Source organism: Oculatella sp. FACHB-28 (assembly GCF_014696015.1).
In the GTDB taxonomy this organism is placed as follows: domain Bacteria; phylum Cyanobacteriota; class Cyanobacteriia; order Elainellales; family Elainellaceae; genus JAAUTN01.
In genome coordinates this window covers 1-57671 of sequence record NZ_JACJPJ010000094.1, presented here as the reverse complement: position 1 = coordinate 57671, position 57671 = coordinate 1, and the positions used below count along the sequence as shown (strand labels likewise).

Genomic DNA, 57671 nt, shown 5'->3' with positions numbered 1-57671 from the left:
TTAATTGAATGATTAACTGAGGGAATGTGCAGGGGCAATCAGGATCAATTATTTTCATTAGTCTGCACAACCGTAAATGCTCTAGGTAGTACGTAGCAGTCCCTGTAGAATCACTTATGAGTATCATACGTTACCTGCAATTAGTTGTGTCGCAGAGTGTGCAGACTTCATTTATTCTTTATCTACTGCTAAACAACTCCGTGTTTTTACTTTAGAACTACAAAGATTGCCTAAACAAACCACTATCTTCCGGAGTAGCAGTCTTAGCCTTTTGAGAATCATTTCCTGCACCCTGAAATCTACTATCCAGGATGTTGGTTGATTTGAAGTACCAAAATACTACAAGCAACGGCAGCGTATATTTGTCCCAAGGGTAGGCTTTGAGCATGAGTCCGCAGTTGACAAATAGCAGCCAGAAGGCAAGGTTGGCTCGCGAAAAACGTACACAAGTTAGAAAAGCCAAAACATAAAATACTGCCAGCACGACTGACGGAGCGGGCAAGAAATTCTCAATTTTAATGAGTAATCCGTGTGCTTCTAGAGGCGGAAAAAATACAAAGGCAGGTAACAAACCAAGCATTAAAGCAACATTTCTAAAGCTAAGAATTTGTTTGAAGCTGAAGCTTCTGCTAAACAAAATCCACTCTGGAATGACAAAGTAGAGTCCGATGCAACTCAGGAAGTATAGGCTAGGACTGAGCGAAAATGACCAGGTTGCCTGTTGTACAGAGGGTGTGCTTTGGGTGGCGATCGCTGCTTCTGGTGCGAGGCCTTTAAACAGCCAAAGCCATCCTAGAATCGTTGCTGCTGCTGCTATGGGTGCTAACTGTCGCGGACGAAATTGAAATCCAGCTTTAAGGGAAGACATTAGCTCATAGGCAGCTAGCGCTACTGGAAAAGCCAGCATGTATTGGCGGGATGCGATCGCCAAGATGAACGATACACTGCTCCACAAGTGCTGGTTGCGGAGATAGAGCCAGAATCCTAAAAAGACAAAAAAGGTAGCAATGATATCTGTATAAAGATGAGTACTTAACCAAAGATAATACGGAAAAATTAGTAGTCCACAAGCCGCTAGTATGCCGTTTTTGCTTTTTTGAGCAAGTGGAAATACAATTAGACAAACCATCACCAATGAGAGAATTAGGTTGAGCAAACGACCTGTGAAGATGCCGTTGCCAAACAGATACTCAAGCACGCCAAAAACAATAAATGGTAGTGGTGTGTTGAGCGCTCCATAGTTTCTAAGCTGGTTTAAGTCAGGAACAAGGCTTTGGCTAAACAGTAAACTTGCTTCCCAAAAGTGTTTCTCATCCCATATCAGCGGAAAACGGAGCTGATCGTAGAACAAAAATAGGGCAGAGTAGATAATGAACAGTCCTAAAAAAATCAGCCCTGAGAATTTTGGTGGTAGGATACCTTTTAATACATTCATTGCTAGCTGTTGAGCCCCTTGTTAAATCAACGAACTTAGCGTGGTATAAGGTTTTGACCACGTTACGCCAAATTTCTGTCTGAATCCTCATCTCCTTGCTTCAACAGATTTGTCGGACCGTCAGTGAATAACTGAACAGAGTTGTAGGGACGATTGCCCCAGTTCAATAATTCACAATTCTCAATGTTCTTCCGGAGTATTCAGACAAAAGCTTTAACGGGCTGCTCCATTTAGCTGTTTCAGAGACTTTTAGGAGCTTTCTAAGAAGATGAGCATGATGAACGTTCGAGTTGCTCAAGAATCGGATTTGGCAGAACTGGCAGAGTTGTTTCACCAATCTGTTTTGTCTACCGCACCTCAGCGCTACACTCCAGAGCAAACTGTAGCGTGGGCTTCTACAGCAACTGATGCCGATCGCTTTCGCCAACTCATTTTGCAGCCAACTACCTATGTGGTGGTGGATAACACTGGGATTCTAGGTTTTGCAGGCATTGCAGCGGATGGACATATAGCATCAACCTATGTCCGTAGCGATCGCATCCGTCAAGGTCTCGGTTCTACACTGATGCAGGTAATTCTCGATCACGCTAGCCGTAACGGAATTCAACGCCTTTATGCAGAAGCTAGCGAATTTAGTTTAGGGCTGTTCAAAAAATTTGGTTTTTATCTTTATGACACTGAAATCGTTGAACGGCAGGGTGTACAGTTCAAGCGTTATTTGGTCAAACGACATCAAAATCAAATTCACACCCAAGTCACAACAGAGGTTTAATCACTTCAAGCAATCGCCCTACCTGCTTTTCCCAAGTCCAATCTTGCATAAAGTGAGTGGCATTGATGCCTCGCTGGTAAGCTTCCTGGCGGTTTGTATAAATCGCTTCCAATACTTCAACCAGTTCTTCAGGGTCAGACTCTCCCCATCCTGCAACACCTGAATAAGACTGTGTTGGTTTTACTTCACCTTGAGTCTTAAGTGAGTAACAGTGGTTTTCATCAATTAAATCTAAATGTCCTGTGTTGGCAGAGAGGATTGTTGGTACCCCACAGGCGAGGCTTTCCATCGCCGCCAGGTTTGTTCCTCCTTCACAGCGATTGGGGAAGACAGCCACATCTGCTTCTCGCAAAATTTGTCCCACCAGGTGATTGGGAATTAGTCCCACATCCATGCAGGCGGTGGTTGGAATACCATTGTCGGCTAACCAATTCTGAATTTGTAATCGTCTATCAGAACTCACTTTAGGTAAGCCAGCTACATGTCCGGCTTGCTCTAACTCAATCATGGTTTGTGGCCAAAAGTTGTGCCACGCGGTAAGCAGCAATGCTTCTGGGTGACGTGAGTGGAAGATGCGAAAGGCTTTAATTACAATATCTTGCCCTTTGCGATATTCCAGCTTACCCCCAGAAAATATGACGAAGCGATCGCCCAACACACCCGACCGAGGTGCAGGATGAAAAATCGTCGGATCAATTCCCTGGGGCACCATGCAAACAGGATTGCAGCCGTAGCTCTTTAGCACCTCAGTATTCCAGCTTGAGCCTGCCAAGATTAGGTCATAAGAATTTGCTCGTGCCAGTGCAGTTTGGCTCAGTTGCGTATCTTCAAAAAAAATCACGCCGACATTATGTTTTCCGCTGACCCGTTCCAACTTTGGAGTGGTTTCAAACTGGTTGCCCAAAGCTTTCAGCAACAAAAAGTTTCCCTTCAAGGCTTTACCAGGATTTTGCTGAAGAATCTGCTCAATTCGCTGCGGCTCGTTAAATAGGGGACTTAAAAGTGCCTGATGCAACGGGTTGAAGTCCGCCGAGGTGAATGGAGGCAGTAGAGTAATCGGCTTGAACTCGCGAGTTTTAAGCAATTGCAGCGTCAGATTGGTGCCGTAGATGCCCCAGCCCGTGGCAGCGCTAAGTTCCCAGCCGATGCTGATGGAGTGGAGACTTGGAGCTGAGGGTTGGGGAGTGGAAGCTGGGGGTTGGGGATCAGGGGTTGGGGATTGGGGTCTTAGAGTTTTGGTTTTTAGGGTTTGAATGGTTTCGGTAAGGACGCTATCCCAATCACCAGGGGTGGGTTGGCGGAACAGGCGAAGGGTGGGGTACCAGGGGCTATCTGAGCGATCGCACATCCAGCGCCAGTCAGCAGCAAAAGATAGCAGCACCCAAACGGGGCGACCCAGCGCTCCAGCCAAGTGACCGACTGAGGTGTCAACGGTGATAATCAAATCAAGCTGCATCATTGCAGCGGCAGTGTCAGCAAAATCTTTTAGCTGAGGGCTCAGATCTTGGATAGCACTAGCGTTTGGCAGCTGCGTCAGGTCTGCTGTTCTTGCGCCTTTTTGTAGACTATAAATCTGGACGTTTGGAACTTCCAGCAGTTTCATAAATTGACTGAGAGAACAGGAGCGATCTCGATCGCTGCGATGATCGGGACTGCCTGCCCAAACAACTCCCACTTTGAAGCGATCGGACGGTGCATCAAGGCGAAAATCAGAAGCAGGCGCTTTAAGGTAGGGAATCTGAGCTGGAATCGTATTTAACGTAGTCCCGAAAATGTGCGGCAAGCTGAGCAATGGCGCATGGACGTGGAATTCCGGTAGGGGAGTGCCTTTGGCAATTACCTGGTTAATTTCAGGAACGGTTTGCAGCAGCCTGATTAGCGCTTCCTGACACTCTACAATCACCCGCCCGCCGCGCTCAGCTATCAGCGGCGCGTAACGAATAAACTGAATCGTGTCACCAAAGCCTTGCTCGGCGTGCAGCAAAATTGTTTTGCCGTTCAGGTAAGACCCATCCCATATCGGTTGAGTGAAGGCAGGAAGTGACTTGAAGTTTGGCCCTTTTACCTGCCAGCGCCACTCGTATTCCTCAAAGCCTTGGGCTAGCTCGCCTGCCAGCAGCAGTGACAATCCCCGATTGAGGTGAGCATCCGCATAGTCAGGCTGAAGCGAAATTACCTGTTGATAGGCTGCAACTGATTCAGCAATTTTGCCCTGTTCGCATAGCGCTAAACCTAGATTGTTGTAGGCATCCGCATAGTTGGGTTTGAGGGCGATCGCCTGACGATAACAGGTGACACATTCATCCAGCTTTTTCAAATCTTTCAGCGTATTGCCCAGGTTGTAATAAGCATCCGCATAGTCAGGCTTCAGCGTTAGCGCCTGCCGATAAACCTGCACCGATTTCGTTAACTGCCCTAACTCTTGCAGGGCTGCCCCCAAGTTGTTGTAGAAGGTGAAATTTTCGGGTTGCAACGCCAACGCTTTTTGGTAGCAAGCGATCGCTGCCTCAAATTTCTTCAGCCCCTGGAGGGCATTTCCCAAATTGTTGTGGATATCAGCATTGTCTGGTTTCAGCGTTAGGGCTTGCTGATAGTGAGCGATCGCCTGCTCAAATTCGCCCTGATCCTGCCGCACCATGCCCAGGTTGTTATGCGCTTCTGCATAGCGAGGTGCAAGGGAAATGGCTTGCTGATAATGGGCGATCGCCTGCTCCAAATCACCTGTTTGGCGAAACAGGTTGCCCAAGTTGTTGTGAACTTCTGGATAGCTGGGCTTGAGTGCCAAAGCTTGTTGATAGTGAGCGATCGCTAGATCAAACTGCCCCTGTGCCCGGTGAGCGACACCCAAATTGTTGTGAACAAAGGGATTGTCAGGCTTGAAACTCAACGCCCGCTGATAGCAAGCGATCGCATCGAGCAAGCGTCCTGCCTGGTGAAACGTCATTCCCAAGAAATGCCAGACCTCGGTGTAGTCAGGATGCTCTGCCAAAATTTGGCGATATGCCTGTTCTGCTTCAGCTAGCCGTCCAGATTGATAGTGCTGGTGGGCGATCGCTAGTGCATCAGAGAGGGAAGCCATTGGGGAAATGAGGGGTGAAGGATGAGAAGTTAGAGCGTACTGCTCTACCCTTCTTTCAGTCTGTTTCTAGCTCCGTCTGGAGTAATTTAGGCTGATTTCCACAGTGTAAACAGGATTCCATGAGAAGAATGAGGGGGTGTCCGCAAAATACGCAGCTTCTTTCTAACGAGTTGCTGATTTGGTCGTGTAGCAACTGCTCTCGGCACTTTAAGCAATCAAAAAACTCATCCTGACTCTTAACCGCAAAATGGCAACAGTTCAGGCAGCGTTCAACTTTCCAATTCACACTCAGCATAGCTTTGAGCCAGACAACAAATCAGTTACAACAGTCTGGCACGAAAACTTGTCATCTGTCTGTAGAAAGATTCGCATAGTATCTATGGCTGTTCTGAGCAATCCCCCGATTTCCAGTTCTCTTATCGCTCAAACTTTCTGATTTCCTGATGTACGCTCATGCCAATCTCAAGTGCTTCATTCAAAAGCTGCCCATATTCATCTGCCTGGTTATTCACCTGCAAATTTTGCAGTGCTGCTAAATTGGTTTCGATGTTGTTAAATAACTCATGCCGACGGGCAATAAAGCGCTTGTGTTTTCGTAAAATTTTTTCAGTCATTAATGCACAAACTAAGCTTTCTCTTGTAGCGGTAAGGGCAGCTAAAACTTCTTTCCGATCGATCAGGCTAATCGTTGAGTTTTTCACCGAACCGAGTTCATCAATCACATCAACTGCTGCAATAATTTCATTGTGTTTATCTACCTCATCTAGCAAGTGAGCCAGTATTTTCATACTTTTTCCTTTCTGCCACATGTAGAAGTTCCACAGCAGGGCGATCGCCACCGACGCTCCAAAACTAATCTGTAGAAATTGTGCAGTGCTGCTAGCATCTCCCGTTAGCCCACCAAAGCTACGAGCTAGGATTAAACCAATTGGCAAGCAAAGAATTAGAATTAACCCAAACGTAAAAACTTCAGTCATTAGAAACGAAAGAAGCCTTTTGGGATAGCGAATAATCGAAGGTCGCCATGCACCACCCACAAAGACTTCATTTACATCTAGACCTGATAAGTTTTCCAATTCCTTTTGGGTAATTCTCAGTTCCTCCAGGTCAGACTGCATAAGTAACCTGCTCTTAATCTTGGCAACACTTAAAACTATTGAAGGCCCAAAACAGTGAAGATTATTCGAATCACCTGTTGATAAAAATTGCTCTCGATTTCACTGCGAAATAGCTGAAAAGGCTCTCCAGGTGCACCAAAGAAGGGTCTGAGCGTCCATCCTAACTGGCTGCCTACCAGAGCATAAAGGAATAACCAAAATTGCAGCAGCCTTGTTCGCATCCTTTGACTTTTATCCTCTACAGGAATTGCATCTTTCACACTGACAAAATCTTCTGACGGATTTTCTGCCTCGTCCAATTTAACCAACGGCTCTCTTGATTTGAACGTCTTGTAATTTGCTTCTGTAACAAATTGCATTCCCTGATAAAACAATTTCACGCCAATTACTCCAGTGAGTGCAAGGATAGCAATGTTTAGTAGCAGGAAGAATTCGTAATCTCGAATTGAAACTAGGAAAAACAGAGTGACTGGAGCAAAGCTGAATAGCAAAACACTGATTACTGAGACTGTTGTCAAAATCAAAGCAGCATATTGATTGAAGGCCAGTGTAGACCCAAATAAAATGTCAAAGAAAAACAGCGTCGGCAAACAGATAATCAGCGTAATTAGATACAGAGCCGGAAGTTTTACAGCTGATGAAATGACTTGAGGTATGCTGCTGTTTGCGCCAATAATTGCGCCATAAATTGCAAAAAAGATCGAGCTTGAGATCAGCAGCGAAACGATTTTGCTTTCAATCTTAATACCTTGACGAATTTCTTCTAGAAAAAGCGTGCGATCGCGCAGCAGCGTAATCAAAACGGCAAAGTATTTCACAGAAACTCCTGCTTATCATGGTGAGGGTTGATGAGGCGAAGCAGTAGATACACGGCTCAAAAATGGCAGGATCAGTTCAGCCATTTCGGAGGCATAACCCTGAGGTAAAGCGTGGTCAGCACCGGGAATCACTACAATCTCAGCCCCCGAAATTTCGGAGGCGTAGGTCTGCGAGTGCCACAGTGGAATCGTTTCATCGCGATCGCCCGTAATCACCAGCGTTGGCACCCGCAACCGATGAATTTCCTTTTCAACTGTGTCGATCGCATCTTCAGGACGGAGTCGATCGACCAAAAACGATCGGGCCGCAGGTTGAGCATTTAGCTCCCGCCGAAACCAGCTAATCCGCTCCAATCCTTCTCGCTGTCCAACAACACCAGCGAAGGGCTTTACCAGCCAAAGCATTCCATCCACCAGTGGGGTTTGCCACAGCAGCGGACGTAGCGCATCATAGCGCCCACAAAAACTGTCGTCTCGAATTCCCGCCGGAGCCGCTAAAATCAAAGCGCTGACGGAGTTCTCGTAATCAAGCGCATAGGCTGAAGCGACCCATCCACCCAGCGAATGCCCCACAATTGCTACGGAACCCAGGTTGAGCGTTTCCACAAATTGCCGCACAAAAGCAACCTGCTTGGCGATGTCATAGCGAATTTTGGGCTTAGACGACGCACCAAACCCCAGCATGTCTAAGCTGATGCAGCGATAGTGAGGCTGGAGCAGTTGAGTGAGCGATCGCCAACAGCTTCCTTCGCCCATAAAGCCATGCAGAAACAAGACAACTGGACCTTGCCCTGTCTCTGAATAGGCAGCCTGGTAGGGTAAGTCATTATTAGATTGGCTATTCAGCGTTAGAATCTGCTTGGCGCTCATGGTGCGTGGGAACCTTAGAGTAGATGTTGACGAGTAAGGGATGCTGGCAGGCGACAAATGTGGACAGGCGATCGCACCTGAAAATACTTCAGGCAAGTTCGCCCAAATTTTGGGAAAGTTTGCCGCCAGATTTCAATGAAGTTTATACTTCTCAACAGTTAATCCCAAAAGGATTACACTTCATTGCAAAACGCAAAACAAAGGAACGTTGAAATGATACGTTCTACATGTCAGTTTTTGACATCCTTTGACTTTGATACCCTTTGACGCAGAGTTTAGAGAGGAAGAACACTTTGGCTTCGCAATCCGAACAGCTTTCAAATCCTGCACTTCGAGAGGACTTCAGCGAGTACGTCGCTCACCTACAGCTTCACATGGCGTTACAGGCTCGTAATCTGGTTCCCACCCTGACGCAAACCATTGACAGCCGCGAGCAGCTGCTGCATCAGACCCAGGCTAATTTCGAGAAATTTGTCTCTCGTCAAGTTCTCTAGCCGTCGGCTTGCTTTCAGGGGCAATCTGCTTTCAGATATAACTTCCCAAATCGGAGCAATTTGTCTCCGATTTTTTGCTGTATTGGGATATTTCGCTGGTATGGATTAGTAACGCTAAATTGCGGATTTATTAAGTTTCTCAGTCCTAATCTTGTTGAAGCTATACTAAAGGGCACTTCAGCAAGAAAATGTGTGCTGAGGGCAAAAGATTAAAGACGTTTCAAACTTAGCACTGAAGAAGATTACAGACTTCTTCAAATTAACAACTTGTCTTGTCAATAAAACCTGAACACCGGGAATCATAGGCTAGATTAATGCCCAAGCTTAATGAGCAAGGCAATAGGTAACTGTCAAACGGGCGTTTGCTCCTCTGTCCAAGAACTGTATTGCAGACGTTGCATCACTGCTGCACGGACCTACCAAGTTAACTAGCCCAACTAATTGAGCAGGTTGCTGTCGAGTTTTGTACGCCAGATATCAGGTGATGCTAACAAACGACAAAAAGTGAGTCCTTCTTGTGAACTGTCCTGACTCAGAAAAACCTAAAATTTTGGTTGTTGATGATCATCCCTCCAGTCGGATGACTGCTGTTGCTCTTCTCGCAGTAGAAGGTTATGAAGTTTTAGAAGCCAGCAGCGGCTCTACTGCTTTAGGCTGTGTAGTTGACGTTAACCCAGATCTAATCCTGTTAGACGTAATGATGCCAGGGATAGATGGATTTGAAGTTTGTCGTCGACTCAAGCAGGATGAACGGACCCGCTTAATTCCAATTGTTTTTATTACTGCTTTAAACGATCGCCGCGCCCGCCTAAGAGGAATTGAAGCCGGAGGAGACGACTTTCTGACAAAGCCTTTTGACCAGCTTGAGCTTTCTGCTCGCGTCAAATCTCTCGTTCAGCAAAAACGCCTCAACGAAGATCTGGATCATGCCAGTCAAGTCTTATTTTCGATTGCCCGTGCCGTTGAGAGCCGTGATCCTAATACCGGGAATCACTGTGAACGTCTGGTTCTTCAAGGCAAAGCATTTGGTGAATTTCTCAACCTTTCCCGAAATGAGGTTCGCGATTTAATGTGGGGTGGTTACCTGCACGATATTGGCAAAGTTGGCATTCCTGATGCAGTCTTGCTCAAGACAGACAAACTCACGCCAGAAGATTGGGAGTTAATGCGACAGCATGTGCTAATCGGCGAAAAAATCTGTCAGCCGCTAAGAACGATGCAAGGAGTCATCCCGATTATTCGCCATCATCATGAGCGGTGGGATGGTTCTGGCTACCCAGACGGTTTAGTTGGCGATGAAATTCCCTACCTGGCTCAGGTATTTCAGATCATCGACATTTTTGATGCCCTAACTCATAGCCGACCTTACAAAATTGCCCTCTCATTTGAGGAAGCTCTCAAAATTATGAATGCAGAAACTGCTAGGGGTTGGCGAAATCCTAAGCTGATGCAATTGTTTTCTGAGTTTGTTCTGACTCAAACTGGGTCCGAAAAGAGTGAAGTTGAAAAAGCTGAATTGTTCACGCATTTGAACTGAGCAATCGGTATTGCTGTGCAGCTTGATGAAGCTGTTTTGTAAGGAGGGTGCAGGCATCGCCTGCACCCTCCTTACAAAACAGCCTTTTGGAAAAAGCACTAGCAAGGTATACTCCGTGAGAATGGATTAGGTTGGGGAAAACATGGTAGCGGTAGCAATTCTGGCAGCGGGACGTGGGACACGAATGAAATCTCACTTACCTAAAGTCTTGCATCCTCTAGGAGGGCGATCGCTGGTTGAGCGAGTTTTGCAAAGTTTGGTAGAGATTCAACCATCGCGCCGATTAATCATCGTTGGCTATCGAAGTGATCTGGTGCAGGAAGCACTCAGCCCCTACCCAGATTTAGAATTTGTCGAACAGACGGAACAATTGGGGACTGGACATGCCGTTCAACAGCTACTTTCCCCGCTGGTAGACTTTGAGGGAGATTTGCTAGTGCTAAACGGTGATGTGCCGCTGCTGCGTCCCCAAACCCTGAAGTCGCTGTTGCACACCCACCAAACGAAGCAGAATGCAGCAACAATTCTGACGGCTCAGTTGCCAGACCCCAAGGGCTACGGGCGCGTGTTTTGTGATGGGCAAAACATTGTGACGCAAATCGTAGAAGACCGGGACTGCACCGCCGCGCAAAAGCAAAACCGCCGAATCAATGCTGGGGTTTATTGCTTTCGCTGGGCTGACCTGTCACGAGTGCTGCCTCAGCTTCAGTCTAATAATGACCAGCAGGAATATTACCTGACGGATACCGTTAGCATTTTGGAACCCGTGATGGCGGTAGATGTAGAAGATCACCAGGAAATTTTAGGGATCAACGATCGCAAGCAGCTTGCCAATGCTTACAGCATTCTACAAACGCGGGTTAAAGATGACTGGATGAAGGCAGGCGTAACGCTAATCGATCCCGATAGTACGACGATTGATGACACAGTGCAGCTTCAGCCAGATGTGATCGTTGAGCCTCAGACTCACCTCAGAGGCAAGACCTTAATTCAAGCAGGCAGTCGCATTGGACCAGGTAGCCTGATCGAAAATAGTCAAATTGGCGAAAATGTGACCGTGCTGTATTCGGTGGTGACAGACAGCACCGTAGCAGCCAATACCCGAATTGGTCCCTATGCTCATTTGCGGGGTCAGGTGCAGGTAGGAGATGGCTGTCGCATCGGCAATTTTGTGGAGTTGAAGAAAACTACTTTGGGCGATCGCACCAATGTCGCTCATCTGTCTTACCTGGGCGACACGACCACTGGAGAACGGGTAAACGTTGGTGCAGGAACGATTACAGCTAATTATGACGGCGTGAATAAGCATCCCACTCAAATTGGCGATCGCACCAAAACAGGTTCAAACAGCGTCCTGGTTGCGCCCATCACGGTTGGTGCAGATGTCAACATTGCTGCGGGTTCAACCGTTACCGAAGATGTGCCCAATGATTGTCTAGTAATTGCCCGGGCTCGTCAGGTGGTTAAACCGGGTTGGCGGCTTAAATCCCGCTCAGAAGAACCTCCTCAATAACAAAATCAGTACTAATCTCAAGTGGTACAGGCAAGTTGCACCATTTGAAACGATTTACTAGACCTCAAGTGTGAAGGGCTTCATGCAGAAGGTCGGCTGTTGGGAATTTATTAATTCCTGTTCTGCATAGAACCAAATAGTAACGACTAGTCGGTTTACTATCAGGATAAAGGCCTAGCCCGAGAGTCCCTGTTGTATGACTGGTACTTAAATTTGATGTTTGTCACTTCGTCTGACCCTAACAGCAATTCGTCTCTGACGAAGTTGCCTGAATATAACTCCAAGGCATCGTTGCAGAAAAAGATTGGGCGATCGCCTCACCCCTTAGCCGCTGCTCCTACTCAACCTGATACGCGATTAGCAGATTGGGCGATTGATCCGGTTGACCTAGATCAGCCTCAGTCGCATCAAGGTTCTCTCAGAGGCTCTTCGCCCTCAACAGCTCTAAGAGGAAGAGATTTAGAGGCGCTAGAGGAATTGTTTGAGCATGAAGAAATAGAAGAAGTTCAAGCCGATGTTCTCCGTAATCTGGAATGGATGAGTCCTGAACTTTGTTGGGAGGATGATCCCTTCGATTTCCTCCGTGAGTATCTCTAAAGGTAGTGGCATTTAGGTAATAATTTTTTGTTGTGCAGATTTAGCCCGCACAACAAAAAATTATTACCCTTTTGGAACCCCCTCTCTAAGAGCTGAAATAGCCTTAATGACCGAAACCACCAAACTTTTTAACTCTGATGGAGTTTTTCCCTAAAGCGGAATGAATTCGTAAATCACCCGAAAGGACTCTTGACTCGTTCAGGTTTTGCCTGCTACGGTTGAAAGACAGTTGGAAATTAGCAAAAAACCGCTGCAACAGCCATGATTTACTCAACTTCTTACTTTTATTTTTGGTTTATGGAGGTTCACCTGGGGTGAGTCCAGCTTTGCATGGAACCTCTGGTGAACCGCAGACTACAATCTGCGGTTTTTTGCTTTTTCAGAGTTTGTTTTCCGAGCCATTCATTCAGGAAGTAAAAATGCTGACCTATCTCAATAGCTGGTTTTACGGCTTTTACTTTTTTTGGTCCAGGGAAATACCCGGGTGAGATGGTCATGCAATCTTCTACCAACCCGGGACTTCAGGCGGTTCCGGGTTTTTTGATGGCTTGGATTTTTCTCAGTTGAGTTTCTCACAGTTCAATCTCTCACAGTTCGATTTCTCGCAATTCACACCTTGTTCACACCACTACGTTCTTTTTAAAGGAGTCTCCAGTGCAAAACGCTAAACTCGCTGCTAAAGCTAATCCCAGCCATAAAACCGTCGTTCAGCTTTCAGAACAAATTGCAGTCGGAGGACAAGATTTGCTGATTGTAGGCGGCCCTTGCTCGGTCGAAAGTCAGGCTCAAATGGAGGAAGTCGCCAGCCGCCTTGTCACAGCTCCTGTTCAGGCAATCAGGGGCGGTGTATTCAAGCCTCGCACTTCACCTTACGCATTCCAGGGAATGGGGCAAGAGGGGTTAGAAATTTTGGCATCTGTTCGCGATCGCTCTGGACTACCTGTAATTACTGAGGTGATGGCAATCTCGCAGATTGAGGCGATCGCCACCTACGCCGATGCGCTACAAATCGGCAGCCGCAATATGCAAAACTTCGACCTGCTCAAAGCCGTTGGTGAAGTAGACAAACCCATCGTCCTCAAGCGTGGACTAGCTGCCACGATCGAAGAATTCGTCATGGCCGCAGAATATATTCTTAGCCACGGCAACCCAAACGTCATCCTGTGCGAGCGCGGCATTCGCAGCTTCGACCCCTATACCCGAAACGTGCTTGACCTAGGAGCAGTTGTTGCCCTGAAGCAAATTACTCACTTGCCTGTAATTGTTGATCCCAGTCATGCCGCAGGCAAACGCGAATTAGTTGCCGACCTTGCCAGAGCCGCTGTTGCCTGTGGGGCAGACGGCATTATGGTCGAGTGTCACCCTGAACCCGAAAAATCTGTCTCTGATGCTCGTCAAGCCCTTTCTCTCGATGACATGGTGAGCCTGGTTCAAAGCCTCAGACCTGTTGCTGCTGCTGTAGGACGCTCGATTCCTATGAAAGCCGGAAATTTGCCCCGGCTTTCACTCGTTTAAAGGACTTGAGTTACATAGCAATTCTCAATTGCACGGTATACAGCAGTGGTGCACCGCGCCACTGCTGTATGTTGTACTTTAGCTACCCAAGAACTGCTATAAACTTACCTACGCGGAACTTGTTCAACCAGGTCAAATCTATGCAGTTCGGTCCCGGCTTTGGCGTTACGTTTTTGTATTACTTCACTAGCACTGCTGTCCTATTCACCCTTGTCTCATCTCAGGCGTTAGGAATAGGCATGGGCTCTGGAATTCCCCAGCAGGTTGGACTGATGGGCGGACTGGCTGCTGGGCTGATGGGAGCATATTTCAACCGAACGACTACTCTCTCCGTGACGTTCAAGGGCAAAAAGGCATTCCTATCGAACTTGAACAACGTTTTGAGTCAAATGGGCTATCAGCAGAAGTCAGAGGCAGATGACTTGCTGGTGTATGAGCGATCGGCGTTAGGTAGGTTTCTCTCGGGTAAAGTTTATGTTCAGCTTGAGCCAGAGAAAGCAACGATCGCCAGCCGCTCTATTCAGCTAAAGCGAATTCAAAAGCAAATTCAGTAGTAAATTACAACAGAGCCATTACTGACTGATGGCGATCTTTAAGCTACGGCAAAATGATTCGATCGCCTTCAATCCTTGAGCAGGCGTGCCTTCTGCCAGTCGCTTCACGAATGCACTACCGACAATCACCGCATCTGCGCCCCATTCTCTTACTTGACGAGCCTGTTCCGGTTGCGAAATGCCAAAACCGACCCCAATTGGCTTATCAGTAACGTTCCGCAGATCTAGCAGCAAATCTTGTACTCGCGTTTCGACCTGAGAGCGAATTCCGGTCACACCCGTTACGCTGACCAGGTAAATGAAGCCTTGAGATTGAGTGGCGATCGCCTCGATTCGTTCTTTTGGGCTGGTCGGGGCCACTAACAGCGTCACGTCAATTCCTGCTGCCGCCGCTGGCTTGAGCAACCCTTCTACTTCCTCTAACGGCAAATCGGGAACCACTAGCCCTCGTGCGCCCGCCTCAGAAATCTGCTGCAAAAATGCTTCAATTCCCCGGTTCAGAATGGGATTGTAGTAGGTGAACAAGATGATCGGAGCTTTTAGTTCAGGGCTAACTTGTCGGACTACGTCTAGTACTTGCTCCAAACGGGTTCCCTGCTGAAGCGCACGGGTCGCTGCTGCCTGAATTACGGGACCATCAGCGAGTGGGTCAGAGTAAGGAATTCCCAGCTCGATCAGGTCAGCACCACTGCGATCAAGGGTTTTGAGCGCTTCTGCTGTTGTTTCTAAGTTAGGATCACCCGCTGTGATAAAGGGAATCAGCGCACACTGACCGCGATCGCGCAGAGCATCCATGCAATCTAGAACTAATCCCATTTGTGACCTTGCCGCTTCGTAGATTCGCTAAAAAATGACCGTTCCCCATTCTACGGCTCGTTGGTCGTCTGCGATCGCCTGGCTTCCTCAGTTGCTAACTGTTTCTCCTGAGCTAACCGTTTTTCCTGCTCAATTTCTGCCTGAAGCTTGGCTAGTTCCTCTGGAGTCATCTCTTCCAAGCGCTTCTGCAAAACAGCATCCTCATAGTCCTGAAGTTGCTGATTGTAGGTCATATTTTGAGTTACAGCTCGAAACAGGTAGGTCAGCAGCCAGCCGACTAACCCACCAACTAAAGCAGCTTGACTCCAAATGCCAGCATCGACGCTATTCAGCCCAGCCCGTTGCAAGATCAGGTAGAGTAAGCCGCCTGCCGCAAAAATACCAATACCAATACCAATTACGTCAATTCGTCGCATCCAGGATCAACCTGAGTTATCTGTCAAAAATACTTCCCGTTGCAGCAAAGAGTCTAAGGGAAATAGCTTCTAAGGGCAAACTGCTGCTTGCCCTTACGGAGATTTCCTTAGTTCCACAGTCCAGCGCAACGGATCGCTATGTTTCAATCGCTATGTTTCAATTTGCCGCCGCTGTGGACGGAAGTTGAGAAACGGGCTAAGTAGTACCAGCCCAGGGAAGAACAGAAATACAAAAAAGTACATTAGTACCCGCTCTACTGAGCTAGCAATGTACCAGCGCTTTTGCAGGTAAAAGAAGGTGATCGCCGGGATGACCAGCAAATATGCTCCTCCCAAGCCCAGATATAGCAATGGAACCAATGGAATTGACATAACCTTCACAATAACTCAGCTGATTAATAATCCTGACTACCCAGTGCTGTCCCGAGCAGATCCCCTCTATATTACCGCTAGCTGTGGAAATCGCACTGTTTAAGCCAATTAACTCGACCAATCAAATAAATTACTAATTCTAATTATGATGAAATTACTGATTTGTTCTCAAATATTATATACTTAAACAACATTACAGGTACTTAGCCTGTAAATATCCATTCAGTCAACTGAGGAAGGCTATTAATCAAAGCAAAATGCTTGTAAGGTATGTAATCAAAGTAACAAAAGTCTGAATTTCATGGGATTCCTTGTTCCACAAGAATCTGCTGCAGCAAAATCAAACCTCCTAACAAAGCTGACCACGTAACCCACTACTGCAAAACCTGTTGCAAAGCAGAGTGAGGAACGTCGTTAACAACCCTGTACCTTGGCTTACCGCAACATTATTGGCACTAGTGTCACAAAAGAAGTTGCGTAGACTCGTAAATAGTGATGGAATAGACAAGTATCGACTGAGTAAATCAAAATCCTCAAGTTGAATCACGGGGGCGTGGCGGAATGGTAGACGCTGCGGACTTAGAAAACTGAGCCTTGACGGGGAAACCCATCAAGTGGAAGCTCTCAAATTCAGGGAAACCTAAATCTGAAGCAACGGAAATAGGCTCTATGAGTGAGGCATTAGCTGCATCAGCAGTTGTCCTCAACCTCACAACCTCTTTCCTGTGCCTTAGACAAGGCAATCCTGAGCCAAGCCGATTAGCAGATAAGGCAAAGTGCCAGACTCTGAGCCTGATCGGAAGGTGCAGAGGCCCGACGGGAGCTACCCACACGTTTTGTTGGCAGCTGAAAAGCTTCACAGAGCGCGGGTAAAGGGAGGGTCCAATTCTCAAAGCCTAATGATCTAGCACTAGATCGCTCAAGGCAGTAGCGAAAGCTGCGAGAGGATGAAAATCCGTTGACTGTTGAAGTCGTGAGGGTTCAAGTCCCTCCGCCCCCATATTCAGCTAAATATTCCCTTAGCGCTACTCCTGAAGCTTCTTCACAAGTGATGCCAAGCTTGAAGCTTTTCTAGGCGATATGAGCGCAATTTGTGGCACCTAAATTTTGCTTGGCAAGCCATGTTGGGTTGAAAACTGCGTACCCCTACAGCATTTTCTGTCACAAATGCAAATCTACTTTAGACTAAAAAGCCGTACTTGCTCTTAATAGGTAACCTTAATGTATCCTAGAACCTTCTGGCGGATACGCCGGTGGGTACGCAGATGCAATGATTGACACAACATCTGACTCTCGTTGCCGGAATTGACTAGATTACGATTGAGGATTAGGGAGGAGAGCATTTTAAGCGTTAACTCGTCTGGGCTGGTAGGCACTGCCATTTTCTAGACATACTCAGTAAACACAACAGATTGCCAACTTTTTGAGTGAAGCGCTAGTCACTTTGGGTAACGTGATGATTGTGGATAGATTGACAGAAGGTCAGACTCCAGCAAAATCAAATCGGAGTCGGCGAGACGTCTCGCAGGCACAAGACATAATCTACAATCACCTCTTGGAGATTGTTAAAACATGGTCGCCTGAAGACGTTTTAGTAGAGTTTAGACATCTCTTTATTCACCATGTTGATACTGTCAGCTCAGATACGCTGCCGGCTTTATATGAACTTGTTTTTGCCAACCAAGAACAGGAATTTCGGAATACGCTCAAACGAGCTTGTTACATTCTGATTAACAACTGGGATATTGCTAGAAGCCACAAATCAATTCAGCAGCTAATTCAACTCTTTTCTGATCCAGTTCTTAATCGCCATACGCTATCTCCAACGCTGAAAAGGCTGCGTATCTGGCTCAAAAATTTTGTTGATAGTCCAGATTTTCAAGAACTTAAACTTTTTGCTGCTAGATATGAAAACCAGGAAGAACTTCACTGGAGCCAGCGATATACTTCCTATTTACTTGTTCCACAATACATCAACTTAAAAAATCCGATTGAGCAGCGTGAAGCTGCAAGAGCATTATCACGGCAACTGAAAGATAAGTTTAAATTTGAGTTGGCTCTTTATACTGCCCGTTGTGAAACCGCTGCGCCTAAAGAAAAGTTACCCAAAAATCCAACGAGTTTGGGTGATAACGGTTTGCGTTTAATCAAAATGATTGTAGCTAGACGAGGGAAATTCAGTTACGCTAATCTGGCTAACATTTTTGTTAATCAAACTAGAACTTTAACTTATCAGGATTTCAAGCGTAGCCTTGGGGAATACCTGCTTTTTTCGGTTGAGCATGACGATTTTGTGACAACGTTTAAGAAGCAGCTGTTGGAAAGACTAGATGCGCTATACACCACCCACAACGACAAGGTAATTACTGATGCGTTGCTGCTGCGGACTTCTAATCGAGTCATTGAGTATCTCACAACTGAAAACCAGCAAGAGCCTTCCTCTCTCTTTGTATTGCTACTTTCACAAGGTAATCCTCTGACTCTGGTAGTTGTCCTATTAAAGATCATTCTAGTTTGCAAATATGCACGTACGCACCTAGAAGCTCGTATCGCTGATTTGATCAAATACTACGAGGGCTTTTCTGAAGAAGACTGTCAATGGGTTGTCAACTTCTTTGAGATTTTCAATATTGCGATGGCAATCTACGCTGAGAACGTTGAATACAATCTGGTTGACATGAACAATCACAATTCACCTCAGCGAGCAAAACTAAGCCTAGATGCCTGCCGAATTTTTTCTCAGTTTAAGCGGAATGGGGCTTTAGCTGATGAACCTGAAGCTTTAGAGGATACCTTAGAGATACTCATTCAAGAGGGTGAGGAAGAGCTGAGTAGCTAAATGTTTTAGCTGAACTGTTTTAGCTGAACTACTCAATGCTGACTCCTCGGAAAGTTTCGGACCGCGATCGCCCCGCCACAGGAGCCTTCTCAATCTCTCTCGCTCTAACTTGGTGCTGCTGGAAATGCTTCTGCCATAGCTCAGGCGCATTTAACGTTTCACCACCATGAACCGTTCTGCGCTGTCGCACCTGACATAGAACAGGCGTATTGACACAAGCCCCTGCAACAATCACCTGCCCTTTGGTAAGAGCGGGTAACTCTTTCAGTAAATCCCGTCCGGCTGCCTCTACACCATATTTAAGGCTGTCCTGATCAACAGGATTAACGATCCGCATGATGAACTGGCTCATGCACTGAGATAGAACATCTGAGTCAAGCTTGCCGGGACGTTGGGTAATTAGCCCTACCCCCATGCCAAACTTTCGTCCCTCACTCAGGATGGTTCGCAAAATCATCTTGCAGCGAGACGGCTCATGGGCAGGCGCAAAGCGATGAGCTTCCTCGAGCAGGACAAAGACGGGATAAGGCAGATAGTTCTCATCCTCGGATGTGATGTTGCCCTTTTCCGTATTCATGCGTGCATGGCTCGCTTGTCGTAACACTGCTGCACAGATAACTTGCTGTTCTTCCTGGCTAATCTCATTCATTTGCAGCACGGTCACTTGTCCCGGTTCAAACAAATCTTTGGGAGCAAGGTGATCAATTGAGTGGAAATATGCTGATCGATCCAATCGGTCGAGTTTCCATTCAATCGCAGGAGCAGAAGATCCGGTCTTTTCATTTCCTTCGTCATCCTGCGTTCGGTCTGCTTCATAGACCGCGGCAATCAAATCATTCACGCCCCAGCGATAGTCCCCCCGCTTGTGTCGCTTAAGAATAGTGAACGCTTTGTTGAGAATCGACTGCTGGCGATCGCTCATTTCTGGCAGCAGCGTCAAAATATCGTAGTAATCCAATGAAGAAACCCGAATCCGCACATCGTCTGGAGTCAGGACTTTAACCTTAGGGGCATAACCATCTGCGGCTGTAAAATCCGGATGCCCTCGCATGTCTGATAGCGTCCCATATTCTCCATGCGGGTCAAAAATCAGCACTGCGGCTCGGTTGTGGGGCGATAGCAATTCCTCAACCAAGACCCCAGCCGTATAGGACTTACCCGATCCGGTTCCCGCTAAAATCGCCATGTGGGTGCTGACTAATTCTTTGACATCCAGGGCGATCGGCACTGACGCAGTTTCTCTCAGCAACAGGGAACCAATATGGGCTGAACCGACTTCTCCAGGTTGCCGTTTATTCAAAACCTGCTGCAAACCAGCATCGTCAGCTAAATATACTTTTGCGCCTGGATCAGGCGTTTTACGTGGGTTCATAAAGCCCAGCGATCGATGGAAGTAGCCGATTACATCCACAGTGACTTCGTAGATCTCAGGGCTGGGATGGGTGAAACCAACTAAGGCAGCGATCGCCTCTGGGCTAATCTCGGTATCAGCAAAAATCCGATCAGGCAAATGATCAATTAAACAACGAGCTGAAATTTTACCTAGAATCTGTAGCGGCATTTGGAAGGCTTCCGCTGCAGGCACTTCATAGTAAACAAACTCACCAATCTTAACGTGACGGTTATTTGCCGTAATGAAAACATACTGATTTCCGTCTTCCCCCGGACCTTTAACCGTACCGATCGTCTGTGATGAGGAGAGTGCAACTGGTGCTGAAGTCACTGAAGTCATAGATTCAAAATGCAGAGGGAGTAAAGCCCTTTCCCTGTCGGTTATAGCAGGTATTAGCTTCAGTATGGGTTAGTAACCTTTGCCCTAAAGAATTTTCTTAACCTTGCAAGACATTGCATAACTAGTGCAAGCCCTGAGAATTGCGGAAGGCTCTCACACAAATTTTGAAAAACATTAGACAAGATTTAGTGAATCGTAGAGGAATCACGGATACTGTAAGCCTTTGACAACGTGTAATCTGAAGCAAGTCAAGATCACCCAGCCTCAAGGTAAACAACATATCAGATCAGATGCGGCAAAAACTGGCTCAAATTCTTTTGACAAGCGACACTAGTCAATCAGCGCTGTTGGCGTTGAGCCAGGTGATTGGAGAAACGTTTTTGGCAGATTGTTGTGCGATCACCCTTAATCCTGATGGAGCTAGCCATCAGTCCGTCTGCTGGACTCCTCAAAGTCAAGCGACTTTTCATCGCTATCAACCTACCTCACTAATCATTTTGCAAAAACGGCTCTTCAAAGGATCTGAAGAAACATCTGATTGTTCTCATTCGATTGCTTTAGCTGACATTCAGACTGCTCTTCTTGACCACCAAGCAGCATCTGAGCTTCAGAGAGAACCGCAATCTCAACCTTCTTCATCACACATACCAGAAAGCCAAAAAAATAAACCACTATTGCTAAACGTGCCAACACCAGCCATCAAAGCGGTCTTGGCTAAAAGAACCCATTTTCAGGGGCGAATCAACGGAGTCATTATGGTGATGCGATCGCAATCTCATCGATGGACACAGGAAGAGGTTCAGCTACTCGAAACTGCATCAGAGCAAGTTGCGATCGCCATCTCTCAAACTCAACTTGAGCGGCAAGTGCAGCAGCAAGTAAGGTATCAAGCATTTATCGATCAGCTAACTAGAGCTATCCGGAGTGCTTGGGATCTACCCCAAATCTTTCAACTCGTAACAGAAGGATTAATTACAGCGCTACAGATTAGTCGCAGTGCTGTTTTGTTGCTCAAATATTCTGACCACCCCCTCAAAAACCGCACCTTACAAATTCCAAAAGCTAAAGTAACGGTTGTTTGTGAATCACCCAGAGCTTGTGACCTGCTCAATTCTCCAACTGCTTCAAGCTCTGAGGAAATCATCAACTCAGAAACAGGCACTTGGTCTAATACCTCCTTTGAACTTTCTAGTTGTCAACTTTGTCAGCAAGCATTTATCAATGGTACCGAGCCTGTCGTCATTTCCACGGCTACCACCGATGTCTTAAACCCTCCTATTTCTGCTGACTTTATCGCCCCTGCTAAAAGTATTGCGCCAATCTTCAACCTGGAAGCAATGCCAGCTCTAGTTTTGATGCCGCTAGAAAGTCAAGGCACCGTACTGGGTTACCTAACTTTGCAGCACTCTCAGCCTTGTTCCTGGCAGCGAGAAGATATTATCTTTGCCAAACTAGTTGCAGCTCAACTCAGCACTGCCATCATTCAATCCCGGACACTGCGACAGGTACAAGCATTAGTCGAAGAGCGCACTGCCCAACTCAAGCGAAGCCTTGAAGTACAGGCAAAACTTTATGAAAAAACCCGTCAACAGGTCGAACAATTGCGCCGATTGCACCAGATTCGGGAAGAATTTCTTAGTACAGTCAGCCATGAACTGCGGACTCCCTTGACCAGTATGACTCTAGCGATTCGAATGTTGCGCCAGGCAGACCTACCACCAGAGCGCCAAGCTAGATACCTAGATATTTTGGAACAGCAGTGTGCTCAAGAAACAAGCTTGATCAATGACCTGCTAGCATTGCAGAAACTAGAGTCAAACTCAACGACTATTCAATGGCAGAAAATAGATTTCAAGGATTTCATTCAAGACCTGACCCAATCCTTTGAAGTAAGTCTAACCAGCAAAAAATTAACTCTAGTTATCAATGTACCTTCTCAACCTTTGCCAGTTCATACTGATTTAGACAGCCTCAATCGCATTCTGACAGAACTGCTGACAAATGCCGAAAAATATGCAGATTACGGTAGTTCTATTCACTTGAACGCTCATCGTGAATTTAGTCATTCAGAGAACTGTTTGGTCCTGACACTCAGTAATGTCGGCTCTGCAATTTCTCCGGAGGAATTGCCGTACATCTTTGACAAATTTCGCCGGGGGCAGGGAGTCACTCAAAGAGCAATCCAGGGAACTGGGCTGGGACTTGCTCTTGCGAAAGGTTTGGTAGAACACCTCAACGGAACGATCGCCGTCTCTAGTCGTCCCCTAGAGCAGAGCCAATCCTGGGAGACTTGCTTTACCTTAACTCTACCTGTAGTTCATGGGAACTCTACCTACTCTGACCTTGACAGAACCCTAATCTAATTGAGAAATTGGGCATAGATACCTATGGAAGCCGCTAACCCTCAGTTCTTTTCTCCTAAATTCCCTGTTTATCCTGAAGCCGATCGACTGGAGTTACCCGTGACCGACGTGTACAACCTAAATTCGGAGCGTAGTCCTTTAGCCGCTCAGGATGCAGCAGCTCCTGAGTTGGTTAACGTTGACCTGCCTTATGAGCCAGCCCTGCTGGAGGATGTAGAGGTTGAGACGGAACGGTTGGATGGGCGGCAGCGCCGAATTTCTGCAAAGGTACAAATTCCTTATCCTGCTGAGCAAGTTTGGCAAATCCTCACGGATTACGAGAAGCTTTCAGACTTTATTCCAAGCTTGTCCAAGAGCAGACAGATTCCTCACCCGCAAGGCGGTATTCGGTTAGAGCAAGTAGGAACTCAGTGTTTGCTTAACTTCAAGTTTTGTGCGCGTGTAGTCCTTGATATGGTTGAGAATTTTCCTCAACGGCTTGACTTCAAAATGGTTGAGGGAGACTTCAAGGTGTTTTCTGGGAGCTGGCAGCTTCAACCTATTACGTTAGGGAATCAAACAGGCACAGAACTTTGCTATAGCGTTCTGGTTTTGCCTCGCATGGCAATGCCTGTGGGACTGATTGAACGTCGGCTCAGCACCAATTTGGCGATGAATCTAGTTGCGATTCGTGAGCGGGCTAATGAACTGTTTAGCTTGTCATGACGCGATCGCCAAATGCCCTAAATGAACCGCAGCGCGAAGTTCTAGTTGCCTGGTTATTCCTGGCTCCAGCCCTGATTTTGCTGGGGGCATTCTTACTGGGTCCGATTGCCTATCTGATCTATCTCAGCTTTACATCGGGCAGCTTTACCCGTGCGGGAATTCAGTGGGTTGGGCTGAGAAATTACTGGCGGCTATTCCTCACTCCAGATTTTTGGCAAGTTATCGGCAATACGGTCTATTTCACCTTAGCTACTGTAATTCCCAGTCTGGTAATTCCCCTGGGCTTGGCAGTGCTGTTAAATCGGTCAGTGGCGTTTAGAGGGCTGTTGCGGACTGCCTATTTTATTCCCTCAATTACCTCTCTTGTTGCAGTAGGGCTTGGGTTTCGCTGGCTATTTCAAACCGATGGTCCGGTGAATGGGCTGTTGGGCACTGTTGGAATAGAGCCAATTCCCTGGTTGGGCAGTGTCACCTGGGCAATGCCTGTGTTGATTTTGTTGAGCATTTGGAAGCAGCTTGGCTTCAACATGGTGGTGTTTTTGGCGGGGTTGCAAGCCATTCCTGCCAATCGTTATGAAGCGGCCGAGCTGGATGGTGCAAATGTTTGGCAGCAGTTTTGGCACATTACGCTGCCGGAGTTACGTCCGACGCTAATCTTTGCAACGGTGACGACAGCAATTTTTACGCTCCGCAGCTTTGAGCAACCTTATGTAATCACTGGCGGTGGTCCGTTAAACTCGACGAATCTGCTGGTTTTTTACATCTATAATCAAGCATTCGCTCAGTTTGACTTTGGCTATGCGGCTGCGGCTGCTACAGTGCTGTTGATGGTAGCGCTAGTATTTGTTTACTTACAGCTCCAAATTTTAGGAGATGAAAATTAAGCAGGATGATCGTCTGACAGATTGGCTGTGGCTGGCAGGGCTCTTTGCAGCAGCAATGTTGCTATACAGCATTAATTTGGGTGGGTTGCCTTTGCGGGACTGGGATGAGGGGCTAGTGGCACAGGTGGCGCGTGAAATTTGGCGATCGCCCCCCCATTCCTTAACCTGGCTGTATCCCACTTACTGGGGTGAACCCTACTTAAATAAGCCGCCGCTGATGCATCTCCTGGTTGCGGGAAGTTATGCGATTGCTGGCATCAACGAATGGTCAGCTAGACTGCCAGGGGCTTTTCTCACAGCGCTTTCGGTGCCCCTGCTTTACAGCATTGGGCGAGAAGCTTTCGGGCAACGGATTCCTGCTGTTTTTACCGCTTTAGTCTACTTGACATTTCTCCCTGTGGTGCGACATGGGCGATTGGCGATGCTGGATGGAGCAGTGCTGTGCTTTATGCTGCTGATGGTCTGGTGTTTGCTGCGATCGCGCCGAGACAGTCGCTACAGTTTGGGGATTGGCATCGGATTTGGTTTGATTTGCCTGACCAAAGGTGTGATGTTGGGCTTGCTGCTGGGAGCGATCGCCCTAATCTTTTTACTGTGGGATACTCCGCGATTAATCACTCTGCCCTACCTTTGGGCTGGCATCGGCATTGGCAGTTTACCCGTTGCCCTTTGGTATGGAGCACAATGGCTGCAGTATGGACAGCAGTTTCTCGGCGTTAGCGTCGTTGACCAGTCCTTTCGTCGCATCTGGACACCTGTAGAGAATCACGTTGGTCCGCCCTGGTACTACATTTTAGAGCTGCTCAAATATGGCTTTCCTTGGCTGCTGTTTTTGCCTCTAGCGTTTAAGCGGGTTTGGCAGAATCGAACCTTAAGTTGGGCAAAACTGGTTTTGGTTTGGAGTGGGGTCTACCTGACGGCGATTTCCCTCATGGCAACCAAGCTGCCCTGGTACATTTTGCCGCTCTATCCGGCTCTAGCTCTGGCTGTTGGTGCTCAGCTTGCTCAGTTTTGGGGAAGTCAGCCTATCGGCATGAAGCAGTCCCACAGTTCAACCTATTCCCGGGTTTGGATTGGAGTATTTGCTTTATTTGCAGTGATAGGTTGGGTTGGGAGCCTTTATTTCGCCAAGTTTAGTCTGCAACCTGAGCCTGACCTGGAGGTGATTCTGGCATCGGTCGGGGTTTCCATGACCACAGTTGCCGTTTTAATCGCACGACAAAATCCGCAGTTTCTCTCTGTTTTGATCTGGGGAAGCTATCTGTCGCTGCTGTTGCTAATGACTTCTGAGCATTGGGTCTGGGAAATAGCCGAGGCATATCCGGTGAAACCTGTCGCTGAAATTGTGCAGCAGGGTGTCCCGACTGATCAGCGTGTTTACACGTCCTACCCATACAATCGTCCGTCCTTGAATTTCTATAGCGATCGCCGCGTTATCCCTGCTTCTCAAGAACGGCTTCTAGAACTTTGGAACAGTAATCCCCGACCCTATTTTTTGCTTGACTCCAATGCTCTTAGAGATCTCAAGCTCCAGCCCAAAGCGATACTCAATGTGTCAAAGGGAACTGAGAATTGGATATTGATTACAAAAGAAGGCAGTTAGAAAACTAGTTCTCAGGAGTGACCAGCGCTACATAAACAGTTATCTTCGATACCACGGTGAGTTCATCTATCGGCGTTAATCGATGGAGTTGGGCGATCGCTACACCTGCTTGAGCGTGCTTCGGCAGTAAGAGAAATTATGCTAGTTGATGCTTGTGTTGAAATTCCAGTCATTGATTTTTCTCCTTTTGTCACAGATGACCTAGAGGGAAAACAGCGAGTTGCTCAAGAAATTTATCGTGCTTGTCATCAGGTAGGTTTTTTGTATCTGACTCATCATGGCATTCCACAAGAGGCGATCGCTCACGTATTCGACCAGTCACGTCGGTTTTTTGCCTCGCCAGATGAGGAAAAGCAGGCGATCGCCTGGTCAAACGAAATGAGCAATCGTGGCTATGTCGGCGTTGAGCGAGAACGACTGGACGAGACAAAGCCTGGTGATTTGAAAGAAGCTTTTAATGTTGGCAAAGAAGTGTCTGTTGAGGATGTGGGAACTGAGAATCCAGCTCTAGTGCTAAACCAGTGGCCCGCTGGTCAAGATGACTTTCGGCAGGCGGTGACAGAGTTTTTTGAAGTTTGCACGGAAGCTGCTGATCGGATATTTCGTGCGTTTGCGATCGCCCTTCAAATGCCTGAATCCTTTATTTCTGACAAACACCAGGCTCATAACTATACCCTCCGCCTACTCCATTACCCACCTTTAGCGAACCCACCAAAGCCAGGACAAATTCGGGCGGGAGCACACTCTGACTACGGTACGCTGACGCTGCTGTTTCAAGATGATGTGGGTGGCTTGGAGGTGCAAACGGCAGCGGGTGGATGGATTTCAGCTCCCTCAATTCCTGATGCCGTTTTGATTAATACGGGGGATTTAACCCAGCGCTGGAGCAATGATGTGTTTCGCTCGACTAAACATCGGGTGGCACTGCCTCAGGGGGAAAATGTGGGACGCGATCGCTACTCGATTGCCTTCTTCTGTCAACCTGATGCTGAAGCTGAAATCGTTTGCCTGCCCAGTTGTCAGTCCTCAGAAAATCCACCCCGATACCCTCCCGTGACATCGGGCGAATACCTGCTTAGCCGCCTACAGGCAACCTACTAAGAAGTAAGAAGGATGAAGTAGTAACACCCATTCGTCCTGATCGACCGACAAAAATTATCGCGTAGGTTGGGTGTAGCAAAGCGAAATCCAACATCCACAAGGTTCAAGGCTTCTCACCGCTCCATCTATCACTCAATCAACTATTCAGAATGACTACACCGTTCACCTTTCGTCGGTTGCTGCCAACGCTATTGGGACTATCGCTTTCCATTCCCCTCCTAGTGCTAGGTGCCTGTGGTCAAAGCACGACTTCCACCGATGCTGAACCGACTGAGGCAGCATCGCCGACTGAGGCAGAAGGTTCAGCAGATGCTCCTAGAATGGCACTAGTGCTGAGCGGTTCCTCGACTGATCAATCTTGGGATCAGGCTGCCTTTGAAGCGGGTCAAAAGCTAGAGGAACAAGGGGTTGAAGTAGCGGTTTCAGAAGCGGTTGATCCAGCGAATGTCGCCGCCGTTTTGCGCCAGTACGCAGAGGAAGGATATGACCTGGTTGTGGCGCATTCCTTTAGCTACCAAGATGCTGTATTTGAAGTGGCAGAAGAATTCCCAGAAGTGAATTTTGCCTGGGCAGGTGGCATTGGCGAAACGGCAGAAAACGTGGCGGACTACGACCAACCCTTTTATCAAGGGGCATACCTGATTGGGTTAGTGGCTGCTGAGCTAAGCGAAACAGGGAAACTAGGTGCGTTGTATGGCTATGACATTCCCGTTTGTCATGCAATGGGAGAGGCAATGCTGGCTGGTGCGCAGCAGGTGCGTCCTGGTGCAACGCTAACCAGCGCGGCGGTAGGCGATTGGTATGACGTTGCCAAAGCTAAGGAAGCGGCACTATCTCAAGCAGAAACCGGGGTGGATTTCTGGATTGGCTGTGGTCAGGGTCCAACGCTGGGACAGATTGAAGCAGCAAAAGAGTCAGGTGGATACGCTACTGGCTATGTCGGTGATATGTCGTCTTTGGGTCCAGAAGTGGTTGCATCTAACCTGATTTGGAATATGGAGCCGCTGTTTCAGCAAATGCTGGACGATACGGCGGCTAATACCTTTGCCGATCAGTTCTATAATTTGGCAATTCCAGAAGGGGTAATTCAGGTTGAGGTGCCAACCGATTTCCAAGATGAGGTCGGTGAGGAGGTGCTGAAATCTGTGGAGGAGACGAAGGAACAGATTTCAGCAGGCGAATTAGAAGTGCCATTTGTGCCAAATTAGGAATTTTGGGTAAGGAATTTTGGGTAAGGGCGAACGGTCGTTCGCCCTTGAATAGGTCAGGCGATCGCCAAATATCCTAATTCCATATCGTTGCGCTTACACGAGTCTATTCAGTTCTCTGTATTGCATTAATGGATCATTCACCCTCACAATCTACCCTTCTACCTGCGGTTGATATGCGCGGCATCACCAAACGGTTTCCGGGAGTGATGGCAAATCAGCAGGTCGGTTTTGTGGTGCAAGCGGGGGAGATTCACGCACTACTGGGTGAGAATGGGGCGGGAAAAACCACGCTGATGAATATCCTCTGTGGGCTGTATGAGCCAGATGAGGGTGAGATTTGGCTGCGAGGACAGTCAGTGCGGTTTCAGCGTCCTGCCGATGCGATCGCCGCTGGCATTGGCATGGTGTATCAGCATTTTATGTTGGTGGAGCGGTTCACTGTCGCTGAAAATATTGCGCTAGGTCAAACCGGACGAGGTTGGCGAGACGATTCACGCGCACTCCATCAGCGACTCAGGGCTCTTTCGGCTCATTATGGTTTAGGAATTGATCCGACGGCACCCGTTTGGCAACTGTCTGTTGGAGAACGGCAGCGGGTAGAAATTCTCAAGGCGCTCGATCGCCAAGTTGATGTCCTCATTCTGGATGAGCCAACGGCAGTCTTGACCCCGCAAGAAACCGAAGGTTTAATGACCATTCTGCGAGACTTGGCGGCTCAGGGGACTGCCATTATTTTTATCAGCCACAAGCTAAATGAGGTGTTGGCGTTGTGCGATCGCGTCACTGTATTGCGAGACGGACAGCGAGTTGGCTCTGTTGAAGTTGCTAACTGTGATGCTCATCATTTGACCGAGCTAATGGTGGGGCGAGAGGTGAATCTAGACCGTCCAGATCGGGTTGTTGTGGAAGTTGCGGATCGTTCTCCCCTACTGTCTTTGGAGCAAGTTTCTACGGTAGGGCATCACCGTTTGCCGGTTCTCCAGGATATTAATCTTCAGGTTTACCCAGGTGAAATTGTTGGCATCGCTGGGGTCGATGGCAACGGACAGCGAGAACTGGAGGAAGCAATAATTGGGCTGCGATCGCTCACTCAAGGACAAATCCACCGTAACGGCACACTGGCTCATATTCCCTCCGATCGCTACAGCATGGGCTTGATCCCGGAGTTTTCGGTGACAGAAAATCTGCTGCTGCGCGATATCGATCGTTTCCCCTTCAGCCAGAAAGGATTTCTGCGTCCAGCGCAAATGGTGAAACAGGCGATCGCCCTGGTGCAGCAATACCTGATTCGGACTCCTTCGGTTCACACGCCGAGCGGCACTTTGTCTGGTGGCAATGCTCAAAAGGTGATTATTGCCCGTGAGCTATATCGCAATCACCCGGTTATTCTCGCGGCCCAACTGACACGAGGGCTAGATGTAGGAGCGATGGAATATGTTCACGCTCAACTGATGGCTCAGCGAGATGCAGGAGCAGCAATTTTGCTGATTTCAACAGAACTGGATGAAATCTTGCGCCTGTGCGATCGCATCGCCGTTCTCTATGAAGGTCAGATTGTCGGTTTGATAGACGCAGCGACAGCAGATGTCAATCATCTGGGACTGCTGATGGCAGGCAAGACTCAAGTTACGGATGACCCCATGATGAGTGAGAAGCGATCGCTCCAAACTTCATGACTTCCAATTCTGTTGCATCTAACCCGATCAAACAATTCTCGCTGCAAAGGTTGAAACCTTTAGCTCCAGTGCTGGGAATTCTTATCGCCCTGTTATTCAGCAGCATTTTGCTGGTGCTTAGTGGAGCCAACCCGCTGCAAGCCTACCAGGAATTGCTCCTTGGTGCATTGGGAGGACCGCGTCAACTGACTGAGACGTTGCTCAAAACTACGCCTATTTTGATCATCGCGCTGGGGTTGGCGATCGCCTTCAAAGCACGAGTTTGGAACATTGGGGCAGAGGGACAGTATCACATTGGAGCTTTGCTAGGCGGCTGGATTGGCCTGACATTTCCAACACTACCTGCTATTTTGCTGATTCCTCTAATGCTGATTGCAGGCGGGCTAGGCGGTTTATTGTGGAGCGGATTGGCTGGGTTGCTGCATTTGAGGCGAGGAGTCAACCTGATCATCTGCACCTTAATGCTGAACTATATTGGCATTCTGTTGGTGCAGTATGCTGCACGAGTTCCATTGCGCGACCCCAACGGTTTTTTGCCGGAATCTGCCAAATTTGTAGCGGCAGCACGTTTGCCCCGCCTGGGGGATAGTCGGCTTCACATCGGCGTTTTGCTGGCGTTGATCCTGGTCGGTCTAGCCTATGTGCTGCTGTGGCGTACCACACTTGGCTTTCGGCTGCGGGCAGTGGGTGCAAAGCTCAGCGTGGCAGAATGGGTCGGCATCAAAACCGGACGAAGCATTCTGACCGCTCTACTAATCAGCGGCACTTTAGCAGGACTGGGAGGTGTGATCGAAGTTAGCGCTACCTATACGCGCTTAAAACCCAGCATTTCTGATGGCTACGGCTTCACCGGCATTTTAGTGGCGCTGTTGGGACAACTGCATCCTGTTGGCATATTAGTTGCAGCCGTGCTGTTTTCGGCTCTAGAGGTCGGCGCACAGGGCTTAAATGTGTCTTTGCAAATTCCAGCGGCGGTTGCTGGCGTACTACAGGCGCTACTGGTACTGGGTGTGCTAGCTGGACAGGCGATCGCCCAACGAGAACCCACTGCTTAACTTATTTCTTCTTTGTTTATGCCCTGGGATCAAATCTTAACAACCACCTTTCTGATTGCCATTCTCACCGCCGGGATTCGGCTTGCCGTGCCCGTGCTGCTGGCTGTTTTAGGCGAAATCATTACCCAGCTATCCGGTGTGATGAATTTGGGATTGGAAGGCATAATGCTGGTTGGTGGATTAGCTGGATTCGCGACCACCTATGCGTTGCAACAGACAACAGGACTGACTGAACTGTCCATTTGGCTGGGGTTGCTGGCGGGACTGCTAGCCGGAATGTTGATGGGGCTGGTGATGGCAATTCTCTCGATTACCTGCCGTACTGACCAGGTCATCGCCGGAATTACACTGGTTCTCCTGGGGCAAAGCCTGACGACTTATTTCTACCGAGAATATCCTGCTTTGGGCAAAGCTCGCGTTACTGGACTGGCTCCCTGGCCGATTCCAGGACTTTCCCAAATTCCAGTGGTGGGTGATGTGCTGTTTAATCACAGCCTGGTGGTTTATTTGAGTGCTCTGCTCGTGATGCTCTGCTGGTTTTTGCTGTACCGCACCCGCTGGGGACTTCAGATTCGGGCAACCGGAGAACATCCAGCCGTCGTAGACACTTCTGGGCTAAGTGTCATCACTATTCGCTATCTTTGCACCCTGGCTGGTTCTGCCCTGGCTGGGTTTGGTGGGGCTGTGTTGACGGTGGTACAGCTCAATTTGTTTATTGAAGGAGTAACGGCTGGGCGAGGTTGGATTGCGATCGCCCTCGTGTTTTTCTCCCGTTGGCAACCCGGACTGGCACTATTCGGCGCACTGCTATTCGGAATTGCCGACGCAATCCAATTTCGAATTCAAGCATTAGGATCGGAAACCTTGCCCTACGAATTTCTGCTGATGCTCCCTTACCTGCTAACGCTGCTGGTATTGGTGAGTCGCCGCATCCGTGACCAAACTCCAACCGCACTGGGCATTCCTTACATTCAGGGCAAACGGTGAATGGGCAAACGCTATGGCTTACCCATCCGAAAATTGCTGACACTAGATTCAGAGGAATGGTAAGCTAAAGCGCACTAATGCTTACTCCCCCGTCCATGACTTTTTCTCGGTAATGATCTGGCAAAAAGCTTTTAAGTCGCCTCAACTCCAGTTTGTGATCGGCGTTGCTATCCTTTTCTGGGGAGTATGCTGCATCTTGGTGTTGCACAGATACTACAATTTTTCCTTAACTTACGTTTCCTTTGATCAAGGAATCTTCAACCAAGTTTTTTGGAATAGTTTGCACGGTCGGCTATTTGAAAGTTCCTTATCGTCTACTGAGTCGGCAAGCGTCATGCAGGGCGACATTCCAGATGTGTCTTATCGTCGTCTAGGACAACATTTTACGCCTGCCCTGCTGCTGTGGCTACCCTTCTATGCTTTTTTTCAATCACCTGCTGGGTTGTCCATTTTACAAGTGACGCTAGTTACAGCAGCAGGATTTGTACTGTATGCGTTGGCACGACACTACCATTCGCCTCAGCTATCGAGTTTGATAGTGGTGAGTTATTTTGGTGCGATCGCTGTCATTGGACCCACTGTTGCTAATTTTCACGACATTTGTCAGATCCCACTTTATGGTTTTGGATTACTCCTGGCATTAGAAAAACGCAGGTGGTGGATAGTTGGAATTCTGGCAATCTTGCTTCTACTGGTTCGGGAAGACAGCGGCATAATTTTGTTCAGCATTGGGTTTTACCTGGTGATCAGCCGTCGCTATCCCCGTATTGGGGTCGGGTTGTGTCTGTTGAGCTTGGCTTACATCCTCCTTGTCACCAACTTAATCATGCCGCTGTTTTCTCAAGACATTTCTCAGCGGTTTATGGTGGAACAGTTTGGGCAATTCGTTGACAATGAAGAAGCCTCAACACTAGACGTGCTATGGGCGATCGCTCGTAACCCTGGACAATTGATTGTTGAAATTGTGACACCCGTGGGGAAGACGATCAGTTATTTGTTAGGGCATTGGGTGCCACTCGCTTTTGTGCCGTTAGTTGCTCCTGAAGCTTGGGCATTAGCTGGATTTCCACTGCTCAAAATTTTGCTACTAAAGGCAGAAGTCACCGCTCTATCTCCACACTGGCGCTATGCGATGTCTTTGGTTCCAGGATTGTTTTACGGAACTATTCTCTGGTGGGCAAAGCATCCCGATCGCTTCACTCGTCAGTTTCGGTTCTTCTGGACTGCCTGTATTGGGCTCTCGCTATTCTTCACTTTGACAGCAAATCCCAGCCATGCACTGTCTTGGGCAATTCCAGATTCTTTCCAACCTTGGGTTTATGTGTCTCCGCCACAACAATGGCAGCATAGTCAGGCAGTTCGATCGCTCCTTGCCCAAATTCCAAGTGATGCTAGTGTAACCGCCACAGATCAAATCGTTTCTCATTTGTCGAGTCGGCGAGAGGCACTGCGGTTTCCCAGCTTCCAATTGCGAAATGATTTGGACGAGAGTGTATCGGTAGAGTATGCGATCGCCGATCTTTGGTATCTGCAACAGTATGAACCGGCGTTTGAGAGCTACCGCGAAAGTCTCAAGTCAATGATTGACGCTACCAATACCCTCATAGAGCGTCAGTACGGCCTGATTGGTTTTGAAGATAGAGTTGTTCTTCTGCAAAATGGAGCAAATTCTAATCAGACAGCTCTAAATGCATGGACAATCTACCAACAAGAATTAGCTCCTATCTTTAGCAATGAAGTTTCTCCATAACAATTTTTTGGCAAAAATCAAATTTTTGTAGCCAATTTAGTTGGCAAGTCAATTTATTTCTTTATGCGTATTAAGAACCTCCTAAAACTCAAGGCATCATCAGGACAACCAAATAAACACCATGAATTTATCTGGTTGTGTCTAAGTTTAATGATTCCGCTCTACTTCGGATTATTATCTCTTCAACGTGCGTTCAGCGCTGAAAATGTTGTGCAAGATGATGCTAGACATCACGTTGTTTGGTTACAGCGGTACATTGATCCTCAACTTTTTCCGAATGACTTAATTGCACATTACTTTCAAACCCTTGCTCCTGCTGGATTTCGATCCCTCTACTGGATGATGGCAAAATTAGGGATTGAGCCGCTTCTATTAGCTAAAATTTTGCCTGTAATATTGGCACTAATTACTTCTGCTTACATCTTCAAAGCTTATCTACGTCTCTTGCCAATTCCGGCTGGTGCTTTTCTAGCCGTCTTACTGCTTAATCAAACTTTCTGGTTAAAGGATGATATCGCCTCAGCAACCCCCAGAGCTTTTGTCTATCCCCTTTTTGCTGCTTTCTTATATTATTTGTTGCGGCGATCGCTAGTTCCTTGCTTAATCACAATCGCTCTCCAAGGACTATTTTTCCCCCAACTTCTGCTTGTAGAAATTACGATTCTCACCGTTCGTTTAATCAATTGGCAAAACGGATTACCTCGGCTAACTCAGGAGAAGCATCATTACATCGTTTGGTTATTCGGTTTAGGGGTCGCTGCTCTTGTCGTACTTCCATTTACGCAAAGTTTTTCAGGGTTTGGGGAAGTTGTAACAGCTTCACAGATGAAAGCAATGCCTGAATTTGGTTCGGAAGGGAGAAGCAAGTATTTTGGTGTCGATCCTCTTTCATTTATATTGTCAGGCTCTAGCGGTTTACGGGCTCCTGACATGCCTTACGTCAACTGGATTAGTTTAAGTTTGCCAATAATATTAAAATCTCAACTGCCACTAGTTAGGAGTGTTACGAGAGAAATTCGTATTTTATGGCAAATATTATTTGCTTCCCTGGGAGTGTTTCTTCTAGCTCATCTAGTGTTGTTGAAATTGTATTTTCCCAGTCGATATACTTATCACAGTTTGCGATTTGTGATGCCAATAGCGGCTGCGATCGCTCTTACAGTTTTGTTTCATGCAAGTTGGCGTTGGTTACAGCAAAATAGAGCGGTAAATGCATCAGGTCAAATCGCTTCCATTCGTTCCTTTGCTAAACCAAGATATAAGGTCAAACATTATGCTGCAATAGGAATGATAGGAACGCTATTTATCCTGTGTTTAGTTACCTTCGCTTTGCCTGCTGTTGCCTTAAATCGTCAACAGTGGGTAGTTGGGCGTTATCCAGAAATCTATGATTTCTTTGCCAATCAACCAAAAGATACACTCATTGCTTCTTTAGTTAAGGAAGCCAATTCTTTTCCTGCATTCTCCCAACGTTCAATTTTAGCTGGAGAAGAATTTGCATTTGCCTATCATCCAAGCTATTACAATCAATTTAAGCAACACACTATTGATACTATCTATGCGCTATACAGTTCTGATTCTGAGAAAGTTGAGGAAGTGATTCAATCCTATGGGATTGATTTCTTTGTGGTAGAAAACACCTCTTTTCAGTCCGAGTTTCTTAAAGAGAAAAAGTGGTTAATCCATAGTTCTTTTCAGCCAGTTGTGCTTGAGGCAATTGCTTGGCTTGAACGAGGAGAAAAGCCTGTTTTGCAGAGGTTTCAAGATCAATGCTCAGTTTTATCTGAAAGAAACTTGACTATCATTGATGCGAACTGCATTACAATCTCTGACGGCTAATTCTTTGCTTTTGGGTATACAATCTGAAATTTGGTGCAGTTTGAACTTTCGAACTGGAATTGTTCTTAGACAATTGTTTCCAGGAATGGCAGATCAAATAAACTGTTGCTCAGGGGTCACATAAGGTAGGTATGGATCAACAACTCATTCAACTGTTGGTAAACGGGATTGCGACTGGCAGCATTATTGCTCTGGCCGCAGTCGGGTTGACGTTAACCTACGGAATTTTGCGACTCGCAAACTTTGCTCATGGCGATTTGATGACGCTCGGAGCTTACCTGACCCTATTGATCAACGCTAATGGAGCTAATATTTGGCTCTCGATGATTGTCGGAGCGGTAGCAACAGTAGGAGCAGCCCTTGTTAGCGAAAAGCTACTGTGGTCGCCCATGCGCGATCGCCGGGCTACCTCCACCACGCTGATCATTATTTCGATCGGTTTAGCTTTATTTATCCGCAACGGCATCATCCTATTTTGGGGAGGAGACAACCAGGCTTATAACCTGCCCGTCGCCACTGCGCTTGATATCTTTGGCATCAAGATTGCCTACTACCGAATTGTGGTTGTGGCACTTGCTATCCTGGCAATTTTAGGACTTCATTACCTGCTGCAAAACACCAAGATTGGTAAAGCAATGCGGGCAGTCGCAGATAATATTGACTTGGCGCGTGTCTCCGGCATCAATGTCGATCAGGTCGTCATCTGGACATGGGTAATTGCTGCGGGACTAACCGCCTTGGGGGGTGGTATGTACGGGCTGATTACGGCAGTGCGCCCAAATATGGGCTGGTTCTTAATCCTGCCGATGTTTGCCTCGGTGATTTTAGGTGGAATTGGCAATCCTTATGGAGCGATCGCCGGAGCCTTCGTCATTGGCATTGCCCAGGAAGTTGGCACCTACTGGCTCCCCACAGAATACAAGCTGGGGGTTGCCTTATTCATCATGATTCTGGTTTTGCTGATTCGCCCTCAAGGGCTGTTCCGAGGCACAATTTGATTACTTTAGTCCATAACCGACAACAGCCAAACTGAGAATAGCGGCCGTCAGCGACGATATTCTGCCTGAACTCAAATTTTGCAGCAGGTCTTAGAATAGACAGCTACCATCAACAAAGACAATGGCTGTAAGTTGAAGACCTTGGATTGAATCCACAGCCCTCAACTCACAGCCAAAGATTTTGTATTTGTCAGCTTGGCTAGAGCAAGCTGCTTGCGTAGAAATTACTTAAGAATGCCAAAGTAGAAGGCTGCAACCAAGAAGTTGCCCGCCAGCAGAATAATTGCCCAAAGCGTGCGATAGGGGTAGGGAGGGTTCCCTGAAGTAGCAACGTTTTCTTTCAGTCTTGCTTGTTTAGAAGTCATGGGAATCAATTCCTTATGAGTAACTTTACATGTGAACTCAAACCTAAATTAATTATTAACTGTCGGATGACAAAGCACAGCACCCAATTGACAGAACTCAATATTAATTCTGCAGTTATGGCTAATTTGGCTTCACCTGCGACCTAAGTGCTACTCGCTCTCTCCTGCGTGGTATGAGCTACGGACGAGTGGGCCAGAACGAACGTGAGCAAATCCCAGATCACGGGCAATTGCCCCCAATTCCTCAAATTCTTCTGGTGTCCAATATTTCTGTACTAGCAAATGTGCTAGCGATGGGCGCATGTATTGTCCTAGAGTGAGGCGATCGCAGCCCACCGCTCTCAAGTCCTGCATCGCTTCAACTAACTCAGCTTGCGTTTCCCCATGCCCCAACATTAGTCCGGATTTCGTGGGAATCGATGGCTCAAGTTCTTTGACGATTTGCAGCACTTGAAGCGATCGCTCATACTTTGCCCCTCGACGCACAGGACCTTGAAGGCGGCGCACCGTTTCCACATTGTGGTTGTAGCAAGCAGGCTGAGCCTGTACAACTGTAGCAATGCGCTGTCGCTGAGCAATATCTCCCTCTGTGCCACCCCAAAAATCGGGAGTCAACACTTCAATCTGGGTTCCAAAATTGACTTGGCGGACGGCTTCCATCGTTTGGGCAAACCATCCCGCTCCCTGATCAGGCAGATCATCCCGTGCTACTGAAGTCAGCACCACGTAGCGCAACCCTAACAGTCGAACTGACTCAGCAATTTTTTGAGGTTCCTCTGGGTCTAGCGGCATTGGAGCATGGCCCTTATCGACCTGACAAAAGCCACAGGCACGGGTACAGGTCGGCCCCATCAGCAAAAAGGTGGCAGTTTTTTGGGCATAGCATTCGCCTCGATTGGGGCAACGCCCTTCTTCACAGATTGTGTGAATTTGCCGCTGCTTAATAATCTGCTGCACTGTGGAGATTTCACTGGCTTTGCCGATGGGACGACGCAGCCAAGTTGGTAAAGGAGAGGGCGATCGCCTTACTCCTACTTCTACGTCCTCCTCTGAAACTCGGTTTGAGGTTTGATTCACGTCTAAAGGCATATTTTCCCAATCCCACCACTACCCAGCAGAGCCAATATGCTACCGATTCTATCGCCTCCTCCCGGTAAAACGGCTCTGTTGGCGCTATAGCGGAGTGTCAAATCCGCAAAGGCTTTTTTGTGTAGAGGACGATAAGATTTGGGATAGCTAGATGAAATAGGGGTGATGCAGTTAAATCCTGATTCTGGAGAGTAAAGACTTGCCAGAAGATTCAACTAAACGCCTCAACTTAGCGAATAGTTAGAAAATTGTTTTGCCGCAAACAGCGATGTCTGGCTAAAATGCAAGCTATTCCGTAGATCAGAGGCTACACTAGTCCATGACACAATAGACGTTGCATAGCAGATGATGCAAGGCAATAGTCTATTTTCCCTGAGCGTTCTCAAGCTTTTGTTATGGGTCAGTTTCATGTCCCTACAGAGCAGATAGTTCGACAAAATACACCCTTCGTTTGTTCCTTCGAGTCACACCAAAGGAGTCCATTGTGGCAAGTCACAAAATCCTAGTCATTGATGACAGCAGAGTTATCCGCAACATGGTAAGGGACATGTTGCCCAAAGGTAACTTCCAAGTCCTGGAAGCCAAAGATGGGATTGAAGGACTTGATGCGATTCGGCAAGAACGCCCCAATTTGATTATGTTGGATTTCCTACTGCCCCGCATGAGCGGTTGGGAAGTTTTCCAGCAAATTCAAGGGCAGACTGATTTGCAAAGCATTCCTCTCGTGATGATGTCTGGTCGGCGAGAAGAGGTCACCGAAAAGATTTCAGAACCCTTTGAGTTTTTTGAATTTATTGAGAAGCCGTTTGAGCAAAAGCAGCTGATTGAGGCGATCAAGGCAGCGATGGCAAAGGCCCGCCTGCCTCGCCGCCCTCAACCTGTAGCTGGTGTCGGAGCACCCGCTGGCACTGCCGCCAGCGTTAGCTCAGCCGAAGTGGAGGCACTCAACCAAAAAATCGCCAAGATGCAGGGTGAAATCGATACGCTGAAGAAACAAATGGGTCAGCTTCTAACGTTTATTAAGCAAAAGCTGAAGTAGTCCAACAGTTCCTAATCTAAGTCTCGCCTGCCTTCCAGAGCGCGTGCCAGAGTTACTTCATCGGCATATTCCAAATCGCCGCCCATGGGCAAGCCGAATGCAATTCGGGTGACTCGCGTAAAGGGTTTAAGCAACTGCCCAACATAAAGGGTGGTTGTTTCGCCTTCAACGCTGGGGCTAATTGCCAAAATCACTTCTTTAATGCTCTGCTGACTAACCCGTCGCACAAGCTGTGTGATGTGAAGTTGATCTGGACCAATGCCGTCTATGGGTGAGATCAATCCGCCCAGGACGTGATATTTTCCCTTGTATTCACGGGTTCGCTCCAAGGCAATCACATCTCTAGAATCGGCAACTACGCAAATAGTGTTGTGATCGCGGTTTGGAGCGCTACAGATTTCGCAGACAGGTTCAGCAGATAGGTGAAAGCATACAGAACAGAAGCCAACTTGCTGCTTAGCTTCCATCAGAGCTTGAGCCAGCGCTTTGACCTCTTCTTCGGGACGCTTGAGGATGTGCAGCGCGAGACGCTGGGCTGTTTTGGGTCCAACACCAGGTAATCGCTGAAACTGCTCGATGAGACGAGCTAGAGGGCGTGTGTAAGCTGTCAGAATTCCTCCAGGTTTTCCTGCCTAAAATTCGATCATATAGCAATCCTTTGGGGGTTGTGGGCTACTCTTGAGGTAGCTGGTGTAATGGGCAGCGCCCGTTTTCGGTTTTGAAGTAGCTTGATCGAGTTCGCTATTGAGACAAGACGAGAGGGCAAACTATGAAACTCATTCTTCTAACTGCGGTAACACTTCTGAGCGTTGTTGGAGCCACTTCTGCCTGGGCTAACACTCTGGAAACTGAGTCAGTTGGTGTTCCTCAAGGTAATGCATCTCAGCTTTTACTCCCCGAACAAGAGCCTGAAGAATTTGAATATGATGGCGATCGCCTCAACACTCTAGAAAACAACATTAACCAAACTGTCTTTGACGAGGATTCAAATCGTTCCAATATTATTCGTCCACCCGGTGAGCTGGGACTACCGCAAGAGCTGATTATTATCGACTCGGACAACGGCCCTGCGGTTGGCACAGAACTATAGCCCATTTGCGTAGGAGCGTTTCCTAGAAACGCTCCTACGTTTAGCATTTGCTTTGTCAAAGGTAAAACAGATGGATACCCTTCACCTGTATGAAATAGATTTCTATGCCTGGACGCAGGAGCAGATTGGTTTGCTCAAAGCGCATCAATGGGAACAATTAGATGCAGCAAACTTGATTGAAGAAATTGAAACTTTGGGCAGAAAAGAGCGCCAAGAGTTAAGAAATCGATTAGGTATTCTATTGGGACATCTGTTGAAGTGGCAATTCCAATCTGAAAAACGCAACAATAGCTGGCTAGGAACAATTCGTGAACAGAGGATTCAGATTAAGCTGCTTTTGAAAGATAGTCCTAGTTTGAAATCTTATCTGGCTGAAATTTTCTTTGCTGCTTATGAGTTAGGCTTAGCTTTAGCAATTCGGGAAACTCAGCTGGGAGAACAAATTTTTCCAGAAATTTGTCCTTATACAGTTGAACAAACGATCAATCCTGATTTCTTGCCAGAGCTAGATTAGATTGACGGTTTGGAGAGAGTTTAAAGAGTGAAAAATGCTCCTCATCCTAAAGCTTTAGGTTAAATTTCTGGTGAGTTACTGTGTTGCCCCAAGCATTGTCTGTGTATTCTTCGTCAACGACGAACCCAAACTTTTCATAGAGGTGTCGAGCGGCAGTTAATCCTGAGAGAGTCCAAAGATAAATTTGATTGAGCTGAGCCTGTTTACAAAAAACGATCGCCTTCTCTAACAGCAGTTGACCAATACCATAGCCCTGATATTCGGGTGAAAGAATAAACCATCTTAATCGGGCACCTTTAGATTTGGCTTTACTGCCGTCAATGGCGATCGCTCCCACAACCTTCCCATTCAAAATTGCTGTCCAAATGCCATCATGAGATGGCTCAAAGCGAAGCAAAAATTCTGATAGCTGAGTCGCGATTTCGGCTTCAAACTTTACGTCTAAGCCCCAATTTTGGCTGTAGTAAATGGCATGAAGTTCGGTAATGCGACCAATCGTGCCGGGAGTATATCCTTTAATTTCAACTTGAATACCACTGGTTGACTGCATAAGGACATCTCCTACCCGTTTAGGGTTGAAAGAACGTACTTGTAGAATCGAGTATCTGCTTGCATGACGGGAAATGTAGAAGGCAATTCAGCTTGGTTGATCTGTAGAAAACCATTCTTTTCGTAAAAGCGATGGGCAGCTTTAAAGACTTCAATCGTGCCCAGATAAAGTTCTGAGATAGAGTGGATTTCAGCCCAATCTAATAAAGTGTTGAGAAGCTGTTGACCAACCCCAATATGCTTGCCTCGATAGTTTTGATCAACAAACATCTTTCGGATCGCGGCTTGACTATTACCGATATCAATCAAGGCGATCGTACCTACTACTCTTTCTTGTTCAGTAGCAATCCAAAAGTTTCCCTTTTTAACTTGATAAAACTGAGGAATTTTGAGCAGGTCGGGCTGGTTCTCAATTTTGATCGGTGCTGCAAATTCATCTTGCTGAACACGTCGAATTAAGTCAATTACCTGGTCACAATATTCAGATGTGTAAGTCTGTACGGTTGGCATTGGCTAGCCCAGAATGGAGAAGAATTTGTAGAGACAAGACTCGGCCAAATTTTAAGCTAGCCTTCACGCCACAAACAGATGCAGTTAATCGGATTTGTACCCTAACAGTTTTATTTTGAGATTAACTGTACTGTTAGTTGTAACGGAAATTGTGTCTGTCTATTGGCTCCTACTTCGGGCAAGATGGCTGCATGAATGAGAGCAAATCGCTTAAGTCGAGTCCGCTTTATGAACAGGTTGCCGATAAGGTTGCTCGATTGATTCAGCAAGGCACCTTACAGACGGGCGATCGCATTCCTTCGGTGCGCCAGCTTCGTTCTCAGCTTGGTGTTAGTGTGACGACGGTGCTAGAAGCCTATCGGTTGCTGGAGAGTGAGGGCTTAGTAGAAGCTCGTCCCCAATCGGGCTATTATGTGCGGTCCCAACAGCAGGATTTGCCGCCGGAACCATCAATTTCTGCGCCAGATGCGATCGCCACACCCGTCGGAGTTGGCTCACTGGTTTCTGAAATTTTGGCTGCGGCACGAAACCCAGAGATGTTTCCGTTGGGGGCATCGGTAAACAGTCCTGCCTTGTTACCCACGCTGAAGCTGAATCGCGTTTTGGCGAAAATTGCTCGTCATGCGGATGTCAACAGCAATGTTTATGATCTGCCACCCGGAAACGAGCATGTGCGACGACGGATTGCACGCCGATCGCTCACTTGGGGAGGTAGCCTTACCGCTGAAGAAATCGTCACCACTTGCGGCTGTATGGAGTCGCTCAATCTTTGCCTCAAAGCGGTAGCAAAGCCAGGGGACGTGATCGTGGTGGAGTCGCCTGTTTTTTACGGATTTCTACAAATTTTAGAAAGCCTGGGAATGAAAGCCTTGGAAATTCCCACCCATCCTAGAGATGGCGTTAGCCTGGAAGCGCTGGACGCTGCCATTCGCACTCATCCGGTAAAAGCCTGTCTCCTGACCCCAACCTTCAGTAATCCATTGGGAAGCTGTATGCCGGAGGAAAACAAGCAGCAATTGGTTGAAATGCTGGCTCAGGCACAGATTCCGCTGATTGAGGATGATGTTTCTGGGGATCTTTATTTTGATGCCAATCGCCCCAAGCCTGCTAAGGCCTTTGATCGAGAAGGAATGGTGCTGCTGTGTTCTTCTTTTTCTAAGGTGTTAGCTCCTGGATATCGTCTGGGCTGGACAGCGGCGGGACGATTTCAACCCCAGGTCGAGCGGCTGAAATATGCCAACACGCTTTCAAATCCAGTTTTGCTGCAATTGGCGATCGCCGAATTCCTTCAAAGCGGCAGTTACGACCACCATCTGCGGCAACTGCGTCAAGCTTATGCAATTCAGGTGCAGCGAATGAGTCAGGCAGTCAGCCAATTCTTCCCGAAAGGGACTAAGATTACCCGACCCCAGGGCGGCTTTTTGCTCTGGGTGGAGCTACCTGAAACCGTTGATTCTCTGGAGCTATATCGACAGGCAATGCAGCAAAACATCAGCATTGTCCCCGGTCCAATTTTCTCAACCACACAGAAATATCAAAACTGCATTCGGCTGAACTGTGGCTATCCCTGGTCACGCGAAGTGGAGCAAGCTGTTAATGTTTTGGGGCAGTTGGCAGGGGCGATCGCTCGGACTGCGTAGCATCTGCGGTTGGCAATTCCTAGTTCATGCAACGTATCTTATGGGAATCGGGGGTATTTGTTGGAATTGGGTTTTGCTGCATTCGCTCGATCAGCGGTTGCCGACACCTTCGCAGCATCACTAGGGGCTTTGGTAAATCTGCTGCACTAGAGTTGTTAGACACGGTGAAAAGTCGACATATGATGTGTTCAAGAATCTCTTTGGCAGAAAATTTAGTGTTAAGTATTTTTTGAAAATAGCTTCTTAGCGTCCTTACTACAAAGATGACTTGCAAATTCTAGAAGACCATCTGAGGTGACAAACTCAAGATGAGAAATAACGAACTCTTTTTCACCAGATGATGATTGATAGAGGTACTTTCGATTTACAAAGAATGAGCATTGATTTACCAACTCTGGATCTGAAATACGATTTCCATTCACGTCATATTTTACGCACCACAACCGGTTGTTAGGGACAACAACTAAGGGGAAAACCAATGAAGCCGCCTGCTGACCAATGCGCTTTCCATCAGAAAATATTAGAGATATTAAGTCATGGGCAGAACTCAATGCTTGTGACCACTTGTTGTAAATACCTGAATCACCAGAAAAAATCTCAGCATCGTTCTTTAATCTGCCAACCTGATCACATGATTTACCAACAAATTCACCAGCAGGATAAAGAGAATCAGTGTTTTTCAATCGATAGGTTTGAGCATAAGAAATCATGGCAGCTGTTTTAGGTGTCAAACGTTGCGTTGTTCCGAACTTAGTCTGAATTTCAGTCTGTGGCTTAACAGAAATCGACAATTCATGAAATGCTTCTTCAGATCGTCGAGGTAAGCATGAAATCAGGATCGGAAAATTAGGGCGGAGATTTTTACATTCAACCGCAAGACGCAGGAGTTTTTCCTCTATCTGACGAGTTGCACGAATATCATATTCACGAGGTATCTGTGTAGCAGGATCTTCATAAGTACCTCCATGTTTGCAAGTAAAACCTAGCTTGATCAATTCTCTTAAAGTTTCGATCTCGAATGAAAAGTCTGAATGGTTATCCAGGTACTCAATTAGGTCAGACGCTGCTATTGGATCAGGCTTCAGCTTTACCATCCGAATCTATTGGTCAGTAGAGAGAGCACATACTAAAATCAACTTAATTATGGCAGGAACATCTGTACTTGACACAAATGCACAGCCTCATTAAGGTAGAAATGTTTGTGAACAAGCAAGCTGTCTAACAACTTGCTAAGTTGAGGTGAGATCAGGCTTTTGGGGGTTCGACGACCTCGTTGTAGCAAGGAAGAATTCGCTCGATGAGGTGATGAGATCTATGAGTCTTGTGTTTGCTCACAAGTTGAGGAAGGTATTTATGGCAGGATTGTGGCGGTTGATGTTGAAAGTGGAACTTTTGAGCTTTCAGATGACATCCTAACTGCAACTAACGCTTTATTTAAGCAACTGTTGTTTGAGCAACTGTCTGATGCTCAATCCCGAATTGTCTGTATCGGACATCGAATAGTTCACCATTTTGGTGTTCAATCTTTGAGTTCACTCCAGTCAGGGCAAACGTCTCCTTGCCAGCCGAAGGGGTGAAAGCCACAAATTAGTACAGTGCGGTTGGCGCGGTTGTAGCCGTAGGCGATGCCGTGATAGTGTTCGCAGTGCTGGCAAGCTTTAGGGCGAGAGGGGCTAACGTCAGTAAAGCCCAGTTGCGATCGCAATATGTGTTGTTTGCTCTGCTGTCGGTGCCAGCGATCATAAGCAGCTTTTCTTAGAAAGTAGTTGGCTTGGCAGAAGGGATCTTGGGCAGTATCCATGATGGAGGAGGGGTTGATTTGGATAGTGACACAACGCAGACTAATCGATAGGCGGATTCTAGTGAAAGGCTAGCAAAATGTTCGCGAAATATTAACGTCCGTAGGGAGTGTAGCTTGGGACAGCAGCATTTCCAGAAGGTTCTCCAGAGCCACTGAGGCTGACGCTAACGGGGTCATCGGGAGCGTTGGTGGGAATGGTAAGTTGGGCGGTGCGATCGCCCGCTGCAAAAGGCGTAAAGCCAAGAGTAAGCTGACAACTGCTTCCCGGCTCAAGGGACTGATAGGAACACTCCAAAGTGTCGCCTGAGCTAGTTGAGAGTGCAAAAAAATCAGGATCACCCGTAAAGGCAATATTGCCAATTTCTAAAGGATTTGAGCCTGTGTTTGTTAAGGTTAGAACCTGTTGGTCAGCTGTGACGAGCAACGGCTGAGTGCCAAAATTAAGATTTGGAGAACTGAGCGACAAAGATGAATTTCCGCCCGGAGTTTCACTCGGAGTTTCCCCTGGAGTTGCGCCCGGAGTTTCCCCTGAGCTACTTCCAACGCCGATCAGATTCACCGCGATCGGACGGTCGGAGGCATTGCTGGGAATGGTCAGTTGGGCAGCGCGATCGCTCTCTGAACCGGCGAACAAGATGCTGATGTCACAGCGATCGCCAGGAGCTAAAACAGTATTAGAACAGCTAATTAAGCCATTATCTTCGGCGCTGGAGAAAGAGTCGGGATTGTTTCCGGTGATGGCAATGTTGCCAAGTCTCAGGTCGGCAGTGCCGTTGTTGGTGACTGAGATGACTGCTTCGCTATTTGCGGTGTTAAAGGTAAGGTTTGCGGGTGTGACGCTAATTCTCGCGGCTTGCGGAGTGCCGCTGCCGCCACCGCTGCCAGCACCGCTGCTAGCATTGCCGTTGTCGCCACTACTGGTTCCGCTGCCCCGTCCAGTTAACCCAACACCAGGGATGCGATTGGGGGCATTGCTGGAAACGGTTAGCTCGGCAGTGCGATCGCTGCCTGAGCCTCGAAAGGCGATCGCCACATCACACCGTTCGCCAGGAGCCAGGACGGTGTTAGCGCAGTTGATTGAGTTATCTCGCGTTGCCAGAGCAAAATAATTAGGATCGTTACCTGCGATCGCAATATTGCCAACTCGCAAATCAATTGCACCGTCGTTTCTGATGGTGATGACTTTGCCATTAGGGTCAGTTTCTTGCGCGTCAAAGGTGAGTTCGTCTGGAGTAAGGGCAATGCGCGGCACGCGGGGAATTGCGTTAACTCCAGTGCCGCCCAACCGCACACTTACGATGCCATTTGGGGCATTGCTGACGATCCGCAGGTCGGCAACCCGCTCGCCTGCCGCACCAGGAGCGAAGCTAATTTCAACAGTGCAGCTTGAGTTGGGCGCAACTGTATTGTTGGTGCAATTAGTGGAAGATTGGAAATCGTCTACATTCTGCCCGCCCAGGCTAAGTTCCTGCATCACGATTGGGGCAGAACCAGGATTATTCAGGGTAATCGTTTCTGTTACCCGTTGAGGCGCAACGTTTGCGCCAGCGACTCGCAGTTCCCCAAAGTCCACACTGTCAGGATTTACTCCCAGATTGGTTGTGCTGCCGCTAAAGCCCTGCTGAGGGGAACCTGCGGCAGCCGATTCATTGCCAAACCCACGCAATGGCACCGCCCAGGGGCGATCGCTCGTATTGCTTTGAATCACTAAACTGGCAGCGCGATCGCTGACTGCGGTTGGGGCAAAGCTCGCCTCAATCGTGCATGTCACGCCTGGTTGAATCGGCAGTCCAGTGCAGTTTTCAGTAGCCTGAAAGTCTGCTCGTGCCGGACCTGCCAGCTCAATACGCTCAAAGGTGACCGGAGCTGCACTGACGTTCTCTAATGTAATCACCTGGATTGGCGTTTGAGTGCCAACGTCCTGTGCCTCAAAGTTGAGTCGGTTGGGGTTGAAACTGATCAGTGGATTGTTTGGCTCTTCGCCGGAACCGCGTAGGGGAATGGACTGTATGCGATCGCCCTGAGCATCATAGAAAGTTAAATTAGCCCGACGGTTGCCCGTGTCGGTTGGTACAAAGCTGACCTCAACTGTACAGCCTGCCGCTGGCTGAATTGGGGCAGCAGTGCAGTTTTCAGTCACTTCAAAGTCTTCAGAATCAGCCCCCGTCGGGGCAACACGGCTAAATTGTAAAGGCGCTGAATCGCGATTTTCTAACTCCACCGTCTCCACCGCGCTGACGGTGTTTTGCTCCTGGTTGTCAAAATCCAGGCGATCGCGGCTCAACCACAGATCGGAATTGCGATTAGAGGTAAACAGCAGGGCCAACAGCGTGCCCAGAGCTGCAAACAGACCTGCCAAAATTGCCCACTTTAACCAGGGCGGTGCAGGAGTCGAGGTTGAACTAATCGTAGGAAGGGGAGTCGGCGTAGGTATCGGTGCGGCAATTGGCTCCGGCTCCGGCTCAAGCACTGGAATGGGTGGCTCTACCTGAGTGAGGGGAGGCAAAAGCAGCCCTAGATTGTGCAGCGTCGCTACCGTTCCGGGCTGGTCGCCCACAGATTCACGCTGTTCTAATGCCTGCGTCAACCAGGATTGAGCTGCAAACGAATCTTCTAGACACAGGGCGCGAGTGCCTAGCTGATGCATTGCCCAGGCTTTGGAAGCGCAATCGCCCAATGCCTGCGCTGCCTGCAATGCCCACTGCAATGCCTGTTCCCAGGCTCCCCATAGACCGCTCAGCGTCAAAGCAGGATCAATCGCCTTTGCTAGCCGCAGCACTTCTGACCAGCGCTGCGTTTCCACCCCAAGCTGCATCATTCGCAGCAACACATTACTTTCTTGAGCAAGTTCTGTCACCTGCCCATGTTGCTCTGCCCAAGTGGTGAAATAACTTAATATCCGATTGATCCACTGGTCGCGCTTGGGAACTCGTTGGAGGGGGGCAAGCAAGTTTGGAGCAATGCTGTAGCGGTTGCCATCGGTTAGTGCTAACCCTCGACTAGATAGCGATCGCAGCGTATTTTCAACATCGGGCAGTCTGGTCACAGCAGCCAAATTTTCTGGACGGGCAGGCACACCGCCTAGCACACTCAGCGCCGCCAAAGCCTGCCGCTCTGCCTGCGGTAGACTCGCAGACGCTTTTAACACCATCGCTTCTGGAGAGGGGCTGTCCTGCAACTGCTGGGCGATCGCGACTAGAGGGGATGATTCAAATGGCTGTCGATCGACGGGTTGATGATCTACCTCCAGTTGATTCAGGGGCTCATCAAACGGTCGATTTACATCAGCTGCCTGATGTCTTGCCAGTGACGCAACCTGGAGAATTCGCAGCGGATGCCCACCCAACACGTTGCAGATCTTTGCAGCGGGAGTATGCTCCTGCGCCTCAATCGGACGACCCAGACCCCGTTCCAGAAGGGTCAGCGCATCGTCCAGCGGCAAGCCTGGTATTGGAATTGCTTGTCCTTCGCTCCAAAGGTGGCGTTCCAAACCAGTTAGCAGAAACGTCAAATTGGGTGAGGCGTTGAGGAGATTTTCAACTTCCTCCCGCGATATCTGCACATCGTCCAGCAGAATCAGGGCCTTTTTGTCTTGCAGTGCATCCCGAATTTCTGTCTCTGTTGCTTTAATGGGAAGGCTGCTTTCGTATTCATAAAAATCTGTTAGCAAAATTTGCAGCAGATCTGGCACGGTCTGTCGGTAGGCATGACGATAGACGATGCCATCGGGAAAGGTGTTTGCCAAGCCCGAGACGTAGGCGATCGCCTGCAATAGCGACGTTTTTCCTAAGCCCGTTTCACCCCAAAACTCAACTGGTGTAGCAGATCGCAGATTGGTGAGCGCTGCCTCAACTTCTACCTGTCGCCCCAACAACTCAGGAAAAGGTGGGCAATAGCGCTGAGGTGTAGGAACCGGACGCAATTTCAAGTTTCGTAAACCGCCGGTTTGTGTGGTGTCGATCACCCCACCGTAGTCCGTCAGGTGCATGACCTTGTTGGCGATCGCAATCTGCTGCCCAACGCCATGTCCACCACTGTAGGGCTCTGAGCCATCGGCATTACCAGGCTGAACTAGAGTTGCTCCATTGTGACCATTGACCACCCCTCCAATTGGCTCTTGTTGCAGGACAGTGACATTCCCGGAGTTGTCTGATGGCTCTAACCCTAACTCATCCAACCCTCTATCCATCCCGCTGGTATTGCTTGAGGGCTGATATAGAGTAGAGAGCCTTTGCTGCACCGTCGCAACAGAAAAGGCATTGGCTGGGTTAAGGTCAACTGCCTCCTGCCAAATCGGTTGACGTTGCCCCTTTTGTCGCCCATAAATTCTCACCATCCGAATCGACTCAACGCCCAAGCTAGTCAAGCCATTTCGAATAAAAGGAACCAGTTGTGCCTGAGGTGGAGCCTGATTTGCCTCAAGAAAAAGATGCAGACAGTCTTCGTCAATTTCTGCTTGAGTCCGAATGCCCTTGGGTTGCAGAGAGCGGTCAATCAGGGCGGCGATCGCCTCCGGATCGCCCTGCCTGGATTGCTCCAAAAGATTCTCCTGAGTTTCTTGCATCATAATTGCAACCCTGCAACATTAATTCAATTCAGCACAAGTCAGCGGTCACATTTCGAGAGGAATTTGACAAGGAAAAACGATCGATTCAGGAAGATTAAAAGAAGGTGGAGCTATGGATGATAGGGGGCATTGATCATCGGTCAAGGGTCATTAGGAGTAAACAATATAGTGAATCACAAATAACGAGTGGCAGGTGACAAATTAACCCCAAGTAGTTGTGCAAATTATCTCTGTATCTCCTGCAAATTGCTAGAAAAGCCAACTGATTTCTATATTCATAACGTTAATTTTGAAGAATTAGTCCAAATTTGGCATGATCCCCTTGATATAGCAATTTTGGTACTACTTGAATTTAAGGATGCTTAGGCTATTAAGCTACCTGGCAGAGGCGTTCTACAAAACATTCTGCAAAACTCATCCCCTAGCGTCCAACCCTAACCCTTAGCTCCTAAACCCCTAACTTCCCTACCCCAACTGCTCCAACAGAACTTTAGCAATCCGCTGTGTTGCTCCTGGTTGTCCCATGCGACGACGACCATTTTCATTGATTAATTGAAGGCGATCGGGATCTTGTAAGAGGGAGTCAATCACCTCAGCTACTCTAGTGGGCTGTTTTACCAGAATGGCGGATGGTCCAAGCAATCGAGTTTGGGCCTCGGCAAAAGCAGGGGTGAACTGCGGCCCTTCACCTGGAAGAATCAGGGCAGGTTTACCCAAGCCAACAAACTGTTCGGTGGCCGTGCCTGACATGGCGATCGCAAAATCTGCCTGGTGCAAACAATCCTCAAATGCCGACTGAGTCAAAATCAGCGTCGCACTGTGTTGGACGAACTTGAGGTCAGGATCAGCAGCCTGCTGTCGCCAACCTTGAGCTTCTAGAGCCTGTTGCAGCGGCAAAAGTTCCAGGCTGGGGGCGATCGCTCCCAACAACAGCAACTTTCGCCGTCTAAATAGAGTCAGCACACCGCGTACTGCCTGTAGAATGTGCTGCCAGTTTTGATATGCCTCTGGCACTCTAGAACCAGGTAACAGAACTAACGTTAGCGGTCGCTCAGCCTCAAAGTCTGCTTCGGATGCGTGAAGTTGAATTCCTTTAGGCTCCAGCCCGTCCATCATCGGGTTGCCCAGATCGTGAGCGGCGATCGCCCACTTGCTTAAAACCTCTGCTGTCAACCTGTCTCTGAGGAAAACAGCCTTGCAGCGGCGACGGCTCATCAGCCAGCGATCCCAGGGGAGGTAAACGGAACCTGACCAGCCTTCGAGTTGCTCAAACCAGGAAGGGCGCGGCAACCAACCTGCCTCGTCGCGCAGGTAATATTCTGACTTGGCAGTGCTGACAAAGGCATAGGGGGCACCGCTCCACCAGGCAAACAGCAGCGGCACAATGTCGCCAACCGCCAAAATCGAGCCGCCTGTCTTAACCCAATCTTTGATTGCCTTAAGTTGAGACAGCGTGAGTTGCAGCAGCCCGCCTTTTAGGTCTCGCGCTAACTGCCTGCTATCCATATAAATGAAGCCACCCGAAGGCATTTGTCTCACTTGCCCAATCAGCGGAATGCCTGCCTGAATGTAAGCGCGTCCTTCTCCCACAATGGGTAGGGCCGCTAGCTTAGGATGGCTGGGATGCTGTTGCAGGGCTTGCAAAATGCGAAGGGCGATCGCATCTTCTCCGTGACCGTTACTCAGGCAAAGTAGCTTCATGCGAATTGACGATGAAATCTAATCATCATGTCATTGTGTAACACCTTAATGGAAGAAAAAGAACTCAAGATTGTTGCTTTTTTCAAACAAACGCGAAGTTTGGTCAGCCAAGAACAAGCAAAATAAAGCCTTTCTTAAGAGAACAACAAATCTTGCCCGTCTATGCTGATCGAGCCACCACAATATCCTAAATAGGCGTAAAACGCTAAAGCCCAAGTCACTATCCAGGTCATGCTCATGCTCAATGTCCTGACTTGTCCAATTCAGCAGCAATCGCCTTCGACTCACGATCAGGTGCAGATTGCGCTGGCGATCGCCGATGACAACATTCTCAAATCGCTACTGGTGAACTGCACCCCCGCGATCGCCCGTCCGTCTCTCATCGGAACGGTTAGCTCCAGCATTGGCGTGGCGATCGCCCCTCAAACCTCAGTTGACGGCATCATTCGATACGAATCTATTCACTGTGCCCTTGCTCCACCTGAATTTGAAGCCGAACACAGCCTGTTTCCTTACACCAACCAAACGACTAAGCAAAAAGAATATCAAAAGCTAACTCGCTGCGAGTCGGAAACCCGCAACTTAGGACAGAGCGTTTCGTTAGCACAAGCACTGTCGCTCTTAACACAGGTAGGATTTTTACCTCGACAGGTCGATGAAATTCTCAGCTTGTCTTACGAAGCTTGCCACAAATCCTGGTGGTACACGCTCGACGCGGATGGAAACCCTAATGTCCCATTTCTACGGCTGATTCGCACCCTGCGCTACCCCAATGGCAGCTATACGATTCAATACAAAGACTACTTCAGCCAGGAAAAGCCTTGCTGTTTCCAAAGCCAGACGCAGCAGGTGTTAGTCGAAATCAAAACTGGACTCCAGAGCTTTAGCGAAACCCTCGAAAAGATCAACTACTGCCGCAACCAGCTTGACATCCCAAAGGCAATTCTAATCTGTGATGCAGTGTCCGACCTGGAAGCCCGAGGCTTTATCAGTCAAGGAATCAGCTTGTATGCAGCTTCCGATCTGTTTTTGCCAGCTCAAGCTAACTGCGTCAATTGCATCACTAGAGACTGTCCCATGAATGGCACAGAGGATTCTCCTGTTCTCACCTGCCGTCGTTTTTGCCTTGGAGAAGATACCAACTGATAGCTCTTAGCAAAGATGGAGATTTTGTTTGATCTTCAAAAGAGTTGCGACTTAGAGGCACAGGCAAAACCTGTGTTCCTAATGCCAATTCTTTTTAAGGCTACACATTTTGAAGCGTACTCTACGGATGTGAGGCACTCTCCAAAACGTATCAGCTTCCTGTAGAAACGGCATAACCTTCAACCCATCAGTATTACTGTATGAGTAGCATTTACATTGCTTAATGCTTTACTAATTGTTATGATCCTTAACATTGATACATATCTCACCTTTAAGGATTTTTTCTGTGAATACTACTCAGCGCTTTACGGCCTTCCTGGTGGCAGCACTGAGACCCAATCTCGCACCCAACTACCTATCTCAGGCTGCCTGGGCAGTCCTTCGGATTGTTGCTGGGATCGTGATGATTCACAACGGTCTCGACAAGCTGTCTAACATTGAGAGCTTTGCCCAAGCTTACGTTTCCGTAATCGGTTTACCCTTTCCCATCTTCTTTAGCTACTGCGCTGCCTATACCGAGTTAATTGGTGCACCTCTTTTAGCTTTAGGTTTGCTAACCCGTCCCGCTGCAGCTGGGTTGTTTTCAACCATGCTCGTAGCCATGTACCACCACATCTTGGTAGCAGGCTTTAGCATTCCATACCTTGAGCTTTCTGCTCTTTATGCAGCCTGTTTTCTGTTCTATTTGGTGAATGGAGGAGGGTTATTCTCCGTAGATGCTTTGCTTGCAGGTTGGCTCAATGCAGTTACTCGCAGTAACCAGGAGCAGCGGCTTGAGTCTCTAGAAACTTCCTACAAATCTACTGAGGCTATTTCAAAGTAGTGAGTTTGTCAGTGAGTTACCGAGCTAGTGGCTAGCTTTATTTGGTTAGCTTTGAAGGATTAACCGGCAAAGCCGCTACTAAAGTGCCATTGAGCAAAATTTTGATTTGCTGGGCCAGTCGCAGTTGAGCGACTGGCTCTCTTAAGATATTCCTGGCGGTGTATAGGGCACTGGCTGCTTCCTGGGTGCGGCAGTTGACTCGCAGGACTCCCCAGCGTCGAGAGACATGACACCTCGGAAGTGCATCTAGTTGCTTAAGCTCAGTTAAGTCTTCTCGGTAAAAGTCAAGAATGAGTTGGGTTATCTGTGAGTACCAGTTCATAAGTGTCAGAGTTTGCAGAATTACGCTCGGCAGCATGAGTCCGACAAAAGATTAGACAGCATGCAGATTGTCCTCTTGCTCAATTTCGGCTTTACAGCGAGTTCTCGAAAACTGAGTCGAGGTGCACACCTTCTATTAGCCCGATTTCTACCGTTCAGATCTGTAAGGCTTTTGATCTCACTTCCAATTGAACGAGAGGCTTTGAAATCTATTATGTCCATTCAAGCGTATCGATTCATCAGTCCAACCAGGTCTGCAAGAAGATTTAACGACTTCGATTTAACGAGTAAGTTATCCAAAAGCTTCTAAGCCTTTAGGGGAAAGACTTTGAGGAGATTTAGCCTGAGGGGGCTTCTGTAACAAACCGTACTATTTCTTGAAAAAGTGAGACAAAAAGTGACTCAACAAATCTCTCAGCAGATTGCTGAAGTTTTGGAGTGGCAATTACGCCATGTTGCTCAAGCTTTTAACAATTTGGTTTTGTAACCTTGATTAGCTGAAGAATCTGTCAACTGAATTAGCCTGTGGTAGTAAAACTCATGAAGGATACATCTCTCACAGACTTTTATCAGGATTGGCTGATTGAGGTTGCACAGGAAGAAGGTGGCTTTAGGATAGTTTGTTATTCTCCATCCAGGCAGCAACTTAGCGATCGCACCCTTCATCCGCATGACTTTGAAGCACTGCGGGCAGCGAGAAAGCTGATTGATCAGCGTCTTGTTTGTTACTCTCTGGCTAACCTGTTGCGAGATTGGTATGAGTTAGATTTGCTCAGCTTTGATGAGTGGCGATCGCTCAATCAATCATTGTTTACACCCGTGAAGACTTCATAAGCTTTGATGGCTGTATTTTCTGAGTAGTTTTCCTAAAACCGCAATTCCCCGCTCAATCTCCTCCGGCAGCATTGAAAAGTTGAGTCTTAATGCGGGATAGCCCTGCTGATTAGGGAAGAAAGATGACCCTGAGATGATCAGGACTTTTTGCTGAGCGGCTTCATGGCAAATCGCTTGCAGCGGCAACTCATCTGGCAGTTTCACCCATAGAAATAAACCGCCATTGGGAACTGTCCAGGATGCGGACTCAGGGAAATGTTGCTCCAACGCTTGCAGCATTACATTACGGCTATGCAAATGGTTATTTCGCAAGTGGTTTAAATAGTGGCGATAGTAACCAGCTGCCAGGTATTCACTGACGATCGCCTGAGAAACGGTGGAAACGCTGAGGTCTCGCAGCAGCTTTCGCTCCAGTATTGCCCGGTAGTGCTGCCCAGTAACGACCATGTAGCCCAACCGTAGCCCTGGCATCAAAGTTTTGGTAAAAGTACCCACATAAGTTACTAAATTGGAACGATCCAGGGCTTTGATCGGAGGCGGTACGATACCAAAGCTCAACCCCTCATAAGCGTTGTCTTCCAAGATGGGACAGTTATACTCAGAGGCTAATTGTAGAAGCTGTTGACGATGTGCCTGTGAGGTTGTAATTCCTGTTGGGTTTTGAAGCGTACTGATCGTATAAATCAGTTTAGGACGATGGCTGTGTAGATATTTTGCCAGCAGCGTCAAATTCATTCCTTCATTGGTCATCGGAATTCCAATGATTCTTGCGCCTGCTTGTTGGAATAGGGCTAGCGCACCGTGATAGCTAGGAGATTCAACAATTACCCAATCTCCTGGCTGAAGGTAGTAGTGAGCAGCCAGAGAAATTCCCTGCATGGAACCATTGGTGATGATCAAGTCTTCTGGAGAAACCTCTAACCCTTGCTGAACCAGCAGTTGCACGATTTGCTTACGCAGAGTTAGCTGTCCCTGAGGAATGTTGTAGTTGAACAGCGTGTCGCTAACGCCTTTAACCGCCCGACGCGCCACGCGCTGAAGATTTTCCAGCCCAGTAGCGCGAGGAAAGCCGGAGCTGAAGTTGATCATCTCGCCCTGCTGCTGTGCCTGAACTGAGGCGGAGTAAATGTCAAAGTAAGACATCTCGCCCTGTTCAGGAATAATTACCTCTTGCTGGGGGGCAAAGGTAGATGCAGCTTTGGGTGAAGGAATGGTTTCAGCACTGACAAAATAGCCTGATCCTGCACGGGCATAGATTAAACCATCTGCTTCTAGAACGCCGTATGCCTCAATGACCGTCAGCTTGTTGACCTGAGCATTCTCTGCTAGTACTCGAATCGAGGGGAGGCGATCGCCTGGTTTCAAAATTCCAGATTGAATCAGGCGACTGATGCGATCGCGGATTTGCAAGTACACAGGCTCCGGTGAACGGCGATCAAGAGGAATCTTCACGGCAAGACAGGGTTAAGTCACATCATAGTTTGCAATATAAGCGATTCCTTATTCTTTCACCTAGTACAGTTTTTGAAAGTTTTAGTAGAACAGTTTATTTGTGCTTGAAACTGTATCAGTTAAAGTCAGGAAATTTGTACCTTCTCATTACTATCTAAATGACAGAAAGTAGAGTGAATTCAGTTTTTAAGAGGCGAAAAGCTCCAGATGAAACTCTCTAATCCATTAGTCTTAAAGCCATCTCAAGCTCAGTTTTTGACAATTTCCAGTCGCTTTCTAACAGGGTTGAAGCAGTTTGGTAAGCAGTTGATTCAACTGATTTCAGGTACTCATGAAGTGCAGATTTGGCAGGTCAGTGATCGCGCAGGCAACGTATACTGGCGCGTTTATGATCCAGTTACAAAAGACTCTACTAGCTTTGGTTCTAGCAGTGAAGTAAGAATTTGGCTAGAACAGCGTTATTATCGCTAATCTTAACCTGAGTTACGTTGAATGATGTATCGATAAAATTCATTCAAACGATGAATTTTATCGATAGAAGGTTTTTGAGCGAGTTTTGGAAAGTATCTTTCACAACTCGCTTTGTTTATTTCTAATTAGATTGATTCAAATAGTTTAACTAAACGAATTTTTTGAAAATTTCAAGCTTTTCTGTAGTTTGAAAGATTTAAGTCTTTTCGCAAAAACGTGGGCTATCACGACAAGTCAAATCTGAGTACAATGACTTAGTTGTTTTTAGTCAATTGGTGTGATAAGGAGACATTCTTTGGGATTAAAACTGGAAAGCGTTGTACCTTGGGGGCGATCGCTAGACGAATACATAGGCATGTTTGCCCTATCGCCTGCCGACTTACAGCGAAAAATTTTGGACTGTGGGGGTGGTCCCGCTAGCTTCAACGCTGAAATGACTGACAGGGGCTACTCTGTGATTTCCTGCGATCCCGTCTATCAGTTTTCTGTGGGTGAGATTGAGCAACGCGTTCAGGCAACCTATGCCCCGATTGTGGAAGGCGTTCGGGCGAATCGCGATCGCTATGTCTGGCACGCGATCCAGTCTCCAGAACAGTTAGGAGAAATTCGCCTAATGGCAATGCGTCGGTTTTTAGTAGATTTTCCAACAGGATTCCAGTTGGGGCGTTATGTCGTGGATCAGTTGCCTACGCTATCGTTTCACACAGGGCAGTTTGATTTGGCGCTATGCGGACATTTGCTTTTCACTTACTCTGACCAACTTTCAACCGAGTTTCACCTCTGCGCCATCCGAGAACTTTGCCGAGTCGCTAACGAAGTCCGGATTTTTCCAATTCTTGACCTTTCTGGGGAAACTTCACCCATTCTGCCAATTGTGCTGGAAGAATTGCCGCAGCAAGGATATTCATTAGAAATTAAACCTGTCTCTTACGAATTTCAGCGCGGCGGCAATCAGTTTCTACAGATTTCGAGAAACCCAGAATCCAACCACCTTATCTAACGTCAATTCGGCTTAAGCAAACGCAGGCAGAGCAGTGTCAATGAGCAGGGAGGGCTTCTTGGGTTGGTGGCAGTAGGCGATCAAGCCACAGACTAAGTTTACCAGGCAGT

At 47.7% G+C, this 57671-nt stretch carries 50 protein-coding genes and 1 pseudogene; 30 read left to right on the top strand and 21 right to left on the bottom strand.

What is annotated here, in order from left to right; translation table 11 throughout:
• Window positions 1-217: 217 nt before the first annotated feature.
• On the bottom strand, window positions 218-1435 hold the full coding sequence (locus H6F88_RS25375; RefSeq protein ID WP_190645595.1) for a hypothetical protein: 1218 nt from the start codon (window positions 1433-1435) through the stop codon (window positions 218-220).
• Window positions 1436-1709: 274 nt separating this feature from the next.
• On the opposite strand from H6F88_RS25375, the gene H6F88_RS25370 reads away from it, so the two are divergent.
• Window positions 1710-2207 carry a GNAT family N-acetyltransferase gene (locus H6F88_RS25370; RefSeq protein ID WP_242050708.1) on the top strand — a complete coding sequence of 166 codons (498 nt, stop codon included), beginning with the start codon at window positions 1710-1712 and terminating at the stop codon, window positions 2205-2207.
• Here the strand turns inward: H6F88_RS25370 and H6F88_RS25365 are convergent.
• The 4 genes from H6F88_RS25365 to H6F88_RS25350 all read right to left on the bottom strand — a co-directional run bounded on the left by H6F88_RS25365 (window position 2191) and on the right by H6F88_RS25350 (window position 8092).
• Window positions 2191-5286: a tetratricopeptide repeat protein gene (locus H6F88_RS25365; RefSeq protein WP_190645594.1), complete on the bottom strand. Its 3096-nt coding sequence runs from the start codon at window positions 5284-5286 to the stop codon at window positions 2191-2193. The two genes, H6F88_RS25370 and H6F88_RS25365, sit on opposite strands and share 17 nt — an antisense overlap.
• A 416-nt stretch (window positions 5287-5702) precedes the next feature.
• On the bottom strand, window positions 5703-6404 hold the full coding sequence (locus tag H6F88_RS25360) for a hypothetical protein (protein ID WP_190645593.1): 702 nt from the start codon (window positions 6402-6404) through the stop codon (window positions 5703-5705).
• Between the two features lie 35 nt (window positions 6405-6439).
• A complete protein-coding gene (locus H6F88_RS25355) occupies window positions 6440-7222 on the bottom strand; it encodes an actin-binding WH2 domain-containing protein (protein ID WP_190645592.1) in 783 nt (260 codons plus the stop codon).
• 15 nt (window positions 7223-7237) lie between these two features.
• Window positions 7238-8092, bottom strand: coding sequence for an alpha/beta hydrolase (locus H6F88_RS25350; RefSeq protein WP_190645591.1), 855 nt, complete (start codon window positions 8090-8092; stop codon window positions 7238-7240).
• 293 nt (window positions 8093-8385) lie between these two features.
• Here H6F88_RS25350 and H6F88_RS25345 point away from each other — a divergent pair, with 293 nt between their 5' ends.
• The 6 genes from H6F88_RS25345 (at window position 8386) to H6F88_RS25320 (ending at window position 14302) form a co-directional block, all read left to right on the top strand.
• The gene (locus H6F88_RS25345) at window positions 8386-8586 is read left to right on the top strand and encodes a hypothetical protein (protein ID WP_190645590.1); all 201 of its coding nucleotides are present in this window, start codon (window positions 8386-8388) and stop codon (window positions 8584-8586) included.
• Between the two features lie 517 nt (window positions 8587-9103).
• On the top strand, window positions 9104-10123 hold the full coding sequence (locus H6F88_RS25340) for an HD domain-containing phosphohydrolase (protein WP_190645589.1): 1020 nt from the start codon (window positions 9104-9106) through the stop codon (window positions 10121-10123).
• Window positions 10124-10265: 142 nt separating this feature from the next.
• Window positions 10266-11636, top strand: a complete 1371-nt coding sequence (gene glmU / locus H6F88_RS25335) for a bifunctional UDP-N-acetylglucosamine diphosphorylase/glucosamine-1-phosphate N-acetyltransferase GlmU (protein WP_190645588.1) — start codon at window positions 10266-10268, stop codon at window positions 11634-11636.
• Between the two features lie 216 nt (window positions 11637-11852).
• Window positions 11853-12233: a hypothetical protein gene (locus tag H6F88_RS32825; RefSeq protein WP_199313786.1), complete on the top strand. Its 381-nt coding sequence runs from the start codon at window positions 11853-11855 to the stop codon at window positions 12231-12233.
• A 597-nt stretch (window positions 12234-12830) separates the two neighbouring features.
• Window positions 12831-13748, top strand: coding sequence for a 3-deoxy-7-phosphoheptulonate synthase (gene aroF / locus H6F88_RS25325; protein WP_190645668.1), 918 nt, complete (start codon window positions 12831-12833; stop codon window positions 13746-13748).
• A gap of 140 nt (window positions 13749-13888) precedes the next feature.
• Window positions 13889-14302, top strand: a complete 414-nt coding sequence (locus H6F88_RS25320) for a hypothetical protein (RefSeq protein ID WP_190645587.1) — start codon at window positions 13889-13891, stop codon at window positions 14300-14302.
• An 18-nt stretch (window positions 14303-14320) separates the two neighbouring features.
• Here H6F88_RS25320 and trpA read toward each other — a convergent pair whose 3' ends face one another.
• The 3 genes from trpA to H6F88_RS25305 form a co-directional block, all read right to left on the bottom strand.
• A complete protein-coding gene (trpA, locus tag H6F88_RS25315; RefSeq protein WP_190645586.1) occupies window positions 14321-15118 on the bottom strand; it encodes a tryptophan synthase subunit alpha in 798 nt (265 codons plus the stop codon).
• 50 nt (window positions 15119-15168) lie between these two features.
• Complete coding sequence (locus tag H6F88_RS25310; RefSeq protein ID WP_190645585.1) at window positions 15169-15534, bottom strand: DUF3007 family protein; 366 nt, start codon at window positions 15532-15534, stop codon at window positions 15169-15171.
• Between the two features lie 150 nt (window positions 15535-15684).
• Window positions 15685-15906 (bottom strand): NAD(P)H-quinone oxidoreductase subunit L, encoded by a 222-nt coding sequence (locus tag H6F88_RS25305; RefSeq protein ID WP_190645584.1) that lies wholly within the window; start codon window positions 15904-15906, stop codon window positions 15685-15687.
• Between the two features lie 1555 nt (window positions 15907-17461).
• Between H6F88_RS25305 and H6F88_RS25300 the strand changes: the two genes are divergently transcribed.
• The gene (locus H6F88_RS25300; protein WP_199333790.1) at window positions 17462-18745 is read left to right on the top strand and encodes a hypothetical protein; all 1284 of its coding nucleotides are present in this window, start codon (window positions 17462-17464) and stop codon (window positions 18743-18745) included.
• 28 nt (window positions 18746-18773) lie between these two features.
• On the opposite strand, the gene H6F88_RS25295 is transcribed toward H6F88_RS25300, so the two are convergent.
• Window positions 18774-20477: an ATP-binding protein gene (locus tag H6F88_RS25295; RefSeq protein ID WP_190645583.1), complete on the bottom strand. Its 1704-nt coding sequence runs from the start codon at window positions 20475-20477 to the stop codon at window positions 18774-18776.
• 290 nt (window positions 20478-20767) lie between these two features.
• Here H6F88_RS25295 and H6F88_RS25290 point away from each other — a divergent pair, with 290 nt between their 5' ends.
• From H6F88_RS25290 to H6F88_RS25235, 12 genes are all read left to right on the top strand, one after another.
• Window positions 20768-22840 (top strand): GAF domain-containing sensor histidine kinase, encoded by a 2073-nt coding sequence (locus tag H6F88_RS25290; protein WP_190645582.1) that lies wholly within the window; start codon window positions 20768-20770, stop codon window positions 22838-22840.
• 24 nt (window positions 22841-22864) lie between these two features.
• Entirely contained in the window at window positions 22865-23545 is a 681-nt protein-coding gene (locus H6F88_RS25285) for an SRPBCC family protein (RefSeq protein WP_190645581.1), read from the top strand.
• On the top strand, window positions 23542-24429 hold the full coding sequence (locus H6F88_RS25280; RefSeq protein ID WP_190645580.1) for a sugar ABC transporter permease: 888 nt from the start codon (window positions 23542-23544) through the stop codon (window positions 24427-24429). Before H6F88_RS25285 ends, H6F88_RS25280 begins: the two co-directional genes overlap by 4 nt.
• Window positions 24419-26032, top strand: a complete 1614-nt coding sequence (locus H6F88_RS25275) for a glycosyltransferase family 39 protein (RefSeq protein ID WP_190645579.1) — start codon at window positions 24419-24421, stop codon at window positions 26030-26032. The genes H6F88_RS25280 and H6F88_RS25275 overlap by 11 nt, the downstream gene beginning before the upstream one ends.
• Window positions 26033-26170: 138 nt before the next feature.
• Window positions 26171-27133, top strand: coding sequence for an isopenicillin N synthase family oxygenase (locus tag H6F88_RS25270; protein WP_190645578.1), 963 nt, complete (start codon window positions 26171-26173; stop codon window positions 27131-27133).
• A gap of 149 nt (window positions 27134-27282) precedes the next feature.
• Window positions 27283-28341, top strand: coding sequence for a BMP family protein (locus H6F88_RS25265; RefSeq protein WP_190645577.1), 1059 nt, complete (start codon window positions 27283-27285; stop codon window positions 28339-28341).
• Between the two features lie 131 nt (window positions 28342-28472).
• Entirely contained in the window at window positions 28473-30020 is a 1548-nt protein-coding gene (locus H6F88_RS25260; protein ID WP_242050707.1) for an ABC transporter ATP-binding protein, read from the top strand.
• On the top strand, window positions 30017-31075 hold the full coding sequence (locus H6F88_RS25255; RefSeq protein WP_190645576.1) for an ABC transporter permease: 1059 nt from the start codon (window positions 30017-30019) through the stop codon (window positions 31073-31075). Before H6F88_RS25260 ends, H6F88_RS25255 begins: the two co-directional genes overlap by 4 nt.
• An 18-nt stretch (window positions 31076-31093) precedes the next feature.
• A complete protein-coding gene (locus tag H6F88_RS25250; protein WP_190645575.1) occupies window positions 31094-32062 on the top strand; it encodes an ABC transporter permease in 969 nt (322 codons plus the stop codon).
• A gap of 112 nt (window positions 32063-32174) precedes the next feature.
• Window positions 32175-33812 (top strand): DUF2079 domain-containing protein, encoded by a 1638-nt coding sequence (locus tag H6F88_RS25245; RefSeq protein WP_190645574.1) that lies wholly within the window; start codon window positions 32175-32177, stop codon window positions 33810-33812.
• Between the two features lie 63 nt (window positions 33813-33875).
• Complete coding sequence (locus H6F88_RS25240) at window positions 33876-35651, top strand: hypothetical protein (RefSeq protein WP_242050706.1); 1776 nt, start codon at window positions 33876-33878, stop codon at window positions 35649-35651.
• 131 nt (window positions 35652-35782) lie between these two features.
• Window positions 35783-36649, top strand: a complete 867-nt coding sequence (locus H6F88_RS25235) for a branched-chain amino acid ABC transporter permease (protein ID WP_190645573.1) — start codon at window positions 35783-35785, stop codon at window positions 36647-36649.
• Window positions 36650-36873: 224 nt separating this feature from the next.
• Here the strand turns inward: H6F88_RS25235 and H6F88_RS25230 are convergent, their stop codons facing one another.
• On the bottom strand, window positions 36874-37014 hold the full coding sequence (locus tag H6F88_RS25230; RefSeq protein ID WP_190645572.1) for a photosystem I protein PsaX: 141 nt from the start codon (window positions 37012-37014) through the stop codon (window positions 36874-36876).
• A 150-nt stretch (window positions 37015-37164) separates the two neighbouring features.
• Window positions 37165-38103: a lipoyl synthase gene (lipA, locus tag H6F88_RS25225; RefSeq protein ID WP_190645571.1), complete on the bottom strand. Its 939-nt coding sequence runs from the start codon at window positions 38101-38103 to the stop codon at window positions 37165-37167.
• A gap of 484 nt (window positions 38104-38587) precedes the next feature.
• On the opposite strand from lipA, the gene H6F88_RS25220 reads away from it, so the two are divergent.
• Window positions 38588-39142, top strand: a complete 555-nt coding sequence (locus H6F88_RS25220) for a response regulator (RefSeq protein WP_190645570.1) — start codon at window positions 38588-38590, stop codon at window positions 39140-39142.
• A gap of 11 nt (window positions 39143-39153) precedes the next feature.
• Here the strand turns inward: H6F88_RS25220 and recR are convergent, their stop codons facing one another.
• On the bottom strand, window positions 39154-39756 hold the full coding sequence (recR, locus tag H6F88_RS25215; RefSeq protein ID WP_190645664.1) for a recombination mediator RecR: 603 nt from the start codon (window positions 39754-39756) through the stop codon (window positions 39154-39156).
• A 155-nt stretch (window positions 39757-39911) separates the two neighbouring features.
• On the opposite strand from recR, the gene H6F88_RS25210 reads away from it, so the two are divergent.
• Complete coding sequence (locus H6F88_RS25210; protein ID WP_190645569.1) at window positions 39912-40232, top strand: hypothetical protein; 321 nt, start codon at window positions 39912-39914, stop codon at window positions 40230-40232.
• Between the two features lie 70 nt (window positions 40233-40302).
• Window positions 40303-40746: a DUF29 domain-containing protein gene (locus H6F88_RS25205; protein WP_190645568.1), complete on the top strand. Its 444-nt coding sequence runs from the start codon at window positions 40303-40305 to the stop codon at window positions 40744-40746.
• 46 nt (window positions 40747-40792) lie between these two features.
• On the opposite strand, the gene H6F88_RS25200 is transcribed toward H6F88_RS25205, so the two are convergent.
• Window positions 40793-41296 carry a GNAT family N-acetyltransferase gene (locus H6F88_RS25200; protein ID WP_190645567.1) on the bottom strand — a complete coding sequence of 168 codons (504 nt, stop codon included), beginning with the start codon at window positions 41294-41296 and terminating at the stop codon, window positions 40793-40795.
• Between the two features lie 11 nt (window positions 41297-41307).
• Window positions 41308-41805 carry a GNAT family N-acetyltransferase gene (locus tag H6F88_RS25195; RefSeq protein WP_190645566.1) on the bottom strand — a complete coding sequence of 166 codons (498 nt, stop codon included), beginning with the start codon at window positions 41803-41805 and terminating at the stop codon, window positions 41308-41310.
• Window positions 41806-41996: 191 nt separating this feature from the next.
• On the opposite strand from H6F88_RS25195, the gene H6F88_RS25190 reads away from it, so the two are divergent.
• On the top strand, window positions 41997-43445 hold the full coding sequence (locus H6F88_RS25190; protein WP_190645565.1) for a PLP-dependent aminotransferase family protein: 1449 nt from the start codon (window positions 41997-41999) through the stop codon (window positions 43443-43445).
• Between the two features lie 218 nt (window positions 43446-43663).
• Here the strand turns inward: H6F88_RS25190 and H6F88_RS25185 are convergent, their stop codons facing one another.
• On the bottom strand, window positions 43664-44539 hold the full coding sequence (locus H6F88_RS25185) for a hypothetical protein (protein ID WP_190645564.1): 876 nt from the start codon (window positions 44537-44539) through the stop codon (window positions 43664-43666).
• A gap of 216 nt (window positions 44540-44755) precedes the next feature.
• Between H6F88_RS25185 and H6F88_RS33625 the strand changes: the two genes are divergently transcribed.
• Window positions 44756-45022 (top strand): hypothetical protein, encoded by a 267-nt coding sequence (locus H6F88_RS33625; protein WP_347277742.1) that lies wholly within the window; start codon window positions 44756-44758, stop codon window positions 45020-45022.
• On the opposite strand, the gene H6F88_RS25180 is transcribed toward H6F88_RS33625, so the two are convergent.
• The 3 genes from H6F88_RS25180 to H6F88_RS25170 form a co-directional block, all read right to left on the bottom strand.
• Entirely contained in the window at window positions 44965-45246 is a 282-nt protein-coding gene (locus H6F88_RS25180; protein WP_190645563.1) for a hypothetical protein, read from the bottom strand. The two genes, H6F88_RS33625 and H6F88_RS25180, sit on opposite strands and share 58 nt — an antisense overlap.
• 91 nt (window positions 45247-45337) lie before the next feature.
• Window positions 45338-49813 (bottom strand): choice-of-anchor D domain-containing protein, encoded by a 4476-nt coding sequence (locus H6F88_RS25175; protein WP_190645562.1) that lies wholly within the window; start codon window positions 49811-49813, stop codon window positions 45338-45340.
• 465 nt (window positions 49814-50278) lie between these two features.
• On the bottom strand, window positions 50279-51514 hold the full coding sequence (locus tag H6F88_RS25170; protein ID WP_190645561.1) for a lipid-A-disaccharide synthase-related protein: 1236 nt from the start codon (window positions 51512-51514) through the stop codon (window positions 50279-50281).
• Between the two features lie 231 nt (window positions 51515-51745).
• Here H6F88_RS25170 and H6F88_RS25165 point away from each other — a divergent pair, with 231 nt between their 5' ends.
• Both H6F88_RS25165 and H6F88_RS25160 read left to right on the top strand, forming a co-directional pair.
• Window positions 51746-52660 carry a hypothetical protein gene (locus H6F88_RS25165; RefSeq protein WP_206756467.1) on the top strand — a complete coding sequence of 305 codons (915 nt, stop codon included), beginning with the start codon at window positions 51746-51748 and terminating at the stop codon, window positions 52658-52660.
• 286 nt (window positions 52661-52946) lie between these two features.
• Window positions 52947-53483, top strand: coding sequence for a DoxX family membrane protein (locus tag H6F88_RS25160; protein WP_190645559.1), 537 nt, complete (start codon window positions 52947-52949; stop codon window positions 53481-53483).
• Between the two features lie 37 nt (window positions 53484-53520).
• On the opposite strand, the gene H6F88_RS25155 is transcribed toward H6F88_RS25160, so the two are convergent.
• Complete coding sequence (locus H6F88_RS25155; protein WP_206756466.1) at window positions 53521-53841, bottom strand: hypothetical protein; 321 nt, start codon at window positions 53839-53841, stop codon at window positions 53521-53523.
• Between the two features lie 503 nt (window positions 53842-54344).
• Between H6F88_RS25155 and H6F88_RS25150 the strand changes: the two genes are divergently transcribed.
• The gene (locus H6F88_RS25150) at window positions 54345-54638 is read left to right on the top strand and encodes a hypothetical protein (RefSeq protein ID WP_190645557.1); all 294 of its coding nucleotides are present in this window, start codon (window positions 54345-54347) and stop codon (window positions 54636-54638) included.
• On the opposite strand, the gene H6F88_RS25145 is transcribed toward H6F88_RS25150, so the two are convergent.
• Complete coding sequence (locus tag H6F88_RS25145; RefSeq protein WP_190645556.1) at window positions 54633-56090, bottom strand: aminotransferase class I/II-fold pyridoxal phosphate-dependent enzyme; 1458 nt, start codon at window positions 56088-56090, stop codon at window positions 54633-54635. The genes H6F88_RS25150 and H6F88_RS25145 overlap by 6 nt on opposite strands.
• A gap of 207 nt (window positions 56091-56297) precedes the next feature.
• Here H6F88_RS25145 and H6F88_RS25140 point away from each other — a divergent pair, with 207 nt between their 5' ends.
• Both H6F88_RS25140 and H6F88_RS25135 read left to right on the top strand, forming a co-directional pair.
• A complete protein-coding gene (locus H6F88_RS25140; protein WP_190645555.1) occupies window positions 56298-56561 on the top strand; it encodes a hypothetical protein in 264 nt (87 codons plus the stop codon).
• 295 nt (window positions 56562-56856) lie between these two features.
• Window positions 56857-57561, top strand: coding sequence for an SAM-dependent methyltransferase (locus tag H6F88_RS25135; protein WP_190645554.1), 705 nt, complete (start codon window positions 56857-56859; stop codon window positions 57559-57561).
• A 12-nt stretch (window positions 57562-57573) separates the two neighbouring features.
• Here the strand turns inward: H6F88_RS25135 and H6F88_RS33620 are convergent.
• Window positions 57574-57671, bottom strand: a pseudogene (locus H6F88_RS33620) (IS982 family transposase); the annotation flags it as partial.

Excerpts from the sequence above, each read along its gene's own strand:
- H6F88_RS25290 (WP_190645582.1), top strand. The coding sequence starts at position 20,768 with ATGCGGCAAAAACTGGCTCAAATTCTTTTGACAAGCGACACTAGTCAA.
- H6F88_RS25260 (WP_242050707.1), top strand. The coding sequence starts at position 28,473 with ATGGATCATTCACCCTCACAATCTACCCTTCTACCTGCGGTTGATATG.
- H6F88_RS25150 (WP_190645557.1), top strand. The coding sequence starts at position 54,345 with ATGAAGGATACATCTCTCACAGACTTTTATCAGGATTGGCTGATTGAG.
- H6F88_RS25240 (WP_242050706.1), top strand. The coding sequence starts at position 33,876 with ATGCGTATTAAGAACCTCCTAAAACTCAAGGCATCATCAGGACAACCA.
- H6F88_RS25185 (WP_190645564.1), bottom strand. The coding sequence starts at position 44,539 with ATGGTAAAGCTGAAGCCTGATCCAATAGCAGCGTCTGACCTAATTGAG.
- H6F88_RS25180 (WP_190645563.1), bottom strand. The coding sequence starts at position 45,246 with ATGGATACTGCCCAAGATCCCTTCTGCCAAGCCAACTACTTTCTAAGA.
- lipA (WP_190645571.1), bottom strand. The coding sequence starts at position 38,103 with ATGCCTTTAGACGTGAATCAAACCTCAAACCGAGTTTCAGAGGAGGAC.
- H6F88_RS25320 (WP_190645587.1), top strand. The coding sequence starts at position 13,889 with ATGCAGTTCGGTCCCGGCTTTGGCGTTACGTTTTTGTATTACTTCACT.
- H6F88_RS25190 (WP_190645565.1), top strand. The coding sequence starts at position 41,997 with ATGAATGAGAGCAAATCGCTTAAGTCGAGTCCGCTTTATGAACAGGTT.
- H6F88_RS25235 (WP_190645573.1), top strand. The coding sequence starts at position 35,783 with ATGGATCAACAACTCATTCAACTGTTGGTAAACGGGATTGCGACTGGC.
- H6F88_RS25360 (WP_190645593.1), bottom strand. The coding sequence starts at position 6,404 with ATGCAGTCTGACCTGGAGGAACTGAGAATTACCCAAAAGGAATTGGAA.
- H6F88_RS32825 (WP_199313786.1), top strand. The coding sequence starts at position 11,853 with ATGTTTGTCACTTCGTCTGACCCTAACAGCAATTCGTCTCTGACGAAG.
- H6F88_RS25255 (WP_190645576.1), top strand. The coding sequence starts at position 30,017 with ATGACTTCCAATTCTGTTGCATCTAACCCGATCAAACAATTCTCGCTG.
- H6F88_RS25155 (WP_206756466.1), bottom strand. The coding sequence starts at position 53,841 with ATGCTGCCGAGCGTAATTCTGCAAACTCTGACACTTATGAACTGGTAC.
- H6F88_RS25140 (WP_190645555.1), top strand. The coding sequence starts at position 56,298 with ATGAAACTCTCTAATCCATTAGTCTTAAAGCCATCTCAAGCTCAGTTT.
- H6F88_RS25175 (WP_190645562.1), bottom strand. The coding sequence starts at position 49,813 with ATGATGCAAGAAACTCAGGAGAATCTTTTGGAGCAATCCAGGCAGGGC.
- H6F88_RS25375 (WP_190645595.1), bottom strand. The coding sequence starts at position 1,435 with ATGAATGTATTAAAAGGTATCCTACCACCAAAATTCTCAGGGCTGATT.
- H6F88_RS25370 (WP_242050708.1), top strand. The coding sequence starts at position 1,710 with ATGATGAACGTTCGAGTTGCTCAAGAATCGGATTTGGCAGAACTGGCA.
- H6F88_RS25310 (WP_190645585.1), bottom strand. The coding sequence starts at position 15,534 with ATGCGACGAATTGACGTAATTGGTATTGGTATTGGTATTTTTGCGGCA.
- H6F88_RS25365 (WP_190645594.1), bottom strand. The coding sequence starts at position 5,286 with ATGGCTTCCCTCTCTGATGCACTAGCGATCGCCCACCAGCACTATCAA.
- H6F88_RS25280 (WP_190645580.1), top strand. The coding sequence starts at position 23,542 with ATGACGCGATCGCCAAATGCCCTAAATGAACCGCAGCGCGAAGTTCTA.
- H6F88_RS25195 (WP_190645566.1), bottom strand. The coding sequence starts at position 41,805 with ATGCCAACCGTACAGACTTACACATCTGAATATTGTGACCAGGTAATT.
- glmU (WP_190645588.1), top strand. The coding sequence starts at position 10,266 with ATGGTAGCGGTAGCAATTCTGGCAGCGGGACGTGGGACACGAATGAAA.
- H6F88_RS25275 (WP_190645579.1), top strand. The coding sequence starts at position 24,419 with ATGAAAATTAAGCAGGATGATCGTCTGACAGATTGGCTGTGGCTGGCA.
- H6F88_RS25200 (WP_190645567.1), bottom strand. The coding sequence starts at position 41,296 with ATGCAGTCAACCAGTGGTATTCAAGTTGAAATTAAAGGATATACTCCC.
- H6F88_RS25165 (WP_206756467.1), top strand. The coding sequence starts at position 51,746 with ATGCTCATGCTCAATGTCCTGACTTGTCCAATTCAGCAGCAATCGCCT.
- H6F88_RS25270 (WP_190645578.1), top strand. The coding sequence starts at position 26,171 with ATGCTAGTTGATGCTTGTGTTGAAATTCCAGTCATTGATTTTTCTCCT.
- H6F88_RS25230 (WP_190645572.1), bottom strand. The coding sequence starts at position 37,014 with ATGACTTCTAAACAAGCAAGACTGAAAGAAAACGTTGCTACTTCAGGG.
- H6F88_RS25305 (WP_190645584.1), bottom strand. The coding sequence starts at position 15,906 with ATGTCAATTCCATTGGTTCCATTGCTATATCTGGGCTTGGGAGGAGCA.
- H6F88_RS25350 (WP_190645591.1), bottom strand. The coding sequence starts at position 8,092 with ATGAGCGCCAAGCAGATTCTAACGCTGAATAGCCAATCTAATAATGAC.
- H6F88_RS25205 (WP_190645568.1), top strand. The coding sequence starts at position 40,303 with ATGGATACCCTTCACCTGTATGAAATAGATTTCTATGCCTGGACGCAG.
- H6F88_RS25265 (WP_190645577.1), top strand. The coding sequence starts at position 27,283 with ATGACTACACCGTTCACCTTTCGTCGGTTGCTGCCAACGCTATTGGGA.
- H6F88_RS25210 (WP_190645569.1), top strand. The coding sequence starts at position 39,912 with ATGAAACTCATTCTTCTAACTGCGGTAACACTTCTGAGCGTTGTTGGA.
- H6F88_RS25295 (WP_190645583.1), bottom strand. The coding sequence starts at position 20,477 with ATGACTTCAGTGACTTCAGCACCAGTTGCACTCTCCTCATCACAGACG.
- trpA (WP_190645586.1), bottom strand. The coding sequence starts at position 15,118 with ATGGGATTAGTTCTAGATTGCATGGATGCTCTGCGCGATCGCGGTCAG.
- H6F88_RS25250 (WP_190645575.1), top strand. The coding sequence starts at position 31,094 with ATGCCCTGGGATCAAATCTTAACAACCACCTTTCTGATTGCCATTCTC.
- H6F88_RS25245 (WP_190645574.1), top strand. The coding sequence starts at position 32,175 with ATGATCTGGCAAAAAGCTTTTAAGTCGCCTCAACTCCAGTTTGTGATC.
- H6F88_RS25170 (WP_190645561.1), bottom strand. The coding sequence starts at position 51,514 with ATGAAGCTACTTTGCCTGAGTAACGGTCACGGAGAAGATGCGATCGCC.
- H6F88_RS25285 (WP_190645581.1), top strand. The coding sequence starts at position 22,865 with ATGGAAGCCGCTAACCCTCAGTTCTTTTCTCCTAAATTCCCTGTTTAT.